Origin of the sequence: Kribbella sandramycini, from assembly GCF_013131805.1 — a bacterium.
GTDB classification, from domain to species: Bacteria; Actinomycetota; Actinomycetes; order Propionibacteriales; family Kribbellaceae; genus Kribbella; species Kribbella sandramycini.
Genome location: NZ_JABJRC010000013.1, coordinates 1 through 55,709, shown reverse-complemented (window position 1 = coordinate 55,709; position 55,709 = coordinate 1). Strand labels below are relative to the sequence as shown.

At 67.0% G+C, this 55,709-nt stretch carries 60 protein-coding genes, 1 tRNA gene and 2 pseudogenes (1 of these 63 running past the window's edge); 31 read left to right on the top strand and 32 right to left on the bottom strand.

Annotated elements, in window-relative coordinates:
* Together HPO96_RS35255 and HPO96_RS35250 are read right to left on the bottom strand one after the other, a co-directional pair.
* Positions 1-1,311 carry the 5' portion of a neutral zinc metallopeptidase gene (locus HPO96_RS35255; protein WP_171678816.1) on the bottom strand. It extends 9 nt beyond the left edge of the window, so 1,311 of the gene's 1,320 nt are visible here — the first part of the coding sequence; its start codon is at positions 1,309-1,311; its stop codon lies off the left edge, out of view.
* 40 nt (positions 1,312-1,351) lie between these two features.
* Entirely contained in the window at positions 1,352-2,545 is a 1,194-nt protein-coding gene (locus HPO96_RS35250; RefSeq protein ID WP_171678815.1) for a neutral zinc metallopeptidase, read from the bottom strand.
* 199 nt (positions 2,546-2,744) lie between these two features.
* On the opposite strand from HPO96_RS35250, the gene HPO96_RS35245 reads away from it, so the two are divergent.
* From HPO96_RS35245 to HPO96_RS35235, 3 genes are all read left to right on the top strand, one after another.
* The gene (locus HPO96_RS35245; RefSeq protein WP_238355860.1) at positions 2,745-3,110 is read left to right on the top strand and encodes a hypothetical protein; all 366 of its coding nucleotides are present in this window, start codon (positions 2,745-2,747) and stop codon (positions 3,108-3,110) included.
* A 79-nt stretch (positions 3,111-3,189) separates the two neighbouring features.
* Positions 3,190-3,744 carry a TetR/AcrR family transcriptional regulator gene (locus tag HPO96_RS35240; protein WP_202886810.1) on the top strand — a complete coding sequence of 185 codons (555 nt, stop codon included), beginning with the start codon at positions 3,190-3,192 and terminating at the stop codon, positions 3,742-3,744.
* Positions 3,735-4,886 carry an FAD-dependent monooxygenase gene (locus HPO96_RS35235; protein WP_171678812.1) on the top strand — a complete coding sequence of 384 codons (1,152 nt, stop codon included), beginning with the start codon at positions 3,735-3,737 and terminating at the stop codon, positions 4,884-4,886. The genes HPO96_RS35240 and HPO96_RS35235 overlap by 10 nt, the downstream gene beginning before the upstream one ends.
* On the opposite strand, the gene HPO96_RS35230 is transcribed toward HPO96_RS35235, so the two are convergent.
* Positions 4,887-5,588, bottom strand: coding sequence for a class E sortase (locus HPO96_RS35230; RefSeq protein WP_337796938.1), 702 nt, complete (start codon positions 5,586-5,588; stop codon positions 4,887-4,889).
* Positions 5,589-5,727: 139 nt separating this feature from the next.
* Between HPO96_RS35230 and HPO96_RS35225 the strand changes: the two genes are divergently transcribed.
* Positions 5,728-7,335: an alpha/beta hydrolase gene (locus HPO96_RS35225; RefSeq protein WP_171678811.1), complete on the top strand. Its 1,608-nt coding sequence runs from the start codon at positions 5,728-5,730 to the stop codon at positions 7,333-7,335.
* On the opposite strand, the gene HPO96_RS35220 is transcribed toward HPO96_RS35225, so the two are convergent.
* The 10 genes from HPO96_RS35220 to HPO96_RS35175 all read right to left on the bottom strand — a co-directional run bounded on the left by HPO96_RS35220 (position 7,332) and on the right by HPO96_RS35175 (position 16,654).
* Positions 7,332-7,850, bottom strand: a complete 519-nt coding sequence (locus HPO96_RS35220) for a molybdenum cofactor biosysynthesis protein (protein ID WP_171678810.1) — start codon at positions 7,848-7,850, stop codon at positions 7,332-7,334. The two genes, HPO96_RS35225 and HPO96_RS35220, sit on opposite strands and share 4 nt — an antisense overlap.
* Positions 7,851-7,869: 19 nt before the next feature.
* Positions 7,870-8,610, bottom strand: coding sequence for an aminoglycoside 3'-phosphotransferase (locus HPO96_RS35215; RefSeq protein WP_171678809.1), 741 nt, complete (start codon positions 8,608-8,610; stop codon positions 7,870-7,872).
* Positions 8,607-9,599 carry a LacI family DNA-binding transcriptional regulator gene (locus HPO96_RS35210; RefSeq protein ID WP_171678808.1) on the bottom strand — a complete coding sequence of 331 codons (993 nt, stop codon included), beginning with the start codon at positions 9,597-9,599 and terminating at the stop codon, positions 8,607-8,609. Before HPO96_RS35210 ends, HPO96_RS35215 begins: the two co-directional genes overlap by 4 nt.
* Positions 9,600-9,619: 20 nt before the next feature.
* Positions 9,620-10,495 carry a carbohydrate ABC transporter permease gene (locus HPO96_RS35205; protein WP_171678807.1) on the bottom strand — a complete coding sequence of 292 codons (876 nt, stop codon included), beginning with the start codon at positions 10,493-10,495 and terminating at the stop codon, positions 9,620-9,622.
* A complete protein-coding gene (locus HPO96_RS35200; RefSeq protein WP_171678806.1) occupies positions 10,492-11,373 on the bottom strand; it encodes an ABC transporter permease in 882 nt (293 codons plus the stop codon). Before HPO96_RS35200 ends, HPO96_RS35205 begins: the two co-directional genes overlap by 4 nt.
* A gap of 32 nt (positions 11,374-11,405) precedes the next feature.
* The gene (locus tag HPO96_RS35195; protein ID WP_202886809.1) at positions 11,406-13,025 is read right to left on the bottom strand and encodes a type 2 periplasmic-binding domain-containing protein; all 1,620 of its coding nucleotides are present in this window, start codon (positions 13,023-13,025) and stop codon (positions 11,406-11,408) included.
* Between the two features lie 156 nt (positions 13,026-13,181).
* Positions 13,182-14,033, bottom strand: coding sequence for a DUF11 domain-containing protein (locus tag HPO96_RS39805; RefSeq protein ID WP_171678804.1), 852 nt, complete (start codon positions 14,031-14,033; stop codon positions 13,182-13,184).
* A gap of 202 nt (positions 14,034-14,235) precedes the next feature.
* On the bottom strand, positions 14,236-14,976 hold the full coding sequence (locus tag HPO96_RS39800) for an RNA methyltransferase (RefSeq protein WP_171678803.1): 741 nt from the start codon (positions 14,974-14,976) through the stop codon (positions 14,236-14,238).
* A 9-nt stretch (positions 14,977-14,985) separates the two neighbouring features.
* Entirely contained in the window at positions 14,986-15,273 is a 288-nt protein-coding gene (locus HPO96_RS35180; protein ID WP_171678802.1) for a DUF4287 domain-containing protein, read from the bottom strand.
* Positions 15,274-15,298: 25 nt separating this feature from the next.
* Positions 15,299-16,654 carry a pyridoxal phosphate-dependent decarboxylase family protein gene (locus tag HPO96_RS35175; protein WP_171678801.1) on the bottom strand — a complete coding sequence of 452 codons (1,356 nt, stop codon included), beginning with the start codon at positions 16,652-16,654 and terminating at the stop codon, positions 15,299-15,301.
* Between the two features lie 60 nt (positions 16,655-16,714).
* Between HPO96_RS35175 and HPO96_RS35170 the strand changes: the two genes are divergently transcribed.
* Both HPO96_RS35170 and HPO96_RS35165 read left to right on the top strand, forming a co-directional pair.
* Entirely contained in the window at positions 16,715-17,869 is a 1,155-nt protein-coding gene (locus tag HPO96_RS35170; RefSeq protein ID WP_171678800.1) for an MFS transporter, read from the top strand.
* A gap of 18 nt (positions 17,870-17,887) precedes the next feature.
* Positions 17,888-17,960, top strand: a tRNA-Thr gene (locus tag HPO96_RS35165).
* A 112-nt stretch (positions 17,961-18,072) separates the two neighbouring features.
* On the opposite strand, the gene HPO96_RS39795 is transcribed toward HPO96_RS35165, so the two are convergent.
* Positions 18,073-19,347, bottom strand: a complete 1,275-nt coding sequence (locus HPO96_RS39795; protein ID WP_171678799.1) for a helix-turn-helix domain-containing protein — start codon at positions 19,345-19,347, stop codon at positions 18,073-18,075.
* A gap of 457 nt (positions 19,348-19,804) precedes the next feature.
* Here HPO96_RS39795 and HPO96_RS35155 point away from each other — a divergent pair, with 457 nt between their 5' ends.
* Positions 19,805-20,923 (top strand): hypothetical protein, encoded by a 1,119-nt coding sequence (locus tag HPO96_RS35155; protein ID WP_171678798.1) that lies wholly within the window; start codon positions 19,805-19,807, stop codon positions 20,921-20,923.
* Between the two features lie 28 nt (positions 20,924-20,951).
* Here the strand turns inward: HPO96_RS35155 and HPO96_RS35150 are convergent, their stop codons facing one another.
* From HPO96_RS35150 to HPO96_RS35130, 6 genes and pseudogenes are all read right to left on the bottom strand, one after another.
* On the bottom strand, positions 20,952-21,458 hold the full coding sequence (locus tag HPO96_RS35150) for a hypothetical protein (protein ID WP_171678797.1): 507 nt from the start codon (positions 21,456-21,458) through the stop codon (positions 20,952-20,954).
* Positions 21,455-22,261 carry a hypothetical protein gene (locus tag HPO96_RS35145; protein WP_171678796.1) on the bottom strand — a complete coding sequence of 269 codons (807 nt, stop codon included), beginning with the start codon at positions 22,259-22,261 and terminating at the stop codon, positions 21,455-21,457. Before HPO96_RS35145 ends, HPO96_RS35150 begins: the two co-directional genes overlap by 4 nt.
* Before the next feature lie 58 nt (positions 22,262-22,319).
* A pseudogene (locus HPO96_RS39970) lies at positions 22,320-22,700 on the bottom strand (DUF6283 family protein); the annotation flags it as partial.
* A gap of 188 nt (positions 22,701-22,888) precedes the next feature.
* Complete coding sequence (locus tag HPO96_RS35140) at positions 22,889-23,848, bottom strand: DNA primase (RefSeq protein ID WP_171678795.1); 960 nt, start codon at positions 23,846-23,848, stop codon at positions 22,889-22,891.
* 103 nt (positions 23,849-23,951) lie between these two features.
* On the bottom strand, positions 23,952-24,431 hold the full coding sequence (locus tag HPO96_RS35135; RefSeq protein ID WP_171678794.1) for a PPC domain-containing DNA-binding protein: 480 nt from the start codon (positions 24,429-24,431) through the stop codon (positions 23,952-23,954).
* Entirely contained in the window at positions 24,418-25,851 is a 1,434-nt protein-coding gene (locus HPO96_RS35130; RefSeq protein WP_171678793.1) for a helix-turn-helix domain-containing protein, read from the bottom strand. Before HPO96_RS35130 ends, HPO96_RS35135 begins: the two co-directional genes overlap by 14 nt.
* Positions 25,852-26,318: 467 nt before the next feature.
* Between HPO96_RS35130 and HPO96_RS35125 the strand changes: the two genes are divergently transcribed.
* Both HPO96_RS35125 and HPO96_RS35120 read left to right on the top strand, forming a co-directional pair.
* Positions 26,319-27,062: a helix-turn-helix domain-containing protein gene (locus HPO96_RS35125; RefSeq protein WP_171678792.1), complete on the top strand. Its 744-nt coding sequence runs from the start codon at positions 26,319-26,321 to the stop codon at positions 27,060-27,062.
* Entirely contained in the window at positions 27,062-27,538 is a 477-nt protein-coding gene (locus HPO96_RS35120) for an NUDIX hydrolase (protein ID WP_171678791.1), read from the top strand. The genes HPO96_RS35125 and HPO96_RS35120 overlap by 1 nt, the downstream gene beginning before the upstream one ends.
* Here the strand turns inward: HPO96_RS35120 and HPO96_RS35115 are convergent.
* Both HPO96_RS35115 and HPO96_RS35110 read right to left on the bottom strand, forming a co-directional pair.
* Positions 27,495-28,073, bottom strand: coding sequence for an HD domain-containing protein (locus HPO96_RS35115; protein ID WP_171678790.1), 579 nt, complete (start codon positions 28,071-28,073; stop codon positions 27,495-27,497). The two genes, HPO96_RS35120 and HPO96_RS35115, sit on opposite strands and share 44 nt — an antisense overlap.
* Before the next feature lie 99 nt (positions 28,074-28,172).
* Positions 28,173-28,880, bottom strand: coding sequence for an XRE family transcriptional regulator (locus tag HPO96_RS35110; protein WP_171678789.1), 708 nt, complete (start codon positions 28,878-28,880; stop codon positions 28,173-28,175).
* 177 nt (positions 28,881-29,057) lie between these two features.
* Here HPO96_RS35110 and HPO96_RS35105 point away from each other — a divergent pair, with 177 nt between their 5' ends.
* From HPO96_RS35105 to HPO96_RS35080, 6 genes are all read left to right on the top strand, one after another.
* Complete coding sequence (locus HPO96_RS35105) at positions 29,058-29,288, top strand: hypothetical protein (RefSeq protein WP_171678788.1); 231 nt, start codon at positions 29,058-29,060, stop codon at positions 29,286-29,288.
* 91 nt (positions 29,289-29,379) lie between these two features.
* The gene (locus HPO96_RS35100; RefSeq protein WP_171678787.1) at positions 29,380-29,694 is read left to right on the top strand and encodes a hypothetical protein; all 315 of its coding nucleotides are present in this window, start codon (positions 29,380-29,382) and stop codon (positions 29,692-29,694) included.
* A 162-nt stretch (positions 29,695-29,856) separates the two neighbouring features.
* On the top strand, positions 29,857-30,216 hold the full coding sequence (locus HPO96_RS35095; protein WP_171678786.1) for a hypothetical protein: 360 nt from the start codon (positions 29,857-29,859) through the stop codon (positions 30,214-30,216).
* 11 nt (positions 30,217-30,227) lie between these two features.
* Positions 30,228-30,458, top strand: a complete 231-nt coding sequence (gene tgmA, locus HPO96_RS35090) for a putative ATP-grasp-modified RiPP (RefSeq protein WP_171678785.1) — start codon at positions 30,228-30,230, stop codon at positions 30,456-30,458.
* A gap of 16 nt (positions 30,459-30,474) precedes the next feature.
* The gene (tgmB, locus tag HPO96_RS35085; RefSeq protein ID WP_171678784.1) at positions 30,475-31,413 is read left to right on the top strand and encodes an ATP-grasp ribosomal peptide maturase; all 939 of its coding nucleotides are present in this window, start codon (positions 30,475-30,477) and stop codon (positions 31,411-31,413) included.
* Positions 31,410-32,543 carry a methyltransferase domain-containing protein gene (locus tag HPO96_RS35080; RefSeq protein WP_171678783.1) on the top strand — a complete coding sequence of 378 codons (1,134 nt, stop codon included), beginning with the start codon at positions 31,410-31,412 and terminating at the stop codon, positions 32,541-32,543. The genes tgmB and HPO96_RS35080 overlap by 4 nt, the downstream gene beginning before the upstream one ends.
* Before the next feature lie 92 nt (positions 32,544-32,635).
* On the opposite strand, the gene HPO96_RS35075 is transcribed toward HPO96_RS35080, so the two are convergent.
* Entirely contained in the window at positions 32,636-33,337 is a 702-nt protein-coding gene (locus tag HPO96_RS35075) for a GntR family transcriptional regulator (RefSeq protein WP_171678782.1), read from the bottom strand.
* An 88-nt stretch (positions 33,338-33,425) separates the two neighbouring features.
* On the opposite strand from HPO96_RS35075, the gene deoC reads away from it, so the two are divergent.
* Together deoC and HPO96_RS35065 are read left to right on the top strand one after the other, a co-directional pair.
* Positions 33,426-34,184, top strand: a complete 759-nt coding sequence (gene deoC / locus HPO96_RS35070) for a deoxyribose-phosphate aldolase (RefSeq protein ID WP_171678781.1) — start codon at positions 33,426-33,428, stop codon at positions 34,182-34,184.
* A gap of 256 nt (positions 34,185-34,440) precedes the next feature.
* Positions 34,441-35,202: pseudogene (locus HPO96_RS35065) on the top strand (integrase core domain-containing protein).
* A 46-nt stretch (positions 35,203-35,248) separates the two neighbouring features.
* On the opposite strand, the gene HPO96_RS35060 reads toward HPO96_RS35065, so the two are convergent.
* The 8 genes from HPO96_RS35060 to HPO96_RS35025 all read right to left on the bottom strand — a co-directional run bounded on the left by HPO96_RS35060 (position 35,249) and on the right by HPO96_RS35025 (position 40,307).
* The gene (locus HPO96_RS35060; RefSeq protein WP_171678780.1) at positions 35,249-35,833 is read right to left on the bottom strand and encodes an ImmA/IrrE family metallo-endopeptidase; all 585 of its coding nucleotides are present in this window, start codon (positions 35,831-35,833) and stop codon (positions 35,249-35,251) included.
* Positions 35,834-35,835: 2 nt separating this feature from the next.
* Positions 35,836-36,402 carry an ImmA/IrrE family metallo-endopeptidase gene (locus HPO96_RS35055; RefSeq protein ID WP_171678779.1) on the bottom strand — a complete coding sequence of 189 codons (567 nt, stop codon included), beginning with the start codon at positions 36,400-36,402 and terminating at the stop codon, positions 35,836-35,838.
* A gap of 32 nt (positions 36,403-36,434) precedes the next feature.
* Positions 36,435-37,751: a hypothetical protein gene (locus tag HPO96_RS35050; protein WP_171678778.1), complete on the bottom strand. Its 1,317-nt coding sequence runs from the start codon at positions 37,749-37,751 to the stop codon at positions 36,435-36,437.
* Entirely contained in the window at positions 37,735-38,070 is a 336-nt protein-coding gene (locus HPO96_RS35045) for a hypothetical protein (protein ID WP_171678777.1), read from the bottom strand. The genes HPO96_RS35050 and HPO96_RS35045 overlap by 17 nt, the downstream gene beginning before the upstream one ends.
* 101 nt (positions 38,071-38,171) lie before the next feature.
* Positions 38,172-38,378, bottom strand: coding sequence for a helix-turn-helix transcriptional regulator (locus HPO96_RS35040; protein ID WP_171678776.1), 207 nt, complete (start codon positions 38,376-38,378; stop codon positions 38,172-38,174).
* Positions 38,375-38,683: a hypothetical protein gene (locus tag HPO96_RS35035; protein WP_171678775.1), complete on the bottom strand. Its 309-nt coding sequence runs from the start codon at positions 38,681-38,683 to the stop codon at positions 38,375-38,377. Before HPO96_RS35035 ends, HPO96_RS35040 begins: the two co-directional genes overlap by 4 nt.
* A gap of 30 nt (positions 38,684-38,713) precedes the next feature.
* Positions 38,714-39,985, bottom strand: a complete 1,272-nt coding sequence (locus HPO96_RS35030) for a hypothetical protein (protein WP_171678774.1) — start codon at positions 39,983-39,985, stop codon at positions 38,714-38,716.
* Positions 39,969-40,307, bottom strand: coding sequence for a hypothetical protein (locus HPO96_RS35025; protein WP_171678773.1), 339 nt, complete (start codon positions 40,305-40,307; stop codon positions 39,969-39,971). Before HPO96_RS35025 ends, HPO96_RS35030 begins: the two co-directional genes overlap by 17 nt.
* 244 nt (positions 40,308-40,551) lie before the next feature.
* On the opposite strand from HPO96_RS35025, the gene mobF reads away from it, so the two are divergent.
* Complete coding sequence (gene mobF / locus HPO96_RS35020) at positions 40,552-44,139, top strand: MobF family relaxase (RefSeq protein ID WP_272954781.1); 3,588 nt, start codon at positions 40,552-40,554, stop codon at positions 44,137-44,139.
* 542 nt (positions 44,140-44,681) lie between these two features.
* A complete protein-coding gene (locus HPO96_RS35015; protein ID WP_171678771.1) occupies positions 44,682-45,113 on the top strand; it encodes a hypothetical protein in 432 nt (143 codons plus the stop codon).
* Positions 45,114-45,146: 33 nt separating this feature from the next.
* On the opposite strand, the gene HPO96_RS39370 is transcribed toward HPO96_RS35015, so the two are convergent.
* Positions 45,147-45,281: a hypothetical protein gene (locus HPO96_RS39370; RefSeq protein ID WP_272954780.1), complete on the bottom strand. Its 135-nt coding sequence runs from the start codon at positions 45,279-45,281 to the stop codon at positions 45,147-45,149.
* A 244-nt stretch (positions 45,282-45,525) separates the two neighbouring features.
* Here HPO96_RS39370 and HPO96_RS35005 point away from each other — a divergent pair, with 244 nt between their 5' ends.
* From HPO96_RS35005 to HPO96_RS34950, 12 genes are all read left to right on the top strand, one after another.
* Positions 45,526-46,227, top strand: a complete 702-nt coding sequence (locus tag HPO96_RS35005; RefSeq protein ID WP_337796937.1) for a GAF and ANTAR domain-containing protein — start codon at positions 45,526-45,528, stop codon at positions 46,225-46,227.
* Between the two features lie 151 nt (positions 46,228-46,378).
* A complete protein-coding gene (locus HPO96_RS35000) occupies positions 46,379-47,179 on the top strand; it encodes a class I SAM-dependent methyltransferase (RefSeq protein ID WP_171678770.1) in 801 nt (266 codons plus the stop codon).
* Complete coding sequence (locus tag HPO96_RS34995; protein WP_171678769.1) at positions 47,176-47,685, top strand: GNAT family N-acetyltransferase; 510 nt, start codon at positions 47,176-47,178, stop codon at positions 47,683-47,685. The genes HPO96_RS35000 and HPO96_RS34995 overlap by 4 nt, the downstream gene beginning before the upstream one ends.
* Before the next feature lie 395 nt (positions 47,686-48,080).
* Positions 48,081-48,713 carry an MMPL family transporter gene (locus HPO96_RS39965; RefSeq protein WP_202886808.1) on the top strand — a complete coding sequence of 211 codons (633 nt, stop codon included), beginning with the start codon at positions 48,081-48,083 and terminating at the stop codon, positions 48,711-48,713.
* 18 nt (positions 48,714-48,731) lie between these two features.
* On the top strand, positions 48,732-49,781 hold the full coding sequence (locus HPO96_RS34985) for a nucleotidyltransferase family protein (RefSeq protein ID WP_171678768.1): 1,050 nt from the start codon (positions 48,732-48,734) through the stop codon (positions 49,779-49,781).
* A gap of 180 nt (positions 49,782-49,961) precedes the next feature.
* Positions 49,962-50,249 carry a hypothetical protein gene (locus HPO96_RS34980; protein ID WP_171678767.1) on the top strand — a complete coding sequence of 96 codons (288 nt, stop codon included), beginning with the start codon at positions 49,962-49,964 and terminating at the stop codon, positions 50,247-50,249.
* Positions 50,250-50,301: 52 nt separating this feature from the next.
* Positions 50,302-50,868 (top strand): hypothetical protein, encoded by a 567-nt coding sequence (locus tag HPO96_RS34975; protein WP_171678766.1) that lies wholly within the window; start codon positions 50,302-50,304, stop codon positions 50,866-50,868.
* A 590-nt stretch (positions 50,869-51,458) separates the two neighbouring features.
* Positions 51,459-52,130, top strand: a complete 672-nt coding sequence (locus HPO96_RS34970; RefSeq protein WP_171678765.1) for a fasciclin domain-containing protein — start codon at positions 51,459-51,461, stop codon at positions 52,128-52,130.
* Between the two features lie 184 nt (positions 52,131-52,314).
* Complete coding sequence (sigK, locus tag HPO96_RS34965; RefSeq protein ID WP_337796936.1) at positions 52,315-52,920, top strand: ECF RNA polymerase sigma factor SigK; 606 nt, start codon at positions 52,315-52,317, stop codon at positions 52,918-52,920.
* 7 nt (positions 52,921-52,927) lie between these two features.
* Positions 52,928-53,665 carry an anti-sigma factor gene (locus HPO96_RS34960; protein WP_171678763.1) on the top strand — a complete coding sequence of 246 codons (738 nt, stop codon included), beginning with the start codon at positions 52,928-52,930 and terminating at the stop codon, positions 53,663-53,665.
* Positions 53,666-53,804: 139 nt separating this feature from the next.
* Positions 53,805-54,596 carry a ferritin-like domain-containing protein gene (locus HPO96_RS34955; protein ID WP_171678762.1) on the top strand — a complete coding sequence of 264 codons (792 nt, stop codon included), beginning with the start codon at positions 53,805-53,807 and terminating at the stop codon, positions 54,594-54,596.
* Positions 54,597-54,796: 200 nt separating this feature from the next.
* Positions 54,797-55,709, top strand: a 913-nt coding sequence (locus tag HPO96_RS34950; RefSeq protein ID WP_238355858.1) for a cytochrome c biogenesis protein/redoxin, incomplete at its 3' end; no start/stop codon positions are given.

Sequence of the window (55,709 nt, the reverse complement as noted above, 5' to 3'; positions counted from 1 at the left end):
GCGCGCAGCCGGGGCGGTGAAGGTGTTGCAGGAGGCGGGGTTGGCGGACTTGAAGGCGGGGCCTTCCCAGTACCACTGGTTCTTCTTGGAGCCGTGGTCGCGGATCTTCTTCGGGTTGAACTCGTCACCGCTGTTCTTGGTCTGGTACTCCCAGATCCGCAGCCGGTTGCCGGTCAGGCCGAGGGTGGACTTGTTCGAGCCGAGGAAGACGGCGCCGAAGCAGCTCGCCTGCAACTCGCGCCGACGGGACCACTCGAGCTCCTCCACCTCGGTCTTGGCCCAGCCCTGGCGTGACCAGACCGCGGTCAGCATCTCGGTCATCTCCTGGACGTGGTGACCGTACTCGTGCGCCATCGTGGACATCATCCAGGTCCGGGCCTCGAGCGGAGCCTCCTGGTAGCGCTCGAGGTCGTTCTTCCAGCTGATGTTGATGCTGTCGTCGACGCTGCAGTAGAAGGCGACGTTCTCCTCGCCGGCGCACTCGGCCGCGCCGGTGCCCGTCGGTTTCTTGCTCTGCAACTGCAGCTTGGGTGAGGTGAACTTGTATCCGGCCTTCTCGATCAGCGGCTGCCACGCCGCGTCGAGGCACGGCAACAATCCCTTGTAGTACTTGAGGATGTTGGATTGGGAGTTCGGTTTGACCGTCGGCTCCGTGCAGTTGGCGGCGGCTAGTTTGCCGGCTTTGTAGAGCTCGTTCTTCTGTAGCCGCACCGCGTCCGGGACGCCGGGGACGGTGACTGTGACGGTGGGGTCGGGGAGGGTGGGGATGGGGGCTGGGGATTTGTGGACGGAGGGGCGGGAGAGGGGGCTGTCGACGTCGCTGTCGTAGGTGCTGATGGCTTTGTAGACGGCGGTGCCGACGGCGGCGGTTGCGATCAGGGTGAGGGCGGAGAGGCCGGCGATGACGGCTTTGGAGTATTGGCGTGGGGGTGGGGCGGGTGGGCCGTCGGAGGCGAACTGGGCGCCGGTGCGGGACGACGGGGAGTGCCAGCCGACTGGGCGGGAGCCGCCGGGGCGGCGGCCGCCGGTGAGGGGTGGGAGGGGGGCTCCGGTCAGGGGGGCCGGTGGGGGGCCGCTGTAGTCGGACGTGGCTTCGGGGTCGGCCGGGAGCGGGCGGGCGCTTCGACGGAGGGCCGACTCGCCGGGGTCGGAGAGGGCGCGGGCCTTGCCGAGCTCCAGTGGTTGCTGACGGCGGCTGGCGTCGGGGCGCGCGGCGCCGCCCTCCGAGACGGCGGGGGTCTCCCCGCTGGGCGTCGGCGTACCTCCGGCAGGCGGTGTGCTCACACCGTCGTCGGGCGTTTCCTCAGGCATTGCTCGTCCCTATCGCTCGTCGCAGTGCCCGTAACATAACTCAACCGACCTGGCCGGCCGCCGCCGTGAAGGTGTTGCAGACGCCGGGGTCGGTCTTGGCGAAGCCCCGGTTCATCCACAGTGCGAGGCTCTTGGCCGAGCCGTGGTCGCGGACCTTGCCCTGTTTGCGCTCGTCGCCGCCGTTCTTGATCTGCTGGTTCCACTGCCGCAGCAGCTCGTTGCGCAGCGGGAAGCTCGCCTTGGCCGCACCGAAGAAGGTCGCGGAGAAGCAATAGGCCTGCAGCGCCTGCCGCCGGTCCTGCTCGAGCTCGGCGGCCTTGTTCGCGGCGCCGTCGCCGACGTTGGCCGACGACTCGAAGATGCCGGTCAGGTTCTGCAGGTGGACGCCGTACACGTAGCCGATCGCCTGCGCCATCGAGACCCGGATGCCGGCCCGATTCTTCGGGTAGAGGTCGACCTCGTCCTGCCAGGGCATCGTGACGCTGCCGCCCTGCTCGTCCGCGCAGTACACCGCGAGCTTCCGCTGGACGCCGCACGCCGTCTCCTGGTCGTCGTCGAAGACGATCAGCCGCGGTGACCGGAACTCGAACCCGGCCTTGCTGACGAGCGGCTGCCAGGCCTTGTCCAGGCAGGAGATCATCGCCTCGTAGTAGGCCTGGACGTTCTCCTTGGACGTCGGCCGGAACGCCGGCTCGGGGCACTGCACGGTCGCCAGCGGCCCGACCGCGTAGAGCGGGTTGCTGCGCAGGACGTCGGCGTCCGGCGTCGGCTTGCGCTGCTGCTTGGCCGGCTCCTCACCGGACTTCACCGACGGCGAGGTCAACGGGTTCGCGAACAGGCCGTCGCTCCCCGACAGCAGCTTCGTCCCCGCATACACACACCCCGCGACCACCAGCAGCACCGCGACCACGATCGCCGCGATCAACGCCTTGGACCGCTTCTTGTGCGGATCGAACGCGAGCGGCTCCGGGTGGAAAACCGCCCGGTACGCCGCTGCCGCCACATCATCGGCCGGCGGCGGCCCGAGCCGCGACCCCGACAACCCGGTCCCGTCCAGCCGCGATCCCCGCAGCTGCGGCGCGGCCTGCCCGTCGCTGTCCGCACGCTTCCCGACGCGCGGAGTAGGCGCCGCCAGCGGCGCGGACCCGCGCAGCGCGCCCTCCTGCTCCTCGCCGCCGCTCCCCGCACCACCCGGCAGAAAATGCCCAGGCCGTGGCCCGTCCTGCTCAGCCATCTCTCCCCAAACCTCTCAACGTTCACCCCCGGCCCCCAAACCGGCGGCTGATCCTAAACCGGACCAGACCCCCAACCCCACCAAATTGCACCTTTTGACATCCGCTGAAGGCCGGCTGGACGACGTGAGGGATGCTGGAGTCATGAGCTGGGCTGTTTATGCGGTGCGAGGGCCAGGGGGCGTGCGGCGCCTCGAGGACATGCCGGACGGGTATGAGCCGCCGTCGGTGGGGCGGTCGGGTGAGGTGGTTGACGTCGTCCGGGAGGTGGTGCCGGGGGTGGACGTGAGCAAGCCGTCCTGGCTGGTGCTGCGCAGTGACGAGTTCGATGTCGAGATGACGATCGGGAAGGGGATCGAGGTCCGCGACATCACGTTCTATCTGAACGACGGGGCGCGATCGATTCCGATCGTGATGGAGATCAGCCGGCGGCTCGGGGTGACGCCGTACGACACGGAGTCCGGCGACTTCCTCACCGAAGAGTCGCGGCCGCCGGTGCCGCCGCCGCTGACGCCGGACGAGATCCGCGCGAACAAGCCGAAGTGGTGGAAGTTCGGCCGCAAGTAACTCCGGGCGCTTCCCAACCGTCGATCGGCATGGACTAGAATCAGGGCGATCGTACAGGTCGAACGCCCTGGAGATGCGCATGGCGGTAACGAAAGGCGAGCAGGTCAGGCGGCGGCTGCTGACCGCCGCGGCGGAGCTGATCGGGGAGCGCGGGTGGTCGGCGGTGAGTACCCGCATCCTCGCGGAGCACGCCGGTGTCAGCGCGAGCGTGGTGCATTACCACTTCCCGTCGATCCAGGCCGTGTTGTCCGAGGCCGCGGTCACCGCGATGCGGGAGGTGCTGGAGACCTCCCAACAGGTCTTCGCGGTGGCGACGAGCCCGGCGGACGGCGTCGACGCCCTACTCGCCTCCGTCGACCAGTACTCGGGGACCGACCCGATGTCCCGGCTGTTCGTCGAGACCTACCTGGCCGCCGGTCGCGACCCCGAGCTCCGCGACCGGATCGCCGGGCTCGTGACCGCCTTCCGCACCCAGATCACCGACTGGCTCGCCGCTCATCAGGTCGCCGATCCGGCCGCGTCAGCCGCCATCCTGGCCGCCGCCGTCGACGGCCTGCTACTGCACCGCAGTCTCGGCCCACTCGACGACCAGGTCGGCGCAGTCCTCCGTCGAGTGGTGATCCCATGCGAGTGATCGTCTGCGGCACCGGCATGGCCGGCCTGGCCCTTGCACACCGGCTGCACGCACTCGGTCAGGAGGTGGTCCTGCTCGAGCGATCCACCAGCCCCCGCGACGAGGGCTACATGATCGACTTCTTCGGCCCCGGGCTGGACGCGGCGCGCGAGCTGGGCCTGCTCCCCGCACTCCGCAAGATCGCCTACCCGATCACCGAAGCAGTCCTGGTCGACGAACGTGGTCGCCGCCGCGCCGGTATCGACACCGCCCAGGTCGCGGACGGCGAAGTCCTCAGCCTGATGCGCCCCGATCTGGAACACGTCCTGCGCGATCAGTTGCCGTTAGCAATCAATATCCGGTACGGCGCTCCGGTCGTCGAGGTGGATCCGGACGGCCCCCAAGTGACACTCGCGGACGGGACGACGCTCGCAGGCGACGTGGTGATCGGTGCCGACGGCATCCATTCCACCGTACGCCAGCTCGCCTTCGGCCCGGAATCTCAGTACCTGCGGCACCTCGGCTTCCACACCTCAGCGTTCATATTCGACGACCCACAGATCCGCGACCGAGTAGCCGGCCGCTTCTGCCTCACCGACACGATCGGCGCCCAGTTCGGCTGTTACCCGCTCCGCGACGGCCGGGTCGCCGCCTTCGGCGTCCACCGATCGACCGACCCAGCCCTGCCGACAGACGCGCAAACGGCGATGCGGACGGCGTACGGCGAGCTGGGCTGGGTCGTCCCGGAGGCGCTGGCTGCTTGCCCGCCCGAGCTCTACTACGACCAAGTGGCCCAGATCGTCATGCCAACCTGGCACAACGGACGGGTCGGCCTGGTCGGTGACGCTTGCCAGGCGGTCTCACTGCTCGCCGGGCAGGGCGCATCCTTGGCGATCGCCGGCGCCTACGTCCTCGGCGGCGAACTCGCCCGCGCGGAGTCCCCCGAGGCCGCATTCACCGCGTACGAACGAATCTGGCGGCCGGTCGTCGAGGAGAAACAACAAGTCGGCCGATCCGCCGCCCGCTGGTTCCTGCCCGCCTCCCGCACCCAACTGCTCGTCCGCCGGTTGATGCTCCGGACGCTCAAACTCCCCGTCCTCCGCCGCCGGATCCCGGCCGCCCTGGCCGGAAAATCCACCACTCTCATCCGCGACCTGAGCTGATCAGGCCGGACGCGTCGCGGTCAGCCTCGCAATCTTGTTGATGCGATGCTCGGGGTTGCCGAGCGCGTCCCGCCAGTAGTTGCCGGCGGCATTGTCTTCCGGGGTGGCGCAGGTCGAGATGGTCAGCATCGCCTGTGTCGGCCGGACGCCGGGCCGGCCGGGCACCGCGGCATTCTGCTGCGCCTTCTCGGCCGGCTTGCGGAACGAGATCGTCATCGTGTCGTTCACGACGTAGTCGTAGACCGTCCCGCCGACGGTGATCAGCACGTGTGCGCCGTTCTTCAGCTCCGGCACCCGCTCCAGCGGCCGCCCGTGCGACACCCGATGCCCGGTGATGATGAAGTTGCCGATCTCCCCCGCGCCCACACCCCCGGCCCGCCCGCGCGGACTCGCGGCCACCCCCCGATCCTGGATCACGGTCCCGGGCCGATCGTCCGCCGTCCCGGTGTAGTACACGACTCGCAAGCCCTGGACGCCGATCGCCGGGATGCTCATCGTCACCGGCCCGGTCGGCCGCGGCGTCCGCGGCGCCGATTTGCTGGGCGCCGGTTTGCTGGGCGACGGCGTACTGGGCGGCGGCGTACTCGGATCCGGGGTGACCGAAGCCGGCGGCGGCGCCTCTGACCGCGGCGCAGCGACCGGCGCGTCCGTACAACCCGCCAGCACCGCCAACAGCAGCACAAATCCTCCGACCAGCCTCACCCTGCGACGGTATTCCGCCGCACCGAAAACCTCCCGAAAGTGCCCATGGAAACGATTCGATGCAGGCCGTAACGATTGTCGTCCGGCCCCGCTCCCGATAGTCGTAGGGCTCCGTTTTCCAACCTCCCAAGGACGACGTATGCCGAAAATTCGTGCAGCGCTGGTGTCGGCGATCGCCGTCAGCCTCGTGCTGCCAGTGGCGCCGGCCGCGACCGCGGCCCCCAGCGCCGAAACTCTGCCGCTGAACTCGACCGCCATCCCCGACCGTTTCGCGGCCCAGCTGCTCGACTGGCACCTGTGTCGCGCCGACGAGCTGCCGTTCGCGCCGCCCGCCGGTGCGGAACACCTGGAGTGCGCCACCTACCGGACGCCGCGCGACTGGGACAACCTCGCCGACAAGCGCGAGCTCACGATCGCCATCAGCCGGCTGCCATCGACCGGCGTGGCCAAGGCCTCGGTCGTGATCAACCCGGGCGGCCCCGGTCAGCCCGGCCGGATCTTCGCCGCGAAGCTGCGCAGACAGAAGGAGCTGCTGGCCGAGCAGGAGGTGATCGGCTTCGACGTCCGCGGCACCGGCCACAGCACCAATGTCAGCTGCGGTGGCGCCTTCGGCCGGATGGCGAGCGGCGACTCGCGCGATCGCGCCGACGCCAATCTGCGCCTGATCCTGAACAACACCAAGGGCATCGTCGAGGAGTGCCAGCGCAATGCCGGCGACCTCGGCCCGGTGATCAGCACGCTGCAGACGATCAAGGACATGGACCTGCTCCGGGTGCTGCTGCGCCGGCCGAAGATCAATTACGTCGGCTGGTCCGGCGGAACGTGGCTCGGCGCCTACTACGCGCAGGCCTACCCGAAACGCGTCGGCAACTTCGCGCTGGACTCCGTCGTCCGCTTCACCGGTTCCTGGGAGGAGAACTTCCGCCGGCAGCCGATGGGCTACGAACGCAAGTGGCGGGTGGACTTCCTGCCCTGGATGGCGAAGTACGACAAGGTGTACGGCTTCGGCACGACCAGCGAGGACGTACGGCAGCAGTTCGAGCAGATGCGCAAGGTGATCGCGGCCAAGCCGATCGTCTACAACGGCGTCCGTCTGTCCCCGGATGCCTTCGACCAGCTTGCCCGCGACGGCATCTACTACACGGCGCAGTACCCGACAACGGCTTCGATGCTGGTCGACATCCGCACGCTGACCAGCGCGGCGCCCGCAGCGGCCAAGTCGGCGGCGGCCCAGCGGATCCAGCGGCGCCAGCAGGCCGTCGACACCGATCTGCAGGCCGCACCGATGGCCGCGGACGCGTACCCGTCGACGTTCTGGTCGATCCTCTGCAACGACGGGCCCTGGCCGACCACCGAGGACGGCGCCATCAAGCAGTCCCAGCAGTTCCTCGACGACGGACTCACGCTCGCCGGCGGTCAGTGGGTCATGCAGCCGTGCATGTACTGGAACCGGCCGCCGACGCAGTTCCCGGTGATCGACGGCAAGGGCGTGCCGCCGGTGCTGCTCGTCCAGTCCGAACGTGATCCGGCGACCCCGATCGAGGGTGCGCTCGAAGCGCATGCCGGGTTCGCGAACTCGCGGCTGCTGACCGTGACCGACGAAGGTCAGCACGGGATCTACGCGAGCAATCCGCCGTACAAGAACCTCCGGGTGGACGAGCTGGTCGACACCTTCCTGTTGACAGGCCAACTGCCGGCGGAGAAGTCGGTACCGGGTATGCCGCCGCAGCCGCCACCGGGCGGCTAGTCGAGGACGTCGAGCTCGGCCGGGCCGACACGTAAGGCGCCTGAGGTGATCGGGGTGGTGCGGACGCCGCCGCGGCCGCGTAACCCCTTCATCGCACCAGGGGCGAGAACGACGTTCATCCAGGCACAAGGGTTGGCGGGTCGGTGGGCCTCGAAGGTCACCGGCCCGTCGCCCGAGTCCAGCGTGAAGCGCCGATGGGTGATTGCGCCGGGCGGGGCGGCGAGAGTGTCGATGGGGAAGCCGCGGAGGACGATGTTGCGCCGGAGGAGCGTCGGGTCGGCCGGCGTCAGGAGCCCCAGAGCTTCGACGGAGGCGACGTCGAGGAAGGTGATCGCGGCGTTGCGGTGGATGCGCTGCGCGTAGTACCGGTCGCCGACGATGCCGAGACCGGCGCGGATCTCGATCGCGGTCCGGCTGATCGGCTCGGGGTCGGGGCGGGGACCGTCGGCGGGGCGGCCTTCGAAGGCGTGCACGGGCGAGACGACCAGAGCGACGATCTCGACCGATGTCCGCACGCCCCCACGGTACGGCGGTTCAGCCCCAGGTCAACGGATCCAGCAGCCGGAAGAAGTCGAGTCGCCGGTGATCCGGCTCCACCAGCCCGTACGCCGCCAGGAACGGCCCGGGGTCGACCGACCACTCGTCGTACAGCTGGATCGTGGTCAGCGCCAGGTCGGCGTACCGATCGGCGACGCCGAGGCGGCCGAGGTCGATGAAACCGGTCACCCGCAGCGTGACCGGGTCGAAGAACACATTCGGCAGGCAGGCATCCCCATGACAGACCACCGGCTCCGCGACCGACTCGACATAGGGGCTCTCCGCAACCACTCGGTCGAGGAGCGACTCCGGGGTCACCGCCCGCCACTCGTCGGTCAGGAACTCCGGATTCACCGCACCCCGGCGGACGACGTCCGTCGCGCCGGCGATCACCGACGCGAGCGGCCGCTCGAACGGGCAGCCCGGCAACGAGTGCAGCTCGCGCATCGCGCGTCCAAGACTCTCCATCGCCCCCAACCACGAGGACGCCGGCAGGTCGACCCCCGCCACGCCCGGGACCGCGCTCGTCACCAGACACGCGCCGCCTGTGGACTCCTGCCAATCGACGACGGATGCGCCCGGCACCGGCGTCCCCGCGAGCCAGGCGATGCGATCCCGCTCCGCCGCCAGCTCGGCGATATCCGCGCTGCACTTGGCGAACACGTCACCTCGCCGATACACCGCCGCGCCCGACTCGCCGACATCGATCGGCTCCCACCCGGCGCCGCTCGGCCTCATCGCGAGGACTCCCGGACGATCAGCTGCCACGGGAAGTCGAAGACCTGCCCGTCGGCGCCTTCCCGATCGGTCAACCGGCCGACGATGATCCGGGCCAGCGCCTCGTTGAAACCGACCGGCCCGACGGTCGATAGCGACGGATCCAGATGCTCGCCTTCGGGGGTGTTGCCGACGCCGACCACGGCCAGGTCGCGCGGTACGTCGATCCGCAGCCGGTGCGCGGCCCGGACGACGGCGATCGCGGCGAAGTCCGTCGTACAGTAAACGGCGGACGGCCGGTCGGGCTTGCTCAGCAGGGTCATCGCGGCCCGGTAGGCGCCCTCGGGATGCCGCTCGAACACCTCGATATCGGCGTCGACGATCGGTTTGCCGGCTGCCTTCAGCGTGTTCAGGTAGGCGTCGAAGCGGGCGAACCCGGAGGTGCGCGAGGTGAGCGCGCCGACCCGGTCGTGCTGGGCGAGCAGGTGCTCGACGGCCAGGTGACAGCGCGGCTCGGCCCCGCTGCGGATCACGTCGAACCCGCGCGGCTCCAGTGTCTCGCCGAAGGCGACGATCTGGACGCCTTGCGCCGCGAAGGTCTCCAGCTCGGCGACCTCTTCGGCCTCCGGGCCGACACTGTCGATGAAGATCACATCGGGCGTCCGGTTCGCCAGGACGGTCCGCCAGTCGCCGTCGGCAACGATCAGCGCGGTCTTGCCGAGCGGGGCGACGGCGGCGCTCACGGTCGACGCGACGGCCTGGGACCATGGGTCGGCCAGCACGTTCAGCGACAGCAGCACCAGATCCGACTTGCCGGTCCGGATCGCGCGGGCGGCGTCGTTCCGCCGGTAGCCCAGCCGGCTCGCGACCTCGCGGACCCGGTCGGCCGTGGAGTCCTTGATGGTGTGACTGCGATGACGCCCGGACAGCACGTAGGAGACGGTCGCGACCGAGACTCCCGCCTCTTTCGCGACCATCCGCAGGGTTGGCCGATCAGCCGGTATCGACATACGGACGATTCTTGCAGAAATCAGCCCTTGACCGCGCCCGTGATGACGCCCTTGGTGAAATGCCTTTGCAAGAACGGGTAGACCATCGCGATCGGGACCAGGGCAACGACCACGACCGCCATCTGCAGTGATTGCGGCTGCGGCAGCGGCTCGACGCCGAGTTGGTCTGCCGACAGCGACTTACCCTGCAGGACATACGTCCGCAGGATGACCTGAACCGGCCATTTCGACGTGTCGTTCAGGTAGAGCAGCGCGTTGAAGAAGGCGTTCCAGAAGCCGACCGCGTAGAACAGCCCGACCACCGCGATCACTGCCTTGGACAGCGGCATCACGATCCGGCGCAGGATCATGAAGTCGCCGGCGCCGTCGATCCGCGCGCTCTCCAGCAGCTCACCCGGCACATTCATGAAGAAGGTGCGCAGGACAACGAAGTTGAACGCGCCGAGCACGCCCGGCAGGATCAGCGACCACAGGCTGTCCAGCAGACCGAGCTGCTTGACCACCAGGAACATCGGGATGATGCCTGGCGCGAACAGCAACGTGAACAGCACCATCAGCAGCACCGGTCGCCCGAACAGCACCGGCCGTGAGGTCGCGTACGCGAGCGCGATCGTGACGGCGAGCGCGATCGCCGTCCCGACCAGCGTCACGAAGACGCTGACCAGGATCGCCCGGCCCATCAGCCCGCCGCTGAACAACGTCTCGTACGCCTTGAGCGTCGGATGCGACGGCCAGAGCACGTAGCCCCCGGCGTCGATGATGTCCTGATCGCTGGCCAGCGACGTCGAGACCACGACCAGGATCGGGATGACGATCGCGAGCGCGAAGCCGCCGAGGACGACGGCTTTGATCGCCTGGTACGCCGGGGCCGGCTTCTCTTTCCACACCGGCCTCATGAGCTGCCCCTCCGCTGGAAGATCCCGGGTTCGCCGAGGCGATGGGCGAGGGAGTTCGCGCCCCACAACAGCAGGGCGCCGACCACGCCCTTGGCCAGCCCGGCCGCGGCCCCGCTGCTCCAGTCACCACCGACGACGCCGGCGTAGTACGTGAAGGTGTCCAGTACTTCGGCCGCCCCGGGGCCGACCGAGTCGCGTTGCAGGATGAACTGTTCGAAGCCGACGCTGAGGATGTCGCCGATCCGGAGGATCAGCAGTAGCACGATCACCGTGCGCAGCGAGGGCAGCGTGATGTGCCACAACCGGCGCCAGCGGCCGGCGCCGTCCGCGGCCGCTGCCTCGTAGAGCGAGACGTCGACCGTGGTGAGCGCGGCCAGGAAGATGATCATCGCCCAGCCGGCGTCCTTCCAGACCAGCTGCGCGACGACGAGCAGCGGGAAGGTGTCGGGGTTCGTCATGAACGGGATCGGGTCCAGCCCGGCCTGCCGCAGCAGGTTGTTGACGAACCCGGCCCCGCCGAGCGACTGCTGGAACAGCGTCACCACCAGCACCCAGGACAGGAAGTGCGGAAGGTAGGCGATGGTCTGGAACCAGCGCCGGATCCGGTTGCTGACCAGGGAATCCACGATCAGCGCGAGTGCGATCGGGACCGGGAAGAACAGCAGCAACTGGACGCCGGCGAGGATCAGCGTGTTCCGCAACGCGTCCCAGAAGTCGGGGTTGGCGTACAGGTTGACGAAGTTCTGCAGGCCGTTCCACTCGCTGTGCATGATGCCGAGGTACGGCTGGAAGTCCTGGAACGCGACCACGTTCCCGAGCACCGGCAGGTAGAAGAACAGCAGCAGGAAGACGACGCCGGGGACCATCAGCAGAACCATCTGCCAGTCCCGGCGCCACCGCTCGGCGAACCTCACGAGACCGGCACACTCGCCGGCAGCACGGCGGCGAACTCGTCCCGCATCTTGTCACCGCCGCCGGACTTCCAGCGCTTCAGCGCCTCGTCGTACGCGCCGATCTGCTGCCGGCCGGTGACGATGTCCACGATCGTGTCCCGGAACGCCGCGGTCAGCTTCGGGCCGACCTTGCTGCTGGTGTCGGAGTACGTGCCCGCGGTCGGGTTCCGCATCGCGAACTTCAGCAGCTCCTGTTCGGTCTGGTGGATCTTGCGGGTGTCGTCCGGGAAGGCCGGGTTGAAGATCACGCTCTCCGGCGAGTTCATGATCGTCAGCGCGCTGACCAGACCGGGCGCCTGCTGGGTGCCGGCCTTGGTCAGCACCGGGTTCTTCTTCGCGTCCAGCTGGTACTGCTGACCCTCGACGCCGAAGTTCTTCTGCAGGTACTCCTTCGTGCCGAACGGCGCCGACAGGTAGTCCATCAACGCGAGCAGCTCGCGGATACGGCCCTCGTCGGTCTTCTTGAACGGCGTGAACCCGACCGTCCCGTAGCCCATGTCGTAGACCGGCTTGGCCTTTCCGTCATGCCCGAACGGGATCAGCGTGTCGACGAACAGCGTCGGGTCGAGCGCGCGGAAGTCGGCGGTGGCGCGCGGGCCGACCGTGACCTGGGCGGCGATCTGGCCGTTCACGGTCTTCGGGGTCGCGTCGGCCAGGTTGAGGTCCGGGTAGAAGACCTTGGCGGCCCAGAGTTTGGCGGCGTACTCGACGGCGGCCCGGTAGTTGTCGGTCTCGTAGAGGTGGGTGAGTGAGCGGTCCGCGTTCACCCGCCAGCCGTTCGGGGCGCCGAACCACTCGCCGAACATGTGCAGCATGTTGATGATCGCCGGTTCGAGCGCGTAGTTGGTGCCGTTGCTGAGCTCCTTGCACTTGGCGAAGAACTCGTCCGCGCTGGTGCTCTGCAGGCCGCCGACCTTGGCCCAGGTCCGCGGGTTGCCCATCATCACCTGGCCGAACGGGGTCGACGGGATCGGCGCGCCCCAGATCTTGCCGTTGACCACCGCCGTCCGCCAGGACGCCGGCTTCAGCGCGGCCAGGTTCGGGTACTCCAGGACGGCGTCCCCGGACAGGTACTTGGTCAGATCCTGGAACTTGGCTTCGAGCATCGGGCCGATGTTCGGGATGCCCTGGTTCGGCGGCAGCCACATCAGGTCGGGCAGCGAGTCGCCGGCCAGCAGCGTGGCGAACTTCTCCGGATAGCCCGGATCGGTGCCGATGGTCAGCTTGAGCTCCGCGCCGAGCGCCTGGTTCAGCGCCTGCCACATCGGGTTGCTGCCCATCGGGGGCGGCGGTGTCGCGAACGTCTCGGTCAGCGCGGTGACGGCGTTCTTCAGCGGCGGCGCCTTGACGCTGGCCACGGCGTCCGCCGGGAACTGCAGGAACCCGGGCTCGAGCCCGGTCTCGGCCCCGGCCAGATCGGGCCGCAGCCCGGCGAACGGCCGGTACGTCGGCAGCTTCAGCTCACCGGACGCCTTCGCGCCACCGCTCGCGGTACCCCCGTCACCGCAACCGGCCAAGGTGCTCCCGGCGACCACCGCCGCCCCAGAAACCTGCAGAAATCGCCGCCGACTGATCATAGCTGCTCCAAGCCACAGTAGAGTGCTCATTAACGCTCACTTAAACGTTAACCCGGACGGTAAATCACGGCACCCGTCTCTGGCAAGGGACAAACAGAACCGGCGGCCGCCAGCGGGGGTGAACCCCTGGCGACCGCCGGTCAGGTGGTGCTCAGCTCAGCAGCGGACCATCCCGAGCAGGCCGGAGCAGCTGCGGGTGGCCTTGTCGTTCGAGGCGACCGGGTCAGCCGGCGAGCTGGCCGTGCGCTGCGCCGTACCGACGAAGGAACCCGTCGCCAGCATCCCGGTCTCACCGGTGAAGGTGCGCGTCACGCTCGCGCCGCTGGCGAGCGAGGCGACCGCGCAGTTCAGGTTGCGGGTGGTGCCGACGCGGGTGCAGCCGTTCGTCCCGACGTACGTCAGGTTGGACGGGAGCGCGGCGGCGACGTTGATCCCGGACGCGGCGCCCGGGCCGTTGTTCTTGATCGTCGCGGTGTAGGTGATCTTCGACCGCGCGCCGCCCTGGACCGAGCCGGTCAGCGAGACGGCGATGTCGGCCGCGCTGGCCGGCGGGTTGCCAATCACCATGTCCGGGCCGGAGGTGATGTCGAACGAGTAGTTCTCGCCGACGAGCTGGGTACGCAGGATCCACGCCCCGAAGACCGGGTTGTCGATCACCTTCAGCGTGTAGGTGACCTCCCGGGAACCGCCCGGCTCCAGGTCGCCGAACGACGAGCGGACGTGACCGTCGTACTCGTAGCAGTTACCGGTACACGAGAGCAGCGTGACCCGGTCGAGCAGGATCGAGTCCTTCGAGTACAGAGCGCCCTTCGCGCCGACGAGCGTGAAGGTCTCCTTGTTGAACAGCGTCTGGTGGACCGTGAAGACGGTCCCCGGCTGGAGCTGGGTCTGGCTGGCCGTGACCGTACTGGTCGGCGGATCCTCAGCCATCGCCGTCGCCGGAGCGATCAGGGTGGCGCCGGCGACGATCGTCACCAGCGCAGCACGAAGCAGATTCGCGGCACGCACGGTATTCCCCCCACTATTCGACTGAATACTTCCCCCACCGCCTGAACGGCGATGCAGCAGATTATGCTGCCCGCGCCCAGGACGCACAACTACTCGAATCAGCCGTTTGAGCGGACCGCCAGCACTCACCAACCTCCCCGGCGGGCGGCTGCGAGCCCTCCGCCAGGCGTGCGCCGACGCCGTTCCGCAGTGTTGGTGAGTGTCAGCGGTTCGTGACCTCGAACGCCACGATCGCGGCGGCGACGGCGACGTTCAGCGACTCGACGCCGGCGTGCAGCGGGATCTGCAGCTCCGAGTCGGTCTGGACGGTGATGCCGTTGGTTTCGCCGCCGAGCACGTAGACGGCGCGCGGCGCCAGCTCGGTCCGGAACAGCGAGTCCCGCGAGCGGGCGGACAGGCCGTAGACGTGATAGCCGGCCTCGCGGAGCAGGTCGACCGCGGTCCTGGCCGTCGACGTGTTCACGATCGGCGCCTGGAACGCGACCCCGGCCGACGCCTTGATGACGAGCGGCCCGACATGCGGCGTACCGGCCCGGGGCAGGATGACGCCGTCGAAGCCGGCGCCGGTCGCCGTCCGCAGGATCATGCCGACGTTACCGGGGTTGGTGACGCCGTCGAGCAGGAAGACGTTCGTCGGCCGCTTGCCGCGGGCGCGGACGAACTCCTCCAGCGGAGTCATCCGCGGCGCGTTCACATCCGCGACGACGCCCTGGTCGTGTTTGCCGTTCCCGGCCAGCCACTTCACCCGGCTCGCGGTCGCCCGCTCCACCGGCGTACCGGTCCGGTCGGCGGCGCGCAGGATCTCCTGCAGCGAACCGCCCGTCGCATTGTCGGCGACAACCACCTTCGCCACCGACAACTTGGGATCGTCCAGCGCCTCGAGCACCGGCTTGCGCCCGAAGATCGTGATCCACTTGTCCCGCGGCGACTTCTTCCCGTCCACCCGCCTAACCTACTGGAGCGGGTTGGTCGCCTTGCCATCCAGCCACAGGGTGTTCGACTTGTCACCGTGCGGACCGGAGCGGCCGACGTGCTTGTCGGAGATGGTCGGGCCGTTCTTGATCACGTGCACGAGCGCCATCGCGTGGCCGCGCCCGAGGTCGTAGTCGGATTTGAGCCAATCGCAGATCACGGTCGCCTTGGCGTCGGCGTACCCCTTGGCATGCGCCTGCTCGACCAGCGCCCGCGGGGTCAGCCCGGTCTTCTCCTCGATCTTGTCCAAGTACGCCTGGAACGACATGGTGTCTCCTTCGTCAGGATTGCTGTCACCCCTGCGTCGAGCGGGCTCGCCGGTTCTCGACACACCTGCGGACAATTTCCACCGAGCGGTCGACATCCGCCGCGGTCGTCGTCCAGTTGGAGACCGAGATCCGCATCGCGGGCTTGCCCTGCCAGGTGGTGCCCGACATCCACGCGGTGCCTTCTTCCTGGATGCTCTGGACGATCTGCGGGGTCTCCGGGCCGAAGCTCACCAGGACCTGGTTGAGCCGGACTTCGTTCAGCACATAGGGCTCGAGCTGCTCGGCGAACCGCCGGGCCATCGCCTGGCACCGGTCGACGAGCTCCGTGATCCCGCTGCGCCCGAGCGCGCGGATGGCGGCGTACACGGCGAAGCCCCGGGCCCGGCGGGAGAACTCCGGGTTGTAGTCCAGGGGGTCGCGCTTCTCCGTGTCGTGGATCAGGTAGGCCGCGCGGACCGCCATCGCGGCTTGATGGGCCTCGGGGTGCGCGCAGAAGACCAGACCCGAGTCGTACGGCACATTGAGCCACTTGTGCGCATCCGTCGCCCAGGAATCCGCCTCCGCGAGCCCGGGGATCGGCTGGGTGAGCGCGCTCCACAGACCGAACGCGCCGTCGACGTGGACCCAGGCGTCGCCGGACAGCGCGCAGATCTCGTCCAGCGGATCGATCGCGCCGGTGTTCACGTTGCCGGCCTGCGCGCAGATGATCGTCGGCCCGTGGCCGAGCTCGCTTGCGAGGGCGTCCGGGCGCATTCGGCCTTGGCCGTCGACCGCGATCGGCACGATGCACCGCGTCCCGAGCCCCAGGAACCGCAGCGCGCGATCGACCGTGTCGTGCCGCTCAGCGCCGACCAGCACGCGGATCGGCGGCGCGCCGACCAGGCCGTCGACCTCGACGTCCCAACCGGCGTTTCGGAGTACGGCGTGCCGCGCGGCGGCGAGTGCGGTGAAGTTGGCCATCTGCCCGCCGGTGACGAACCCGACCGAGGTCTGCTTCGGCAGCCCGAACAGCTCGACCAGCCAGCCCGCGGCGATCTCCTCGACCATGGCCGCGGCCGGGGCGGCGGCGTACAGGCCTGCGTTCTGATCCCAGACCGTCGCCAGCCAGTCGGCCGCGAGGGACGCCGGGGTCGCGCCGCCGATCACGAACCCGAAGAACCGCCCGCTCCCCGTGGCGACGAGGCCGCCTTCAACCCCTTCGGCCAGATCGGTGACCACGTCGACGGGGTTGGCCGGTTGGTGCGGCAGTGGGCCGCCCAGCCGTGCGCGCAGTTCGTCCGCCGTCACGGATGCGCCGACCCGCCGTACCGGCAGACCTTGTAGATACGTCATCGCTCGCGCGTAGGCCTCGCCGAGCGGGCCCTCCCAATCCGGCTGCATAGCTCCTTTGTACGCCGATTCCGGCGTACAGTGCCGCCAATCTGCTGGGGAGGAACTCGTATGAGCCGTTGGTCCGCCATCGCCGGCTACTCACTTGTCGGCGCCGCCACCCAGCTCGTCTGGCTCAACTTCGCCGGCGTCACCACTGTCGCGGCGATCCACTACGCCGTCTCGGAAACCGCCATCGGCTGGCTCGCGCAGGTCTTCCCGCTGCTGTACGTCGTCCTGTCCATCCCTTGCGGTCTCCTGCTGGACCGCTGGTTCCGACCAGCCCTGCTCGCGGGCGCCGTCCTGACCACTCTGGGCGCCTTGGTGCGGCTGGGCGGCGACACCTTCGCCTGGCTGCTCGCCGGCCAACTGATCGCCTCGATCGCCCAGCCCCTGGTCCTGAACGCGGTCACCGGCATCACCACCCGCTACCTGCCGGTCAAATCCCGCCCGACCGGCGTCGCCATCGGCACCGCCAGCATTTTCGCCGGCATGCTCCTGGCCTTCCTGCTCAGCGCCGTCCTCCCCACCGCGGCCGACCTGCACACCATGCTCCTGGCGACCGCCGGCTTCTGCGTGGCAGCCACCGCCGTCCTGGCCGTCGCCCTCCGACACCCCGGCTCGGCGGAGCCGACCACGCAACCCACCTTCGCCGCCCTCCGCACCGCCTGGTCCGACCCCCTGATCCGCCGCCTGGCCCTCCTGGCCACCTTCCCCTTCGGCGTCTTCGTTGCCCTCAGCACCTTCGCCCAGCCCCTCCTCGAACCAGCCGGCATCCCCAACACCACCGCCAGCCTGATCCTCCTCCTCAACGTCATCGCCGGCGTCCTCGGCAGCGCCCTCATCCCCATCTGGACCGCCCGCCACCACGCCGAATCCCCCTACCTCCTGACAGCCCTGGCCCTCACCGCCATCGCCCTCCTCACCCTGGCCCTGGCCCCCTCCACCCCCACAGCCCTGATCACCATCACCCTCATCGGCCTACTCCTCCTCCCCGCCCTCCCCGTAGTCCTCGAACTCGTAGAACGCCGCTCCACCACCTCCGAAGGCACCGCCACCAGCCTCATCTGGCTAGCCGGCAACGCCGGCGGCCTCCTCGCCGCCACCGCCACCGGCCTCCTCGTCAACCACCCCCTCCCCGCCTTCCTCCTCCTCACCCTCCTCCCCCTTCTGGCCCTCCCCGGCGCCCACACCCTCCGCCACCACCTCACCCCCACCACCCGCTAAACTGTCCCCGCATCACCCGCCGACGTGGCGCAATTGGCAGCGCACCGCTCTTGTAAAGCGGTGGTTAGGGGTTCGAGTCCCCTCGTCGGCTCTCTGACCTCGCAATATAAGTGCTCGCTGATCGTCATAGCGGTGAGCAGGCATGGGAAAAGCATGGTTTTGCGTCGGATCACTCGACGTTCGCCACCAGAGCTCAGTGACCCTCAGAGCTCCGGGTCACGGGGCGATTGGTACCGCTCATGCACGTCCCGCATCGCGGCTTCGAGGTGTTGAGCCGCATCCGGATTCCGCCGGCGACGCCCAAAATAGTCGTCGACTGTTGTCGAGGTTTGCGCGTGACCGAGTTGGTCTGCGACCTGCCGAGGCGTCTGCCCGGCATCCTCGAGAATCGTCGCCGTCGACTTCCGCATCGAGTGCGCGGTCACCCACTCGAGTTCGTCGGCCAGCGACCGCAGACCAGCTAGTTCTGTCAGCTCCAGGAGAGCCGTCCGATCTGGGCGACTGAGGTTGTAGGCGCTGGCGAGACTCTGAACTTCTTCTACTGCGAGCCTGACGCGACCGGTCTCAAGGAGACTGATCCGGGTCTTCCTCCAGCCGAGCTTTTCTACCGCCTGCACCTGGGTGAGCCCGGCGGCCACCCGGTGGTCACGAAGCCGCTTTCCCAACTCCAGTCGTCGCTGGCTGCCGACGGGCCGGCGCGCATCCCGCAACGCCTTCTGCACATTGTGAGGATCCCTGAATCCCCCTTTGGAGTCCGGGAAGATCGGCGCGTCCGGCGATATCCCTGCACTCCACCGAGCTTCCAGCATTTCCACAGCCCAGGGTGGCAGCCCTAGGACTCGATCACCCGCGACCGACTTCACCCGCCGTCGCACGAGTCCGCGCTCCTTCACGCGCTGAATCTGGTGGCTGCAGTCGACCTCACCGGTCTCCAAATTCACATCGCGCCACGTCACCGCAAGCGTCTCGCCGATCCGCTCACCGGTGGCAACCATGAACTTCGAGATGTCGATCAGATCAGCCCGGACTGCACGCTCGTCCTTCGACAGCAGCTCAAACCACTGGTCGAGCTCGTCGCCCTCCAGTGCCCGAGGCGGCTTCTTCTTCGATGTCGCACGGATCGTGATCTCGCGCACTGGATTCGCGGTCAGCGCTCCATGTGTCACTGCCAACGCGCACGTTCGACTCACGATCGTGCGGCACGTCTTCGCCGTCGCTGCGCCGACCTCGTCTCTGATCGCCTTGATCACGCCGTTGATCCGAGGCGTCGTCAGCTCATCCAGCCGAAGCTCACTCACTCGCGGAGCAAGATTCTTGTCGTACTGGTACCGGTAGGTCTGATAAGTATTCGGCGCCAACACGTCCTGGGCAATCAGATCCTGCACGTCCGCCAGAAACAGTTCCACCGCCGTCCCAACCCGATCACTCGACTTCAGCCCGCCGGCGTCGCCGATCCGCTGCCGCGCCTTGAGCGCCACCCGCAACTTGTTCTCGGCATCGGCCTTCGTCCCACCCCACCGACTCACCAACCGAGTGCGGCCGTCCATGTCCCGGTGGTAAGCCCGAGCCTGATGTCGTCTCGGCCGGCCAGCCTCGTCCCGGCTCACCACCTGCGTCCAGATCGTCCCCCACGTCCCCAACGGCAACGGCTCCCGCGCCACACAGCCTCCTTGTCCAACACCCCACCGGGGGGTGACTGAGGCCTGCTCAACGTCTCAGCCCACACGACTTTCAGAATTCAGGCGCATCTTGGCGCCAGTCACGAGACCTGTATCCCCCGGGTCACCTCAAGCGACCGTCCAACCTCGCCGCAGCCACGACTCAGGCCGACCGTGCAGCATCGACGTCACCAGGCGTGACGCACCGACCGAACCTGCCCATGCAAATTTCCTCGTAGATGATGATTCGTCTGGCTTCAGAACGCTCAGGAGAACCGTGTCAGACTTCCTCAACTACCTCCTCACACTGGTCGGGATGGCCATCGCGACGGGCATCATGCTCGGCGGTTTCGTCATGCTCTACATACCCGCGGTCTTTGCACTCTCTCCCTATGAACGACCGCCAGGTCCCGGCCCGATCCGGCGTCGACGTCCGCGACGTGGCTACCTACGACGCATGTTCGGCCTGCTGGGCGCGACCGGACTCGCGGCGGCCCTAATCGCCAACTTCATCGTCAGCCTGCTTGACGGATCAGTGCCGCGGTCAATTGCTATCGCCGTCGGGGCTGAGCTGAGCATCTTCGGCGCCACCGCGGCGATCTACTCGTACTTCGCGCTGCGACGGATCAAGCGAACCGACCTGCGATGGCTTCGCGCTCACTCCGTTCCAGGTCGGCACATCCACGATCTTGCGCGCTCTAGAGTGCTCGTCAACCTCGCAGGAGCCATCATGGTGGCCTGCGATCAGTTCCCGTTGGTGTGGATGGCAGCCCTGATCTGGGATCCTCCTAGCCGCACACCGGGTGCCATCGCCGCCGGCTTCGTCAGCCTCTTGGTTCTCGGCTGCCTTCATCTGCTTGCGGTACTGACCAGCGACACCTTCAACCCGACAGATGCCTTGCTCCGAGTGCTAGGCCGCGCCTGCGCACCCGAAGAGCAGCCAGCTGGCGAGGTCCGTAGCCGTCGGCGATCCAGCATGACCCACAACACGCCGCAAGAGATCTTCAACTCCGGCCTCAGCCCACAGCACTCGGCCTTGATACAAACGCAGAAGCGCCTGCGTGCGGTGCTCTGGCTCAGGCTTCGGCAGTGGTCGTGGCTCGATCGCAGCGCAGTGCTCCGGAGTACGGTCCCCCTCTTCGACGACCTGACCCGACTAGCCTTGTCAGGCCTACCGGCGGCCAGCATCAACTCCGACATCACGATCACACGAATTGTCAGACTCGCCGTCCTCGGCGACTTCCGCGTCCTCGGCGCCGAACGGCTACATCTCGCAGATCTCGCCGACCACCGGGCTTGGAACCCGTGGCGCCCCCAGGGCATGTACAACAAGGTCCTCGCGGCTGCAGCCGCAGCCGGCGCGCTCCTAGCCACCATCAAGAACTTCATGGCCTGACAACCGAAACAGCGCTTACGGCCAGGGCTCAGCGTTTCGAGGCTGCACTCAGCTGCGCCCGTCGTCGATTCACGATCGCGAGAATCTCGCCACGGACCACAATCGCGTTCGTGGTTTCACGCTCGGGACTACCTGGCCACCCGAACTCTAGAGCCGCCTTGGCCAGCTGGTCTTCAGGCGGCGGTATGTGATCGAAGAGCACCGCACGGGTCAGTTCGAGCCTCTCCTCGGACGCTCGTACTCTGGCTTTGAACTCCCCCTCGGCGGCCAATGCCTGCACCATTCGCTCGCTGCCAGCGTGATCGGGCTCGTCGGAGTCGGCGTCATACCGCAAGACCTGCAACCGCTCGTAAGCCTCCAGCAGCGCCACCGCGTCCAGGAACTGGTCACGTTGCACCATCAGCGCATGCTGACGACTCGCAACCTTGGACGCCTGCCTAACGGCGAACGCAGCCGCCAAAGCCGCAGCAGCCGTACCAACGGTAGTCACAACATTCAGAACGACGGCGAGGGTCTCGCTGACCACCGGGATCACTGCGCCGCCCTGTTCGCTCGTACCTTACTCGTCACCAACGGCTCGACTGACGGACCGCCTAAGCGAGTCACAGCACGGCGGGACCTTCGGCGGGTCGAGCCGGGAGGTGGTGGACCCTCACGAAGCCGAGTCAAAGCCGGCTCGCCGCTTGGCTCGCCCGTGTACGGACGAAACACCTGTGGCTGGATCCCCTCCTCCCTCGTCGAGACAGGCGCGTTGACTGTCCCTGTCTTCGGTTCAACCGAAGGCAGGCTCCTACGCGGATCCAATCTGCGGTGGCTACTGAGGCCGAGGAGATCGTTTAGAAACAGCCCAGGACCTACCAGCAACAGCAACAACCACGGCGCGACGAGGAACAGAAATCCAGTAATCAAGCTACGTTCGCGCACCGCTGCGCACAGCGATGCGAGTAGCACCAAAACGGTCAGCTCCACGGTCGGGATACCGATCTCCAGGGCCAGGAGTATGCCGACCATTGTTCCTCCGAGCACACGGCCGTTGGCAAGCCACTCCCCTAGCCCTCTCCGGACTCCCAAGGCGATGACGAACATCAGCACGACCACCAGGTAAGCCAGTGCGTCAGATCGGTCGTCCAACCAGGTCAAAGCCGGAGTGATCGACCACGACAGCCCGCACCAGTCGATGGCCGACTGCAGCTCCCGACCTGGGCTCCTTCCAGTCCATAGCGACACCGCCGCGAGCCAGCCCAGACCGGACAGCAGCAAGAGTTTCAAGTCACGGACGGCCGTACCCGCGTAGCTGCTCGTTACGGCACTCGCAGCTGCCATCATCAGCTCGGTCATGCGGGGAGTCTCGCAGGGACCGCCGACAGAACTTCAATGACACATAGAGGGGACGGATTCACCGTACGTCGGCGCGAATGCGCACGACCTTCGCGATTGCATGCATTGCCCTCTTAGTGGGATGAGCAATGTCGCGCCGGCCGTGGGCGGCCGCTTCGGCGGCGGAGGCGAAGACCGGGACAGGCGAGACGTAGTCCCGGACGAGTTTGGCGGTCGCCTCGCTGATCCCGCCCTGCGAGACAGCGAGTCGTAGGGCCAGGAGTTCGTCACCGTCGTGGCAGGCGGCCCATCCGGCGCAGATTCGCCTTCGGCCACTGTTCGGATCGATCAGATGACAAAGGAACAGACCGTGAGGCTGGTCTGGAGTGGCTGCGTCGTACCTGGCCAGCTTGTCGTACTCGGATTCGTCCCAGACGCCGGACGGCGCATCGGTCCGGTACGGGGTCGGAGTCGCACGGCCGCGGAGCGGGCGGGTTGATCTGTTCGTCCACCTGGTCCGTTCACCTTCGAGTCTCGCGACGGGACTGGGCGAAGACTACCTCTCAGAGCTCCTTGGGCTTCCGCAGCGAGGTCCTTGCAGCCGACGCCGCGCAGGTGGCGCCGAGCCGCGAGCGGTTGACGAACTCACTACAACCCAGGTGTCGGCGGCTGATCGATTTCAACCTCTGTGAACTGCTCTCGGACGTATCGACGAGAGGGCGGTCCGGGTCGTGCGACGTAGTCGGACAGCGGCCGGGCGTCGAGGAGGCTGTGGTGTAGACGGCGTTCGCCGCCGGCGCGCCAGAGGGTGGCGGGGGTGTGTCCTGTGGAGAGTTCGACGGCTTGGACGTGGCGAAAGGCTCGTGGGAGGTCGCTGAGGTATTCGGCCCGTGCTTTGGCTCTGCCGTTATCCGGGAGCACGACGATCACCGTGTCTGCCTGCGCGTAGGCGCGCAGTGTCCGCACTTGCTCGGCTGACAGCAGCGTGTCGCTTAGCGGGATGGCGGCCCACTGCCTGGCGTTTAGCCGACTCGTGCGTTCGATCGCCAGAGCATCGAGTGGGTTGCTTACGAGGACGGGTACGGCGCCGGCCTGGAAGAGATCATGCTGCTCAGCGATCCCGATCAGGCTTCGTGATCGGCGATGGATCTGGGTCTGTGGTGATCTGGTGTAGTAGACGCCGCCGCTGCCTTTACGCAGGCCGACGAAGCCGACGACGGCGAGCAGGTCGTCTCGGGCCGGGAACATCAGCTGGTCGCGGAAGCGATCGACCAGGCGGCCGCCGGCGTCCTGGACGCCGAGTCCACCGCGGCGGATGGTGTCCAGATCGAAGCGTTGGGATTGGAGGTGGTCGACCAGGCGCGATCGCGCGTCCGGGGCGTAGCCAGCGAGCCAGGCCGAGGTCGGCTGCAGCACGTCACTCGCCCCAGAGCGCTCCAGATACTTCCAGGCCCAGGCACCGCGAGCTCGGAAGAGCTCTCGGCGGTAGAAGCGTACTGCGGCGTGGTTGACTTCAAGCAGTCGTTGGCGTTCTGCGTTGGTGGGTACCGCGCTCGGGTGTGGGTTCTTGCGTCCGATGCCCTTTCGCCAGGCTTCCAGGTGATCCATGCCGACGAAGCTCGTCGCGCGCGATCAGGTTCAGAACCTGGTTTCACTGTTCCAGGACTAGCAGTCGGCGATCTTCAGTTAGTTGCTTTAGGCGACGACTTACTCAGACGTCTCCGCGCTGCACCTCGCCGAACCTGAGTACCGGCACGTCATACAGGTCCTTCAGCCGCTCCCGCGAGAACTTGGGGCCTGCGACCTCGACGACGTACATCTCGGTGAGGAACTGGATCTTGGCGCCGAGCAGGTGGCTGGTGTGAGCGGCAGCGGAGTGGGCTTTGAGGCCGACCGAGACGTGAATGTGGGGTTGGACGGTGCCGGTGGTTTCGTCGTAGGCGAGGGTGCCGCCGCCAACGGCTTCGACGTTCTCGAGGTGGACCGAGGTCCAGACCGGGGCGTCGGGGTTTTCGAGCTTTTCGCAGGTGCCGACGAGTTGGACTTCGCGCATGCCGGCGATGAACATCGGGATGAAGCCCTGGCGGACGTCGTGCTGGGCGCAGAAGTTGGCCAGGGCGGTGTAGAAGTCGTCGCCGTGGTCGAAGTGGACCGCGAAGGTCCTTCCCATGGTGAGTTCAGCGGCGCGCAAAGTCGTCTCCTTCGAGGACGTCGAGGTGGGCGATGTAACTGATCGCGGTGTTCAGGCCGCGGGTCGACACTAGACGGCTGCGTGGATGGCAGATGTCGTCGACGCCGACCGCGGCGAGTTCGGTGCATCGTCTCCGGAACCACTCCCAGGGCACCCCGAGATACTCCGCCGCTGCCGCGAGGCGGCCGAGCGGCGTGGGCTGGGACGTCAGTGACTCGCCTGCGACCTGGCCGGCGAGCTGCCGGTACGTCGAGACGCGGGCCGGCGACGCGCTGGCCTCGACGGACCATAACCCTGGGCTGCCCAGCCAGTTCGCGACGATCGCCTGGTCGGCCAGAACGAACCCTTCGACCCGGGCATGATCCGGCTCGCCGCTGAGCTCGATCTGGATGTCGAAGGCCTCCATCAGGGCCATCGCGAGCAGGAACAGCACTCGTTCGTAGCCGGCCGACTCTTTGACCTCGGACTCCGGGATGCAGAACGCACGACGCATGGTCGAGAATCTTCGCCAGGTGCCCCGGAGGTAGTCGAACTTGTGCGCCCACAGCAACCAGGCCGCAGCCTCCTCACCCCGCTGCTCACGAGTCCAGAACAGCGGATCGCCGCCGATCGCGTCGAGATGCCGGACGATGTGGCGCGAGCAGAAGTACGACCCGAGCCACAGACTCGCTACCCGGTTGAGCGCGGGCACTTCGTCGACGTCGCCGCGCGAGTCGCGTTGGGCTTCTTGATGGGCGACGTATGCCTGGCTGCGCTCGAGCTGAGCGTCGTCGGCAAGGAGCGCGGCGTCGGCGTTCGTCGTCGCCCAAATGATCCCGAGACTCAGGTCGTCGACGACGTTCGCTGCCGGCACCGCCTGCAGACCGTCACTCCGGCTGGCACGGTCCATGAAACGCCGTCCGTCAACGACGTAGTGCCGACGGTCTCGATCGACCGCGACGACCAGCGTTCGCCGGTCCGGACGACCAAGCCCGGCCAGCATCTCGGCGTCCGGCTCGACGAGCAGCAGATTCGTCTGCTGGTGCTCCACCGCCGAGTAATGCGCCGAGATCTCGGCGCCGAAGTACGAGCGGCCGCCCGGAACGGTCACCCGCTCGATCGCGCTCGGCCTGCGCCGCTCCTCGGCGAGCGCGAGCAAGTCCACCGGCGCACGTGCGTACGCCCGACGCATGCGCGTGTCGTGGAAACCGAGCTCCTCGGGCGTCTCTACATCGAAGATCTGGCACAGCGCACTCCGCACGTCATCGCGCGGCCACGCGTACCAGCCACGCTCGTAGTCCGAGATCGTCTTCGACGTCATCTCCGCAGTTCGACCAGTCGCGTGGTAAATGACCTCATTGACCTTCTCGGCCAGAAGGTCTTGCGACATCGACCCCCGCGCCCGCCGAAGCAGCTCGTTCGGCTTCCGGTCGTCAGCCACGATCAACACTCCCCAGGTCGGGCAGCCCGACGCGACGCACCGCGTCCCGCCGGTCCTCTCCGATGTACGCCGACGCGAGCGGGTACTCCCCCGCCCGATCCAGAAGTCGAATGCGCACAGCCGGCACAAGCCAGCGGGGAGCGTGGCGCCGCCGTCCGACCACGATCAGCCGACCGCCACGAAGGCGTCCGGTCTCCTCGTGGATCCATCGTTCAGCGATGCTCCGCACGCTCGCCTTGGGAGGTCGGCTGAACTCAGCAACCCCAGATGCCACCGTCGACCACGAGCCGTCCAGGCTTCGGGTCGAAATCTCGAACGCGTACATCCGTTTGCCTCGCATGAGCCCTCCCAGGGTCCGTGCAGGCAGGATGCCCGGCGGCGGCCGGACAGCGTCACGGCACGATCCGACATCTCGAAGACTTCTCGGATGACCGCAAAATGTCCTGAAATGTCCTAGGTTAGGACTCGTGGCTAACGAACGACTGCGAGCGGCGATGGCTGAGCGAGGCCTCACCCATCATGCACTCGCAGAGGAGCTCGCTGTCAATGTGAAGACCATCGAGCGCTGGGTGCTGAAGGATCTCCTCCCCTTCCCCCGGAACCGCCATGCGCTGGCCACGCTCCTGGGCCGCGAAGAGTCGTACTTCTGGCCCAACGCGATGACCCGGGACCGGGCCGCCGCGGTGTCCGAGAGCGAGATCGTCAAGGTCTACCCGCGCCGATCGGACGTTCCCGGCGAAGAGTGGCGGCACCTCTTCGACGCCGGCGACCACGAGATCGGAATCCTGGTCTACGCCGGCTTGTTCCTGGCCGAGGACGCCGGCATCCAGCGACTGCTGCGGCGCAAGGCGAAGACGGGCGCGCGCATCCGGATCCTGCTCGGCGACGCGTCCGACCCGACGGTCGCCGGCCGTGGTCTGGAGGAGGGGATCGGCGATGCGCTAGCGGCGAAGATCCGCAACGCCATAGCCCTGTACGGCGATCTGCCTGCCGTCGCCGGAGTCGAGTTCAGACTGCACCGGACGGTGCTCTACAACTCGATCTATCGCGCCGACGATCGACTGTTCGTCAACACCCACATCTACGGACTGCCCGCCGCACAGGCGCCGGTCTGGTACCTGCGCAAGATCCCAGGCGGTGAGCTCGCCAGCCACTACTTGGAGAGCTTCGAGCGCGTCTGGGCCGAAGCCACCCCGATGACGGAGGACTGATGCCCGGACGGATCGACTACTACGACGACCCGGACGCGCCCGCCGCGAACAGCATGGTTCCGTCGGTGAACGTCGTGATCGAGAACGAAGCCGGCGAGATCCTGCTCATCGAGCGTTCCGACAACGGCAATTGGGCGCTGCCCGGCGGGGCGATCGATCTCGGCGAGTCCATGTCGCAGGCCGGCGTCCGCGAAACGAAGGAGGAGACCGGCATCGACTGCGAGATCCTCGACGTCCTCGGCATCTACACGGACCCGAAACACATCATCCTCTACACGAGCAACAACGAGGCCCGGCAGGAGTTCTCGATCCTCCTCCGCGCTCGCGCCACCGGAGGCGAACCGACGCCGAGCAGCGAGAGCAGGCAGGTCCATTGGGTCGCTCGCGACCAGCTGGCCGACCTTCAGATGCACCGCTCGATGCGGCAGCGCATCACGCAGTACCTCTCCCCCGGTTCGACCCTGTACTTCGACTAGCGCCGAGCTGACGCTGAACGGCGGACGCCGCTTGCCGGATCGCCGGCGCCGACCGCGTGATCGAGCGGTGGACGACGTGCCCGTTGCCGTACCGCATGAGGATCTCACTGAGCCGCTCCTCGACTCCGATGCGACAGCCATCCGGGTCTGTCGTGACATCGCAGTACGTCAGCGCATCGAGGAGATCCGAATCCGGAAGCGCAAACTCGTCAGCCAGCTCCGGGATATGCCGTTCATCGGCCTCGATGATCGCACCCGTGTGATGGGCCACCAGTCGGCATACGACGTCGTCGGCGACAACGACGTCGCGCAGGTACCGAGCGCCATCCAGCGGATGGAATCCCGTCGTCCGGATCAGCGGCGAGTACCCGATGTCATGGAGCCATGCCGCGACCTCGACGATCTGCGCGCGCTCCCCCAGCACGCAACGGAGCTCGCCCGCCCGCCCGCCGACCCCCTGCGTGTGCGCCCACCGCCGCGGCAGATGATCCCGGAGCATCCGCTCCGCGATGGATCGCGCTTCTTCTACAGCCATCACCCTTCGACAGTACGTCGTCGACCCGGACATGGTGACCACATCGTCAGAAATCTCCGGCCCGCCAGATGTCCGCCAATGCACCTGCTGTGGCCCGGTTCAGGTCGCAGTACGGCTGCTCAGCCGCGCGTCGCCTTGGGCTGCTGCCCAGACGAGCTCGAAGCTCGATACGTAGGTGTCGAACAGCTCGCTGTCCGCGGTCCGGCGGTAGTGGAAGACCGGCGACTCCCCGGCCGGAACGCCGTAAGAGTGCTGATTGACCAAGAGTTGGTCGTCGGCGATGTAGAGCGAGTTGTACGGCACGGCCGTGTGCAGGCGAAGCTCGATACCGGGCTCGTCCATCAGCAACCGCTCGAGGGCAGATGGCAGGGGCTCGGTGCTGGAGGTCCCCTCAGGCGACGACGTGAGAAGAATCCGCACCTCAGCACCTGCCCTGACCCGATCGCGGAGCGTCCGGATGACGTCGTGATCCGAGAGAAGCCTCGTACTTCCGGTCAGGATCCCGATCGCGGTCTGAGCGCCCGCGAACAGGGCGAGCCAATCCGAGCGGTCGATGGTCGACGAGCGCGGGTAGACCGCGACCAGATCGGACGGTCGATCCGTCCCTGCGACCGAGCGGTCGAGCGCTGGCCAGAGGATCGTGGCGTCGACGCCGAGCAGCTGTGCCAGGGCCGCGCGAGTGCCCGGATGCGGTACCTGGCCGTGCATCCAGTTGCGGACGGTCTTCGGATCCACGGCCAGCTCGGCCGATAGGTCAAGTTCGCTCAGGCCGGCCTCGTACATTGCGCGCCGAAGCACCGTGTTCACGCTGAACACCACCCTTACTCATGGGTAGATGTCGGTAAATGTCTGCTCGGACAGTAGCACGAAATGTCCGTAAATGTCTGCGGACGCGGTTCTGCTGTCCGGCCTGTCGCGACGAGGCTTGGACCACGCTCGGCAGCCCGCCGAGCAACCCGGCTACTTGTTGGAGGGGTGCCGAAGATGCAAGGCACAAAGGCATCTGAGGAGCAGCGTGTCCGCGTCTGGTACGGGAAGTTCGCCTTTGTCGATCGGAGGATGGCGCCGGAGCGCGCGGAGTCGTTCGCGGCTGCGATGGCGCACAGATTCAAGGGCCAGCCGGTCACGCTGAACCCGGCCGACCAGCCCGACAGTGCGCCTGGCCCCGACCCGAGGTGGCTCTATTTGCCCGAGCGCCGAAGGAACTCGCGGTGAGCGCCGGGCTCTGGATTCTCATCATCGGCACGGCCGTCCTGGCGATCGCGATGGCCAAGGATCTCGTCTACGACCTGAGGCGGGGTCGTAGATGAGCGGGCAGCGAGAACTGTTCGGCTTCCTGAACGAAAGCGTGTTCGGGTCCACCCGCGAGTCCTCCGATGCACGCAGTCGGATGGCCGCGTTCGCCGAGCGCTGGGATTACTGCCTGGCCAAGGTCTATGCGGAGAAGCCCGACGCCGAATCAGACGCCTTCGATCAGCTGCGCGCCGCGGTAGCGGGGGCGCAGGTGCCCGTCGTCGTACCGAGCGCAGCTCACCTGGCGCCGTACGGCGATTTGCCAACGGTCGTGGCCGAGCTGGAGCGTTCATCCGGCCACGCCGTCCTGGCCTCAGAGGCCTACTGATGCGGCGGGCGCTCGGCGCAATCACGGCGACGCGGGACGGCGTCTTGTCGTGCTCTGCCGCCCGCCCGCTTGGAGTCTCCGGCGTCGCTCAACCACCTCTGGCGCCGGAGACTCCCCCGTTCCACCTCATTCATCAAACCGGCAAGATGAGAAGGCTGTGCCATGAGTAACGTCATTCTGCTGCGTCCGTTGGTTCTGGGATACGCGCGGCTCTCCCCCTTCGCCGGCCACAGCCAGCACACGATGGTGGAGGCTCAGCTCTCCAGCTGGGCCAACGAGGCACGTATGCAGCTCGGGACCATCTACTTCGAGCGCACCGGCTCACCACCACACTTTGAACACGACGACGACGCGCCGGCCTTCACGGATCTCACTCTCGCCATCGAGCGCTCCGGAGCGTCCGGGGTGGTCGTTCCCTCACTTGATGCTTTTGGCAACCATCAGGACGCGCGGATTGCCGAACTGGAGGAGGACCTCGAAGTCATCCTCTACGTCGTCAGCGTCCATGACCCTCGCGACTAAGGAGAACCACTATGACAGCGAATCTGGCTGCTCCGCCGTTCGGCGTCCGGCATCTGGCCTCGCCACCGATCGCCCGGAAGGTCGACCTGCCGGTCTCGTACAGCGCCAAGCTTCAGCTGAACGTCGACACCAACGGGAACCCGTACCACGCACAGACGAGTTCATTGCCCGAGACGAACACCGAAACCGATACCGGGGACGGCCAACGGCCGGGTTCGGACAATGCGACCGACAACTACTGACATGAGTACAGTCCTGGTGCTGACCAACCGCGACGACATCACGGCCGACGCGGTCGTGCACGAGTTGATGAAGCGTCGGGTACCCGTGGTCCGCTACGACACCGCAGATTTTCCAGTGTGCTCGAAGCTCGCGGTGGAGTTGGGCAGCCAGGGCTGGCAGGGCACACTCGGCGGCGACCACCGCATTGACCTGGAGTCGATCAGCTCGGTGTGGTGGCGCCGTCCGGGCGAGTTCTCGATCCCGACGGAGTGGCCCGACGAGGCGCGAGCGTTCGCGGCCGCCGAGGCCCGCGTCGGCGTACTCGGAGTACTCGGCTCTCTGCAGGCACGATGGATCAACCATCCCGCCTGTGACTCGGCTGCGAACTACAAGCCGGTCCAACTCGCAGCCGCAGCACGAGCAGGTCTGGAAGTACCGGCGACTGTCATCACCTCCGATCATGCGCATGCTCTGCAGTTCATCGGGGCCGACGGCGTGATCTACAAGGGGCTGAGCGGCGGCGTTCTGACGCCTGACCAGCGTCACCGGTATATCCCGACGACAGTATTGCGCGCCGAAGACCTCGACGAGTCCGTCGCCGGTACGGCACATCTGTTCCAGGAGCGCGTTCCGAAGGCCTTCGAAGTTCGGCTTACCGTCGTCGGGCAGCGGATGTTCCCCGTTGCGATCCACGCCCACAGCGAGGCGAGCAGGCTCGACTGGCGGACCGACTACGCGTCGCTGACCTACGAGCGGCTTGAAGCACCTCCAGAGGTCGAGAAGGGTGTCCGCCTTCTCATGGAGGAACTCGGCCTGTTCTACGGCGCGCTCGACTTCGCTGTCACTCCGGACGGACGCTGGGTCTTCTTCGAAGTCAATCCCAACGGCCAATGGCACTGGCTCGCGGGGAAAGCCGACGTCCCGCTGGTCGAGGCCATAGCCGACGCCCTACAACGAAAGGATCAGCAGGCGTGACCGACTGGACTGACGCCAACGACCAGCTTGCCGCACAGATAACGGTCGATGCACCGGAGTGGCGGAGCGCCGTCCGTGCCACTCCCCGTCATCAGCTAGTCCCGAAGTGGTGGCAGCGGGTGGAAGGCAGCCCCGCTTTCGAGTGGGAGCTGGTTGTGCCGGACGCCGACGACCCGTGGCGCTCGACCTACTCCGACCAGACCCTGGTAACCAGAGTCGGCCCGCTCCACGCTGATCTCGCCGAGCCGACCGACGTGGCCAAAGGCGCGCCGACTTCGTCGTCCACGATGCCCGGGCTGATCGTTGACATGCTGCACCTACTCGACGCTCAGCCGGGGCAACAGGTTCTCGACATCGGCACCGGCTCCGGCTACTCCGCCGCGCTCCTCGCTCACCGACTAGGCGATGACCTCGTGACGAGCATCGACGTCGACAGGTACCTCGTCCGGGCCGCACGGAATCGACTGGCCGAGTTCGGCCGGAAGCCGCGGCTGATGGTTGCTGACGCAACCGATGATCTCCCGGAGGGCGAGTACGACCGGATGATCGCCACGGTGTCTGTTCGCCCCGTCCCCCGCTCGTGGCTGTCCGCACTCCGGCCACGCGGCCGAATCGTGACGACGATCGCGCAGACTTCGCTTCTCGTGTCCGCGACCTTGGGCAGAGGTCTGGTGGCGCGCGGTCGTGTTCAGCGTGGTCCGGCGAGCTTCATGCGTACCCGCAGTGCCGCCGACTATCCGCCGCGGCTGGATGAGGTCTACGCGGTTGCTCGCGATGCGGAGGGCGACGACGTACGAGACCTCCAGCAGCCGGCGCCGAACCTCTGGAGCGACTGGGAGCTGCGCACGCTGTTCGAGCTGGACACCTCGGGCGTCGAGCACCGATCGGCCACGGACGGCGGCGTCACGACCACCTGGTTGCTCGCCGCGGACGGTTCGTGGGCGCGTGCCGAGGAGGCGACCGGCCGGGTCCACCAGAGCGGCCCTCGCCGCCTCTGGGACGACCTCGAACGCGTCCGCGCTCGCTGGGACCAGGCCGCCCGCTTCCCGCTTCATGAATTGGAGGTCGAGTTCGGTCCGGACACAACCACCGTGACGAGCCCGGACGGCCTGTGGACTATCCGCCTCTAGCCACCCATCGTCCGGCGCTCGGCGGGTGAACCAATTGTTGCTGGTCATGAGGTCATTGACGGTTGCGACGGAACTGCCGACCGCACCCTGGACTACGGGGTGTGGATGGTGAAGTCGACGTCGAGGGTGTAGCGGCTGGGGATATAGGAGCTCGTGGTGTGCTCCAGGGGTCTCCCATCGGCGTCGAAGATGGTGCGACTCTCCGTAAGGAGAGCTGCGTGTGGAGTCACGCCGAGGTGCCGGGCGTGTTCGCCCGCTTCTCGAGCGCCGAACACGGCACGGCCGTTTGCTGGGGTGAAGCCGAGGCGTCTGATCGTGTCGTGGGCTGAGTCGTGTGTGAGGTCTGCGTTCAGGAGCTCGGCGAGTTCGGGAATGAACGCCGCTTCTTCCACGGCGATCGGCATCTCGTCCATCAGGCGGATGCGGGTGATGGCGATGACCTCGGCGGGGCCGCCCAGGGCGCGGGCCTCTACGGCCGTGGGAGCGCGCCTGTCCGCCGCGAGGACCTGGGACCTGGGGGTCTTTCCTGCGGCGATCGCCTGGTCGTGGAAGCTGAGGAGTTGCGCGGCGCGGCGGGTGGTCGGGGACTTGCGCACGAAGCTGCCGCGGCCGGGGACCCGCTCGAGAAGTCCGTCTCGCTCCAGGGTGGAGAGGGCAGCGCGTGCGGTCATCCGGGAGACGCCGAACTCGGCGGCGAGTTGCGGCTCGGAAGGAACGCGAGTGCCGTCGTCCAACTCGTCGATGCGGATGAGCAGCTCGCGCACGATCCGTTCGTAGAGCGGTTGCTTGGCCATGTCGCCTCCTCTCGCAGTCGACCCATGTTGCCAGAAACATGAGCGATCCATATTGTATAGACAACCTAGACAACATGGAGCTTCTGAGATGGCTGTTCCCGTTTCTGCCTACCCGGTGTGGACCGGAGACCTGCCGGCCGTCGAGACGGTCGCGAAGATGATCGACCACTCCTTGCTGCGTCCCGAGCTCACCACGAGCGAGGTGATGGACGGCCTCGCGATCGCGGCGCGTTACCGGACAGCGTCGGTGTGCGTACGCCCGGCCGATGTTCCGCTCGCGGTCGAGCGCCTGATTGGGACCGGCGTGGCGGTCGGGACCGTCGTGGGTTTCCCGCACGGCAGCTCCTCGACAGCGACCAAGGTCTTCGAGACGACCGAGGTCGTAGCGGCCGGTGTACGGGAGGTTGACATGGTCATCAACATCGGTCGTCTGCGCGACGGCGACGCGGCCTTCACTGAAGAGGAGATCGCCGCGGTCGTGGAGGCGGCCCAGGGCCGGCTGGTCAAAGTCATCTTCGACAACGCCTACCTCAGCGAGTCCCAGAAGGTCGCGGGCTACCAAGCTGCGGAGCGTGCGGGTGCGGCGTTCGTGAAGACGAGCACCGGGTTCGCGCCCAGCGGTGCTACGGCCGAGGACATCGCGCTCATGCGCGCCACTGTGAGCCCGCAGGTTCTCGTCAAGGCCGCCGGCGGGGTGCGCACCCTGGATGCGCTGCTGGCCCTGAACGCGCTCGGCTCGGTGCGCTTCGGCGCCACGGCCACATCGGCGATCCTCGATGACCTCCAGGCGCGTCTGACGGGTACCGCACCGGCTGCCGCCTCGAGCGACTCCGCCTCCTCGTACTAGAAGAGGCGGGACAAGGCATGACTGACACCGTCGTCCACGAGGGGCGACTTCGGCGGAACGAAGATCGAAGTCGCCCCTCGTGCGATCGGACGGATCGATCGTCGAAGGAACCAGGGTTCCGATCCGCGACTGGCCGCGAGGCGACGACGCCACAGCTCGTCACCGTCGCCGGCCGCACGGCGCTCCCCTTGGAAGGGAGACCAGACGGAACTCTTCGGGCAGTTCGGCCAGAACACACGGCCACCGCGCCGAGCCGATGACTCAACGCAATGCCCCGCTGACTCCCGAGGGTCGCAAGCAACTGGTCGAGCGCTGCCGCACCCGCCCGATCGCGCAGGTCGCAGCAGACATGGGTATCTCACGCGCGACCGCCGGCACCCACATCGAAAGGAATGGGAGACGAACCGCGAGGTGCGCAAGATCATCGCGAAACATCCCGGCCACTTGGTCCATGTAGACGTGAAGAAGACTGGACGCATCCCCGATGGCGGCGGATGGCGTGCCTTCGGCAGAGGCAGCAGCGAGGCGAACGCCATCGCGCACCAAACGCGCGGGATCAGCGCCGGGTACGTTTACCTGCACTCCGCGATCGACGGCCACACCCGGTCGGCGTACGCGGACGCGCTGGAAAACGAGCAAGCATCCGCTGCTGTTGCGTTCCTCGACCGGGCACGGATTTGGCTCGCTCAACACGGCATTGTGAAGATCGAGCGGATCATCACCGACAATGGCTCCTGTTATCGCTCGAGCGCCTTCGCCGACGCACTGGACGGTGCCGAGCATCGGCGCACGAAGCCGTACATGCCCAAGCACAAAGGGAAAGTCGAACGGTACAACCGCATCCTCGCCGAAGAGTTCCTCCACGTGAGAACCTGGACCAGAGGCCCAGCGCGCGAGCGCCTTGGAGACGTGGAACCTGCACTACAACTACCACCGGCCCCACGGCGCCCACCGCGGGAAACCGCCGGCATCAGCGACACCGGCACGCGTCACCAAGGTCCTCGCCTCCTACAGCTAGCCGTCAGTGAAATACTGACGGCCTCCGCCGTTCGCTCCTCCCGTGGTCAGAACACCGGACCGTCGCAGTCGGGCGCGAGGTGAGAAAAGTTGTCGCGGCTCGAGTGCGGCTCGACTGAGCTCGGATGATCGTTCATGTGACGGGCTACGGAAGCGCGCAGACTTCTGGTCGTCTTCTTGGTTCGATCAAGCAGGCGTTCGACCACGTGTTCCGGCGTCTGTGGTTCGACGCTTTCGGCCCATCTATTGATGTGCTCGAACGGCTCTGATCCGGGTTTGACGCCGTTGAAGGAGAGGACGTTGTACGCGAAGAGCTCGGCCTCGATCTCTCGGACGGCGGGCGGCTCCTCTGCGGTGGCTTCGTCAATCGCTGCGTGAAGGTAGACGTGGCCGGTCTCGTGCGCGAGGCGGGCGACGGCCTGGACGTCGTTAAGTCGGTCGGAGATGACGACCAGCTTCTCCGGGTGCTGTGTGAAGCCGCATCTCGATGGTTCCAGGCGCCGTACGACGACCTGGTAGCCCTTGAGCTGCAGGTGGTGTTCGAGGGCCTTCCAGAGCCGACGGACACCTGCTGGGCTGAGCGTTTCGTTGGCAGCCCGCCGCGGCGAGGTAGCCCGCTGGTTGGCGTCCATGTTCAAAGGCCCGGACCGTCTGGCTGGACAGCAGAAGGGTCCGGTGTGGCGGCACTCGGGTTCGGACGGCGTTGGAGCGGGTGCTCGTCGATGTAGTCGCGGACGGCGTCGCAGATCTTTGTGGCCGGGAGAAGGAGCCGCTCACAAATCTGTGTCGCCAGTTCAGCTGGTGTGTCAGGGGCGAGCTCGAATGCCCTGTTGGCGATGAGGTCGGCGGATGATGAGGCCGGCTCGACACGGTTGTTCAGCAGGACCGTGCAGGCGACCAACTCGGCCTCGAGCTCGCGGAGAGCTCGGTCTTGTGGTTGGTCTGGCCGCAGGATTGTGGCGTGGAGACGCACGTGGGCGAGCTCGTGGGCCAGCTGGGTCAATGCGCCGATCCGGTCGAGGTTGTCGGCGATCACCACCTGTTTGGTTTCGTAGGCGGTGATGGCCTGGAGTGGCGGGCGCAGTCGGCGTACGGCGACGGTGAAGCCGGTGCGCCCGGCGAGATGCGTGAGTGCGTCCCAGAGCCGGCGGTCACTGGCCGTTTCCAGCGTCGGATAGCGGGTCGTCGGTTCATTGCTCATAGCAAGCTCTCCTGATCCTGGATACCGGGTGGTCAGCGGTCGAGGGTGCTGGGCTCTTGTCCGGGTTGCGCAGAGTTCGTGATCTCGAGGTACGGCGCCGGGCTGCGGGGTGGGCCGCCGCGTTCGGGTCGTCGTTCCTGGGACGTCCCGGCGAGCCGGCGCGCGATGTCTGAGGCGGCCGTCAGGTGATCGGCAGTCCAGGCCACGCACGCCGTGAGTTCGGTGAAGAACGCCGGTTCGGTGGTTCGGAGCCACCGGCTCTGGAGTGGCCTCGACGTCGCCGGCCTTCGCAGATACCTGACATCCAACTTGCCGGCTTCTTGCCGTGGGACGAACAGGCGTCCTTGGCTCACCAGCGCCGCAACCGCGCGCTGCTGTCGGCGAGCGACCTGTTCGGTCGACCAAACCATCTCGTCGACGGTCTCCAAGACGCGCAGTGCGGTCGCTTTGTCCGGCACCAACTCGTCGGCTTCGAGCAACGAATCACCCCGCCGGACGATCTGATCCAACGTGGCCTTCAGCGCCATGAACGCCGCCTCGCTCGGCGTACCGGTCGCTCCGTACAGGTCAGAGAGCCTTCGTCGCCACGATTCGGCAACACGTAGCGCGCCGGCTTCCGCGGCCCGGAGTGTCTGTTTGAGCAGATTGAGTTGGTGGCCGTGCCGAGCGTCGAGTTCAGCGTGCCGTGAAGTGAGAACGCCGTCCGACAGGTGCCACACGTACCCGCAGACCGATCGGACTTGCGCCGTGGTCGATCGCAGGTCGCGGGTGAGGAGCGTCTCGAGCGCAAGGCCGTCCTCAGCCCGCTCCCAGCGCGCCGCGTAACGTGGGATGACCGACAGCGGATCGTCGGCGCTGATCGGCTGCCCTGTGGCAAGGTCGCCAAGTGCTCCGAGCCCGCCGCGCGGAATCGCGGCGTCCGCCAGTCTTTCCAACTCCGTACGCGCTGCTTCTAGGCGGCGCCGCTCGGGTGTCTTGCTCCGCGTGCAGCTCATGATGCAGTCGGCCGCCGTCAGGACGACGGCGGCCAGTTCGGCGCGTGCGGCCTGCAGGCTGCGGCGGTTGTCGAGCAGTCGGGCGTTCGCCGCGTCCTGACTGGCGAGCAGGTCGCTGCCGGCGCCGATCACCTGGGCCAGGCGCCCGAGTGGCCGATCAGTCCGTGCGGCCGCGCCGGAGTACAGCTCCGCGGCCTCGAACCGATGACGCAACCAGCGAAAGTGGTGTTCGGACGCCGCCATCACCGCCGCCCAGTCCTCAACCGCCTGCGATCGGTTGTCGTATCCGGACCGCGCGGCTTCGATGGCGGTCCGGCGAGCGACCCGCAGCAGGTCCTCATACGTCGCGCGCATCGCACACCGCCCGGATGTCGCTCGCCGCGGTCCGCAGCGCATCACCGAGTTGAAGCCGGCCGAGATCTTCGACCGGACCGTCGAGCTCATCAGCCGTCAGCGCGGCCTCTTCGAGCAGTGCCGCCGGGTCTACCTCGAGGTCGCCCTCACAGGACCCGGACGGCGAGATCTGGAGCAGTTCGCACAGGCGATACCTGCTGAACGCCGTCATAGCCCACCGGCCATCGGTGGCCTGTGTCTCCAATCTTTCGACGATCACCTCTGCCCGCGTCACCAGCTCGACGACGCGCTGCCTGCGCGGATCGTTGTCTCGACTCATCGATGTTCCTTCCGTTGAACTCTCCAGCGCTTCTCCAGACCGGATCGCCTGGTTCACGCAACTCAACGGATGCCGAGGACAACTTTTCGCTCGAAGCCTCTTCACACATCGTTTCCGTCGTCGACGTCGAGGTTCGCGAACCAGCCGATGACCTCGCTGGGTCGATAGCGTAGATGGCGTCCGACTCGTCGTCCGCGCGGCCCGTAGCGGGTCCTTCGCCAGGTGTAGAGCGTCGCTTTGGGCACCTTGAGGTAGGCCGCGACCTGGTCGGCGTCCCACAACGGTTCGTCGTCCGGGTGGCCTGTCATGAGCTGCCCTGTCGCTCACGGACGGCCTTGATCGCGCGGCGGACCTCTCGCGCGGACATTCCGAGGATCTCCGCCACCGCCTCGGCAGAACCACAGACCTTGACGAACTCCGCGGTCTCGCTCTCCGCGGCCGCTTCAGCTGCACTAATGCGAGCGTCACAGCGCTCGACAGCCGCAGCCTTCGCGGACCGCGCCCGCGCAACATCCGCGAACGCCTTGACCGTCCGACCGGTCGCAGTCTCGATTCGAGCCTGCCGCTCGCGGGCCCGGCGCAGAGCCGCCGGTCGCTCTCCTGCACGCACCATCTGTCGTCTCCGCTCTTTCAGTTCATGGGGTCAGAGACTGGGGCCGGGTTGTTCCGGCTGTTGATCGACCGGATCCGTCACCGTGGGCTGAGGCCGAACATCGTCTGCCGATCGCTCATCCCCCCGCTGGATGGCGAGCTTGTGCGATAGCTCCAAGGCACTGGTCAGCTGATCGACGCTCCAGATAACGGAGGCGACGAGCTTGGACTCGGACTCCGTGATGTTGTCGGGATGCCAGGGCAGCGGTAGCGCCACCAGCATCCCCTCCAGATCGTGGTCTGGATCGATCTCTTCACCGGGCCCGATGCTTCGCCACAGCGTCTGGTCGTATCGCGATGCAACCTGCCGCGTCGCAAAAGCGAGCTCATCGACGGTTTGGATCAGACGGTCAGCCGTGGCGCGGTCGGGCACCAGCTCGGCAGCGCCCAGAAGTTCGCCGTCCGGGCGCATGACTTCGTCGGCCGCCGCGCGAAGCTCGCTGAACGTGATCTCTGGAGGCGTCCATCCGATCTCCGGCGGCTCTGAAATCTGCTCCTTCCACCAGTTCGCGGCGGTCAAGACGCCGGCGTTGGCACGCTTCAACATCGTCCGCAGCCTGAACAGCGTCGCCTCGTGCCTTTTGGTAAGCCGAGTGTGCGGCGAGGCGAGCAGGCCGTCCACCAGGCGCCATGAGTCCTCACAGGCGAAATGCAGCTGTGCGCTGAGCGCGAACATCTCCGGTGGGCCGATGAAGTCGGCCGGCACGACCGCGCTCGCGCGCTCCCACCGCCCCGCCCAGCGCGACATCCGCGAGATGCCGTCGTTCAGCCGACTCCCAGTCGCAAGATCGCCAAGAGTTCCCAGGCCGATGTACCGAGCAGGTTGGCTTGTCAGGGGATAGAGCTGCGTTGCCACCGCCCGCAGCTGCTTGCGCTCGAACTGGTTGATCCCCGGATCTGACCCCGCGAGGTCGAGGGCGGCGAGCGCGATCTGCGCGACCTCCACTTGCGCGGCCTGCACGGCGGTTGGATCGCCGCCCAGTACCTCGGGCAGCTCGTCCCCTTGACGTTCCAAGACGTCCGACGCGATTTCGATCGCGCGACCAACAGCGCCGAGCTTGTGCGCAGCGACTTCCGGCGCAGCAACGCCCGTAACGTCGTACCCCAAGACGCGCAGGTGTTTCGCTGTGGCTGCCAAGACACTTCGCCAGTCCTCGGCCGCGGCCGGTTTTAGCTGCTTGTCGCGCTCGTCCTGAACGCGCAGCACCGACCGCCCCATCGTCCGCCGCGCGATCCACAGCGCGTCTTCATACGTCGTCTGCATCGCGCACCACCCGGATACTCGCCGCCGTCGCCCGGATGGCGTCCCCCAGAGCCAGGCGCCAGGTCAGGTCCTCCAGCGGAACCTCCAGGTCGTCCACCGCCTGAGCCGCTTCCTCAAGTAGCCCCAACGCGTCGCCGTCGTCCTCGGTCGTGTCTTGCGTGTAGGGCAGTACTCCGACCAGCGTGCATAGCCGGTACCGGCTGAACGCGGTCATCGCCCACCGCCCATCGCTCGCCCCGGCTTCCTGCCGCTCGACAATCGCCTCGGCGCGCGCCACGAGCTGGGCAATGCGCCGGCGAACCGGATCGTCTTCACCGCTCATTTCAATCTCCTCCGTCTGCTGCCGGCCCCGCCGCACCGGACGGCCTTGGCGAGGTTGTGGCAGCTCAACGGATGTCGAAGGCAACTTTTCGACCTCTGCGCAGAAGAAATCTCGTCACACTTCTGGCACTCAAGGAGCCCTCCCGCCAGCCCCGGCGTCCGCGCAGGCCAAGCGGTCGCTCCGTTGAACGACGCATGAGACGGCGCGTGGATCCGGAAATCAGGCACGTTCGGGGTTGGCACCGATGCTGAGCATCCACCGCATGACAGCGGGAGACGGCTACAACTATCTCCTCAAACATGTGGCCTCAGGCGACCTCGACCGCCGCATGGCAACCCCGCTGACGGCGTACTACGCCTCCACCGGATACCCACCAGGACGGTGGCTCGGCAGCGGCCTTCCCGGACTCGGCGACGGCACCTTGGCGCCCGGAACCGAGGTCACCGAATCGCAGATGGCCGCGCTGTTCGGCCGCGCGCAGGACCCGCTGGACGGGCGCCAGCTCGGACGCCCATATCCCGTCTACAAGAGCCCCAGCCAACGCATCCAAGAACAAATCCGAGCCCTTGACCCCACCCTCGACGACGCACAACGACAGACAGCGATCCGGCAGATCCACAGAACCGAGATGCGCACCAAGACACAACACGCAGTCGCCGGATTCGACTTCACCTTCTCCCCCGCCAAGTCGGTCTCGGCGCTATGGGCCATCTCCGACATCGGCACCCAGGAGCAGATCGTTGCCGCACACAACGAGGCCGTCGACCAGGTTGTGAGTCTGATCGAGAAGTACGCGACGTTCAGCCGCACCGGCGAACAAGGCATCGCCCAGATCGACACCCGCGGTCTGCTCGCCGCGGCCTTCGACCACTGGGACACCCGCAGCGGCGACCCGCAGCTCCACACCCACGTCGTCGTCGCCAATCGAGTCCAGGGCAAGGACGACGGCGTCTGGAGAACCCTCGACAGCCGCGTCCTGCACCGCGCCACCGTCGCAATGTCGGAGATCCACAACGTCCTCCTGGCCGACAACCTCACCCGCCGGGTCGGCGTCAACTGGGAGCTCCGCGACCGCGGCGAACGCCGCAACCCGTCCTTCGAGATCGACGCGATCCCCGATGCCCTCATCAAGGAGTTCTCCGCCAGAACCGAACAGATCGAGTCCAACCTCACCGCACTCCTAGACGCCCGCGAAGACCAACTGCCCCCGCCGACCCGCCGCGAGATGTACGTCCTACGGCAGCAGGCGACCCTGATCAACCGGCCACCGAAGCATCACGCCCGCCCTCTGATCGACCTCATGGCCGAGTGGGCCAAGCGCGCCGATCAAGCTGTCGGCAGCGACGTCGTCGCGGCGATCCGGGAGTCACTCGACCAGCGCGAGGAGCGTCCGCTGGCGGCTGCCGACCTGAGTCCGGAGACCATCGACGCCTACGGCGCGGCGACCGTCCTCACTCTTCAGCTCAAACGCGCGACCTGGACCCGCTGGAACCTGCTGGCCGAAGCCGCCCGACAGACCCGCCTGCTCCGATTCGCATCGGCCGACGACCGCATGACCGCCCTCGAAGCCGTGGTCACTGCCGCCGAGCGCCACTCGATCAGCCTCACCGCACCAACCCTCGTCAGCACCCCACTGACCCGCGACAGCGGCGAGAGCGTCTTCACCATCCACAACGGCCAGATCTACACCTCACCCGTCATCCTCGGCGCCGAATCCGCGCTCCTCGACCTCGCCCGCGACACGACCGGCCCGAGACTCCACGACCGGCAGGTCCGGTCCGACGGCCTGAGCCCCGACAAGGTCCGCGCGCTCCACCGCATCGCCGCCAGCGGCCAGAAAGTCGAAGCGCTCGTCGGCCCCGCCGGCACCGGCAAAACCACCCTGCTCGCCACCCTCGTCACCAACTGGCAAGCCGCCTACGGCGACGGATCGATCATCGCGCTCGCGCCCTCCTCAGCCGCCTCCACCATCCTGTCCGACGCCATCGGCACCCCCGCAGAGAACATCGCCAAGTGGGTCTACGAATCCGCCGGCCTCGGCGCCGAAACCCGTCGCCAACACATTCATGACACCGCACGCGCCGCCGACCTCGCCCACGACTCCTGGCGCAAACGCCGCCACCAGCGCCTCACCGAACAACTAGCGGCGCTTCGCGCCGAAGACGACCGCTGGACCTTCCACCCCAACCAACTCGTCATCGTCGACGAAGCCTCCATGGCCGGCACCATGGAACTCGCCATCCTCGCCCGCGCCGCCAACACCGCCGGTGCCAAGCTCCTCCTCGTCGGCGACGACGCCCAACTCGGCGCCGCAGACACCGGCGGCGCCTTCCGCCTCATCGCCCAAGACACCACCGCCGCCGAACTCAGCGACGTCTGGCGCTTCACCCACCCCTGGGAACGCGAAGCCAGCCTCGCCCTCCGCACCGGCGAACTCCAGGTAATCGACACCTACGACAACCACGACCGCCTCACCGCCGGGCCCAACGACCAGATGGAAGAAGCCGCCTACCAGGCGTGGCTAGCCGACACCCGTGCCGGCAAATCCAGCCTCCTCATCGCCGCCGACAACACCACTGTCGCCCGCCTCAACGCCCGTGCCCGCCTCGACCGCATCACCACCGGCGAAGTCGAACCCGACGGCCTCGAACTCCACGACGGCACCCACGTCGGCCTCGGCGACCACATCGTCACCCGCCTCAACAACCGCCGCCTCCGCCACCCCGAAGGCTACGTCCAAAACGGCGACCACTGGACCGTCATCCACCGCTGGCCCGACGGCTCCCTCACCGTCCAAAACCCCACCGGCCACACAGTCACCCTCCCGGCCACCTACGTCCAACAATCCGTAGAGCTCGCCTACGCCACCACCACCCACCGAGCCCAAGGCACCACCGTCGACACAGCCCACCTCGTCGTCACCGACCACCTCACCCGAGCCCTCCTCTACGTAGGCCTAACCCGCGGCCGCCACTCAAACCACGCCTACATAGCCACACACCAACCCACCCCCGACGTCCACGAACCCCACTACGAGCAGACCATGCAAGACGTCCTCGAAGCCGTCCTCACCAACCCCGGCGTCGAACTCTCCGCGCACGAAGTCCTGCGCCAACAACTCGACAACGCCACACGCCTCGACCGCCTCGTCCCCATCTACGAACACCTCTGCCAACTCGACGCCCGCACCCGCATCACCACAGCCCTCACCACCAGTGGCCTGCCCCCTACCGACCAAGCCGCCGTCCAGGCCTCCCCCGCCTACGGCGCCCTCGTCTCGGAGCTACGACGCGGCGAAGACGTTGGATTGGCTTCCAGCGACCTGCTGCGTAGGTCTGTTTCCCAGGCCCGATTGGCAGATGCCCACGACGTCGCCGCGGTTCTCCACGCTCGTGTCAGCCGGCTGGTCGCAAGAGCGGCACGTGGTTCGGGACGGCTTCCCACGACCATCGCCGGGATCATCACGCCGGCCCATCGCGTCAACGACCCGTCATTCATTGGTCCGCTCCGAGAGCTAGAAACTCAGATCTCGCTCCGCGCTGACTGGCTCGCCGAGAACGCGCCGACGCAGTTCGACGTCTGGTTCCAGGAGTTCTCTCGGCTCACTGCTGACTATCCGGCCTCGCAGCGCACAGACATCCTTCGGCGAGTGTGCGCATACCGCGAGCGCTACGCCGTCCGTGACACGACTCCACTCGGCAAAGCACCCTCGCCAGCCATGTCAGACCAGCACCTCCTGTACGCCAGTCTGCTGAATCAGCTGACTCGTCCGGCGCCGCCTCCGCGAACTTGGACGGAGGGAGACACCAAGGGCCTGACCTACCAGCGGTAGCGCTGATCGAGGATTGTCGTCCACGCCGTTCGAGTCAGAATCGGCAGCCGCGGCTTAGCACGCTCCTACCGGTGGGTTAGTTGTTAGAGAGGTCGATTTGGTGTCGCGCACTGTCGTACTGAGGTGTGTTTCGGCGGGGGTACGACACCCGCGTGAGGCGTCCGTCGTACGCCGAGCTGCTCCCTACTGTTGGCGCTCGTGTCTGCATGCCGTTGGCGATCTGGAGGCTGGGTGCGAGCGTTTGTGGTGCAGTTGCCGTCGGGTGCGCGGTACTGGACGGTGCTGGAACAGGACCTTCAAGTATGCCGCCCGGCGGACGAGTTCCTTCGGCATCTGCGGTTCGGCCGACCCGCACCTGGGCTCTGAGCGCTCGGGCGACGTCAGGGAACCTGCTGGTCAGGTCGTTGCCGTTGCGAGACCAGATCCGCACCTTATCGCCACGGACCACCGCTCCAGCGCGTCTCGTTGACTGAACTCTTCAAGTGCCGAGGAGGTGACCGTGCTGTGCGAGCGACTGGAGTTGAACGGTTACCATCGCGTTCGTGGATGAGCAACTGAAGTCCGATTTCGTCCGACGGGCGCGTGGCCGCGGCGGTGATGAAGCGATGGTTATCTGCACTCTCGAAGAGTTCTTCACCGGCAACGACGATCCGGCCAGCATCATCCCGAATCTCGGTCCAGAGCTCGATGTCGCGACAGTTCGCACCGGTCTCGAACGGCTTCGACAGCACCCTTCCGTCCACGAGGTGTTCCTGCAACTGGACCACTTGGAATGGGACGAGTATCCCGAAGGTGAGTGGCCGTACTCGAATGAGGTCGGCGTCGTCACCACACTGAGTCTCGCGGAAGTCGACGACCTGACCCGTGAGCTGCAGACCGACTGTGCCAACGGCCCCTACCCCACCTGGGACGGCGCCGAAGGCGCGCCGGCCCTGCCACCTGGCTATCATTTCGTGAGTGTCTCTTGGGGTTGATCCGGCTTCCAATCCTCCAACCGGCTGACGGGCTCAGTGAAGATAGCCGTCCCATTTCGGCTCGTACCTCGAACCGCCCGGCAAAGCGCGCTCGCCGGGCACCTCCTCGACCGCCCACGCGAGCTCGAACGCGACCGGCCCGGTCAGGCCGGGCGACAAGTTGCCCACAGCCCCAGTGTCACCCCACTCCTGAGTGGGGTGACAGGCGTCACCAGTCCCCGATTTCCCGGCGAGATCAGCTCGGTTCCGTCACACCCCGGCCACGGCCGGTGAGACCCTTGGCGCTGCGCCGCGCCGGGTGAGACAGTGGCTCGCCGCGTGATTTTGGGGTCCGGAGCACGGCATGATCGTTCCCATGGACCTTTCCCGAGCTGATCACCCAGCGGAGGCTGATCCCAGCTTGGACGCCACCGTGCCCACGATCGACCCCAACGCTCCCACCGCGGCGGACGCCTTCGCCAGACTCGCGGTCGAGCTCCACGAAGCGCCCGGTGTCGAAGAGACCCTTCAGGCGGTCATCGACTTCGCGCTCCAGGCCGAGAGCTCCAGCCACGCAGGCGTCGTTCTGACCGTCCGGAGCGGCCGCGCCGAAATCGGCGCCGTCACCGACCCAGCGATCGAAGAGCTCTATCGGCTCCAGATCGACAGCGACGCCGGGCCGCTGATCACCGCGCTGGAGACCCGTGCGGTCCTCGTGGTCCAGGACATCGCCGACGACACCGAATGGCCGGCCTGGCGCGACAAGGCGCTCGAGCTCGGTATTCGCAGCGTCCTGCACGTCCCCATGGTTCTGGGCAACCGGCCCATCGGCGCACTGTCGCCCTACAACGAAGCCCCGGACAGCTTCAGCGCCGACGACGAAGCGATCGCGCACATCCTGGCCCGCCACGCCTCCGTGGCGGTCGCCTCCGCACGGCAGGAAGAGAACATGGCGGCCGCGGTCGATGCCCGCAAACTCGTCGGCCAGGCGATGGGCATCCTCATGGAGCGCTTCGACGTCGACGGCGATCGCGCGTTCGCGATCCTTCGCCGCTATTCCCAAGACAATAACCGGAAGCTCCGCGACGTCGCCCAAGAGCTAATCGACACCCGCAAGCTACCTCGCTCGCAATAGGTTTCGCGCACAGGTTCCGAGCCGCCCACGCTCGGTTCACCCGATTGAGCCACTGACTTGCCACTTGCATGAGTGGTCCTTTCGGCAGGCCACTGGTGGGACTGGTCCTGCCGTAACGTCGGCCGCAGGAACTCTCAAGCAAAGGAGCCTGATGAGCACCCGAGACCACGCCGGCAAACGCTCGGCGGACGGCAGCGCCGGAGACGCCGACTACGCACGGATCGGCGACGGCTACACGTCCTACCGGCAACCCGAACCAGAGTTCGAGGCCGCAATCCGCGAGGCACTCGGCACCGCGCGCTCGGTCCTGAACATCGGCGCCGGCGCAGGTTCGTACGAACCACGCGACCTCGACGTCACCGCCGTCGAACCGTCGGCCAAGATGCGTGCCCAGCGCCCCGCCGACCGCGTCGCCGCACTCGACGCAACCGCGGAGAACCTGCCCTTCGAGAACAACACGTTCGACGCCGCGATGGCCACCTTCACCGTCCACCAATGGCCCGACCTCGCCGCCGGCCTGACCGAAGCACGCCGCGTCACCCGCGGCCCCATCGCCGTACTCACCTGCGACCCGACGCTGCTGCGAAGCTTCTGGCTCTACGAGTACGCCCCCGAAGCGATCGACACCGAAGCGCGCCGCTACCCGCCGGTCGACACGATCCTGGCCGGGCTCGGCGGCGGCCAGGCGCACCTCCTCCCCATCCCACTCCACTGCACAGACGGTTTCAGCGAGGCGTACTACGGCCGCCCCGAACGACTGCTCGATCCTGGCGCCCGCCGCGCCAACTCGGCCTGGAGCTTCGTTACCCCTGACGCCCACGAACGATTCGAGACCCACCTCAGCGCAGACCTCAGAAACGGCACCTGGGACCGGAACCACGGCCGCCTTCGCACCCAGCCGCACTTCAGCGGCTCGCTGACCTTGATCGTGTCACCGGGCAAGAGCTCGTGACCACACCCGTCGTACGCCCCTTCACACCTGCCGACACCCCACGATTGACCGAGCTCCTGCACGACGCGTACGCCGAGCTCGGCCGCCGCGGCCTGAACTTCACCGCAGTCGACCAGAACGACGACACAACCCTCCGCCGCGCCTCCAGCGGCAACTGCTTCGTATTGGAGCAGGACGGCGCACTCCTCGCGACCATCACTATCAGCATGCCCCCGGAACCCGCACTCGCCGAACTCACCGAACACGCCCGAACCCCCAACCGCGCATGGCTCAGCCAGCTCGCCGTGGCGCCGGCCCACCAAGGCACCGGCATCGGAACCCACCTCTGGGCCATCGGCCGCCGAACCGCGGCCGACTTGTCAGCCACCACGATCGGCGTCGACACAGCCGAACCCGCGACCGAGCTCATCCGCCTCTACCAGCGCTGGGGCTTCGCGCAAGTCGACTCGATCCAGTGGCCGGGCAAAACCTACCGGAGCGTCGTCATGGCGCTGACCTTGGCTTAGGGCCCCAGTCGGCCCTCCAGTTGAGTGCCGCGGCAAGGAGGCGTGCCCAGCCCGGCAGCGACGCCGACCAACTTGCTGTTCAACGTGGTCACCAGCGCCAGTGCGCTGCTGCGACACCGTCGCCTCGGCACTCCCGGGGCGACACCGCCGCCCCGGGAGTGCTCACGAGCTTGGCCCCGCGGTAGGGATCGCCGACAGCATCTACGGCATCGGCCGCTCATCGGTCCGATCGCACGGTCCGCTAAGCGGTCCAGACGATCGCCGACGGATAGCTCACTAGTTGGTCGCTTCCACCGCCGGTTTGTCGCAGTCCGGACAGCAGGTGGTTGCCGGACCGAGGGTCAATAGGGTGCGGCCGGCGGGGACGGCGGCTGGCGCTTGAGCCCGTTAGCCGCGTGGGCGGCGCCGCCGTCCTGAGCGACACCAAACAAGGCGTCGCCGACCGGCTCTCCCTCGCGGCGCTGATCATCATCGGCACCACAACCGTCCTGCTCTTCGCCCTCACCGGCTCCCTACTGATCCCCCTGCAAGCGATCCTGCGCTCCAGCCTCAGCCTCACCGCCACCTTCGGCGCCATGGTGCTCGTCTTCCAGCGCGGCCACCTCCTCGGCGACTTCACCGTCACCGGCTGGATCGACCTCGTCGCGCCCGTCCTGATGTTCTGCGTCGCCTACGGACTCGCCATGGATTACGAGGTCTTCCTCATCTCCGGCATCCAGGAACAGCGCGATGCCGGCCGCCATCGCCGCCGGCCTCCAACACACCGGCCGCCTGCTCACCGCCGCCGCCCTCCTCGACGCCTTCCTCATCCGCACCCTCCTCCTACCCGCCCTCATGCGCCTCACCGACCCCCGCCAACTGGCGGTCCCCCACCCCCTCCGCTGCCTCCCCACCCGCCTCAGCCTCCGCCACCGAGTCACCCCTGCGACATCCGCCTGGGAAATGTCACAGGGAGGCGATACGATAACCACACTGATGTAGTTCGGACCTGGGGCAGGACGACGTCATTACCCTGCTCGTTGCTCTGAACCATCTGGAGGTACCCCATGGGGTGCACAGACGATCTCCTCGACGACGTTCGCGCGCAACTCGCGCCTGACGACAGCGTGCTCAAGGAGGCTCGGCAACGGCGCGACCTGACCCGCGACGCCGCACAGGCCTTTCCAGGCGCACTCCGAACATTCATGTCGGGCTCGTTGGCTCACAAGACCGCCAACTGCCCGATCCACCGGCGCGACCTGGGGCTAGATGCCGACTGCGGCGTCGTCCTCGACACTGATACCTATCCGGATCTCGGGCCGGACGCCGACGCGCGTATCGGCCCGGACGACATCGTCCGTCAGGTCCTCGATCAGCTTCGCCCGCGAGTGCTTCTCAACTACCCGAAGGCCACCTTCCGGATCACGAAGCGGGCGATCTACATCGAGTTCAACGCACCGCTACCGGCCGGCGAAGACCCGACAGTCGACCTGATCGTCGGCCTCGACCGCGCCTCGCAGCCGGGCCTCTGGATTCCGAACACCGAGCAGCACCGATGGGATCCGTCCCATCCCGAGAAACACACCGAACTGCTGACCGCGGAACCCAAGCAGCTGCGGCTGGTACGTGCGCACGCGATCCGACTCGCGAAAGCCGAGAACAAACGCACCGGCGAGCCGGTCCTCTGCTCGTTCAACGTCGAGGCCCTCGGCTGGATGTTCATCTCGTCGGGGATGTCGCAAGCAGTCGCACTGCAGACGATGTGGGAGCGAGGGGCGGCTGACCTCTCGCGTCGGTTCACTCCCGACCCGGCCGGCGTCTCGGCGCCGATCAAGGTCGCCGATCGCCCCCTCGCTGTCGACCGGCTGCAGTTCGCCGCGAACCGTCTTGCCGCCGCACTCGAGCGTGATGACGATGCCGAGTGGGTTCGCAAGCAGCTACTCGACCTGTGGCCGGAGTTCGTCCCCGCCTCGGCTCAAGGAACGTCGAAGGCGCGGCTGGCTGAAGCGCTCAAGTCCCGTACGCCGTTACGAGTCTCCACTGCAGGCACACTCACCACGGGTGCCGGCCTCGAGCTCAAGCGGCCGCAGTCGTACGGCGACCGCGCTCACCAGTAAATGACCGGCACACCGCGTCGCCCGTCCGTATGGCTGGACGACCGGCTCCGGCGGGGACGAATCGAGGCAAGCGCAAGGCGTGCATACCCGCGTTTGAAGTACCGCCGCCGACAGCCTCGGACCGGGCCTGTCCACATCTACGAGGTCGACCTCCCCGTGCCGGGCTACGAGACCCGTCACGTGACAGTTACCTTCGCCCACGACCGCGGGTACTCCCCGCACGTCTACTCCGACGGTCCCAGCACGGCCGACGACTCGCCCCATCGCTTCCCCGACCGAGGCCGCACCCGCCTGTGCATCTGGCTCCCCAGCGACCCGCCCGCTCGACGCTGGGTACCAGCCGACGGCCTCCTCGGACTGTTCGGCATGACCGCCGAGCACCTCTTCAAGGAGGGCTGGTGGCGCGAGTACCGCGAATGGCTAGGAGACGAGGCACCGCACGGACCACACGCGAAGGAGGCGAACTGAGCCAGTGTCGAGTCCGCCACCACCCACGACCAGCACCGCTCCAACGGTCACGGTGACGGTCACCACGACCGCGCCACCCGCGACGCCCCCGAGCGCCGCGAAGACAGACCCACTCGTTGCGGCACTGCTATCTGGCGCACTCCTCGCAGCCATCGTCGGCGCCGCCGCCAACACCTACTTGGCACGGCGACGAAACCGTGAGGACGAGCGCGCGCGAGTACGCTCGATCTGCGCCGAGGCCCTCGAGGCTGTCGCCGCCTACAAGGAGTTCCCCTACGCGATCCGCAGGCGCCGAGCCGACCAGCCCGGATCGGAACGCAACAGACTCGCCGACGAGATGCGTCACGTCCAGACCAGACTCACCTACTACTCCACCTGGATGAAGGGCGAATCCCCCGCACTTGCCACCGCCTACGACACCCTCCTGTCGAACCTCAGACGCGTAGCCGGCCGAGCATGCCACGACGCCTGGCTCGCCACTCCCACCTCCGCGGACAAACAAATGAATTTCCAACCCGGCGTCATCGATCTGACCGAGCTCCGGCAGTATGAGGACGCGTACGTCGCCGCGGTAAAGCAACACCTCAACCGCATCCTCAAAGTGAAAGCTCACACCTAGCCAGGCAGGCCGGCGGTTCGACGCAGCGTCTGCGGGACGTGTTCGGGGCCCGTCGCACGGTGTGCGGCGGGCCTCGAAGCTCACGGGGTGAGTCAGTTGAACAGGCCGAGGAGGCTGTGGTGCCAGCCGCCGTGACCGCCGCTCCAGCGCGAGCTGATCTCGACGTAGAGGCCGACGACGATGTTGATTCCCTGATGCATGGTGTTGCTCCTTCAATGGGGGGAGGGCTCACCCGCAGATCGCCGGTGAGGACGAGGCTTCCGGCTGATCCGCCGTCGGTCCCGTCGTGAAGGTCTTCGAGCCGGTAGCTGCGCCGGATGGGTGATCTCGCGAAAAAGTTGTCGGAAGCAAGCAAATTGCTGCGAGGAGCAGTTGGTACATGACCGGGACGCGCCGAACTCCGGCGCTCGAACTGGGACCTATCCGCCTGGGGTCCGGTACCGAATCAGAGGTGTCATCCCGCCGCAGGCGTCAAACGCTGCGGCGCCGACGACCTTCGATACGAACAGTCGACCGGCAGCTTCAGCAGCCGACGACAGCTCCGGTCGATCAGCTTGTTCACCGTTTCCTTCAGCAGAAAGAGATCTCTCATGTCCAAGAACATCGTCCGCGTCGGCCTCGCCGCTGCGGCACTGTCCATGATCTTCGTGACCGCCGCGTGTGGCAGCGGCGACGACAAGGCGGGCAGCGCCCCGGCGACGAGCACCTCGTCTTCGGCGCCGACCCCGTCGGACTCGATGAGCTCTTCGGCTCCGGTCGACAACACGGCGGGTCTGGTCGGCCCGGGCTGTGCCGACTACGCCAAGGCCAACCCGACCGGTGCCGGCTCGGTCGACGGCATGGCGGCCGCTCCGGTCGCGACTGCCGCTTCGGGTAACCCGTTGCTGAAGACGCTGGTGGCTGCGGTGTCGGGCAAGGTGAACTCGAAGGTGAACCTGGTCTCGACGCTGAACGGCGGCGAGTTCACTGTGTTCGCGCCGGTCGACTCCGCGTTCGCGAAGATCGACGCCAAGACCATGGGCACCCTGACGACGAACGACGCGCTGCTGACCAAGATCCTCACGTACCACGTCGTCCCCGGTCAGCTGGACGCGACCGCGGTCGTCGGCAAGCACGCGACCGTCGAGAAGCAGGACGTCAACGTCACCGGCTCGGGCGACAACCTGATGGTCAACAACGCCAAGGTCATCTGCGGCGGCGTGAAGACCGCCAACGCGACGGTGTACCTGATCGACACCGTGCTGATGCCGCCGGCGGCCTGACGATCCTCGCCGGCCGGTGTCCCGGGCCGGTGCTGCCGGAGCCATTCACCAGATATCCGGCAGTACCGGCTTTCCGGCTCCATCATGCGGACCGAACTGATCGTCCGTGGCGCGAGCCGTCGCGGTGGCTGTGATACGAAGTCAGTCATACCGCTCACCGACGATGTCGAGCAGAGGACTGACAGTGACCGAACAGCGACGGGTGTTCTCCCTGGGAGAACTCGGGAAGACCGTGCCGGTGGCGACGGCTGACGGTGCCCTGATGGCTCTGATCGCCCGGGGAGACAGCTCGGCGTTCTCGGGGCTGTACGACCTAACGTCGGCCCGGGTCTACGGCCTGGTCCGCCGGGTGGTTCGGAATCCTGCGATTTCGGAGGAGGTGTGCCAGGAAGTGATGCTTGAGATCTGGCGGACCGCTGCCCACTACGATCCGGCCCGGGGGTCGGTGACGGCGTGGGTTCTGACCATCGCTCACCGACGGGCGATCGACCGGGTCCGCTCCGAGCAGGCCTCGACCAACCGCGACCAGGCCGTCGGGCGGCAGTCGGTCGAGACCGATTTCGACCAGGTCAGCGATGCCGTGACCTCCAGCCTCGAGACCGAGCAGGTTCGCCGGTGTCTGGGGTCGTTGACCGAATTGCAGCGTGAATCGATCACCTTGGCCTACTACGGAGGCCACACTTACTCAGCCGTTGCAGAGATGCTGGAAGCCAATGTGGCAACGGTGAAAACACGAATGCGCGACGGCCTGCTCAGGCTGCGCGATTGCCTAGGTTCCGAAGGGAAGTGACACCATCATGCCGCCAGACGTTCACACCCTGACCGGACCGTACGTCCTCGACGCCCTGCCCGATCCCGAGCGAGGCGATTTCGAGCAGCATCTGGCCTACTGCGAGTCCTGCACGATCGAGGTGACCGAGCTGCGCGAAGCAGCTGTCAAACTCGCGACACAGGTCGCTCAGCCGCCCCGGGCCGCCTTGAAGTCGGCTGTCATGGCGTCACTCAATGACGTCCGGCAGCTGCCGCCGCTCATACCGGACGCCGACTCGGCGGACGATTCGACCGTGATCGCGCCGAAGCGAGGGTTTGGCCGGCGCGGAATGCTGGCTCTGGCCGCCGCGGCATTGGCGGTCGCGACCAGTGGCGGGATTGCGATCGATCAGTATCGCGAGAACTCAGCGTCGCGCCAGCAGAACCTGCAGATCGCCGCGGTCCTCACCCAGCCGGACGCGACCACCAAGCACGCGAGCGTGACCGGTGGGGGTGCTGCGACGGTCGTGTCGTCGACCAGTAAGGATTCCGCGGTGGTACTGCTCAGCGGTCTGCCGCGGCTGGGGCCGGACCGGACCTACCAGATGTGGATGATCGACGGATCGAAGACAGCTCACTCGGTCGGACTGACCGATGGCTCACCCGAGCGCACCACTGTGATCAGCGGGGTCGCGGACAAGATTGCGTTCGGTCTCACCGTCGAGCCCGCGGGCGGGTCGACACGGCCCACCGAGCCGGTCGCAGCACTGATACCGATGGCCTGACATTCGCTCGCCGTGATGCCCGTCCTGAATCGCCAGGGCGGGCATCTACTCAGGTGTGGGACAGCCGGTGTGAGATAGCAGACGGCGGGTCGATGTAAGAGGCAACGATCCATGACCGCTCAGGCAACGAACACTCTTCATGAGCTTCGATCTAGCGACCTACGCAGCCACCGCCGAACCGTTGCGGTGGGACGACCTCGATCTGGAGACCTTCAGCGGCAACCCGCTGTCGGACGGCGCGCTGCGCTGCCTGCAGTACATGAGTGACGTAGAGACCCACACCGTGTGTTACCTGCGCGACCTGCTGGTCACTCCTGCGCACCTCGATCCCGACATCACCACCTTCCTCACGGCCTGGAACTGGGAGGAGTACTGGCACGGCGAAGTCCTGGACGAGATCCTCAAGATCCATCAGGTCCACACCGGCGCCCAGCACATCCAAGACCTCCGCGAACGGCTCGGCTGGCGAGACCGGGTCGCACCGCTGATCCAGTCGGTCCTGGCCAATCTGATCGGTCCCGACTTCATCGCGACCCACATGACCTGGGGCGCGATCAATGAATGGTGCACCCACGCCGGCTACTCACGCTTCATCGCCGTCGAGGACAACCCGATGCTGACCGAGATCCTGCGCCGCATCGCGAAACAGGAGACTCGCCACATCGCGTTCTACAACAGCCAAGCCCGCAAGCGACTGGCGGGCAACCGCAGGGCGCAACGCATCACCCGGTTCGCGCTGCAGCACAAGTGGGGAATCGTCGGATCCGGCGTGATGCCCGACGAGGAGGTACACCATCTGCTGACCTATCTGTTCGGCGGCGCCGATGGCCTGGCTCAAGCCCGCAAGATCGACGCCAAGATCGATACGCTGCCCGGCCTCAAGGGCTTGGGCCTGGTCGAACGCGAGCTGCACCGGCACGAAATCCGCTAGCCGGATCGTGAGGACGCAGCGTGTAAGCAGGCGGTAATACCGCCTGCAAGCGGTCCGACCCATCCGCCGGCCCTTCACGGTCCGAAGTACTGGCAATCGTTCAAGAATCCTACGAGCTGGAGTGTGTCCCGATGATCACGCTTGCTTTTATCGGATTGGTAGGCGGCCTGATCACCGGGGTTTCCCCTTGTGTCTTGCCGATGCTGCCGATCATCTTCTTCGCCGGCACGACCGGCAAGAAGGAACCCGCCGCGACCAGGAAGACCGTCGGCGAAGGTGACCTCCTCGTCGAAGAGGTCGAGATCGCCAAGCCTGCGCGAGACTTCCGTCCGTTGAAGATCATCGCCGGGATCGTCGTGAGCTTCAGCGTCTTCACGCTGGCCGGCTCGGTGATCCTGTCCGCGCTCGGTCTGCCGGACGACTTCCTGCGCTGGGGCGGCCTGACGATCCTGACGCTGGTCGGCCTCGGCTTGATCTTCCCCGCGCTCGGCCATTGGATCGAGAAGCCCTTCTACCGGCTGCCGAAGATCAACAAGAACAACAACGGCGCGTTTGTCCTCGGGCTCGGTCTGGGCACCCTGTACGTCCCCTGTGCGGGACCGGTCCTGGCGGCCATCACCGTGGCCGGCGCCACCGGCAACGTGGGCTGGCGGACCGTCGTCCTCACCGTCTCCTTCGCGATGGGCGCGGCGCTGCCGCTGCTGATCTTCGCGTCGGCCGGCTCGCGGATCTCCCAGCGGGTCAAGGCCTACCGCAACCACCAGAAGGGTTTCCGGACGGCTGGCGGAATCGTGATGATCCTGCTGGCGGTGGCACTGGCCTTCAACGTGACGGACGTGATCCAGCGCTCGCTCCCGTCGTACACCAGCGGTCTGGAACAGAAGGTCGCCGAGAACAAGACGGTCCAGGGCGTGCTCGCGCCGGCCCTCGGGAAGGGCGGGCAGGAGCTGGCCAAGTGTACGCCGGGCGCCGCCGAACTGACCGTCTGCGGCGCCGCGCCGGAGTTCACCGGGACGCAGAAGTGGTTCAACACCCCGGGCGGCAAACCGGCGACGATCGCCGGGCTCAAGGGCAAAGTGATCCTGGTCGACTTCTGGGCCTACTCCTGTATCA

Bases quoted from the DNA above. Each gene is read 5' to 3' on its own strand.
- HPO96_RS35145 (WP_171678796.1), bottom strand. From the start codon at position 22,261: ATGACCGAGCTGATGATGGCAGCTGCGAGTGCCGTAACGAGCAGCTAC.
- HPO96_RS35060 (WP_171678780.1), bottom strand. From the start codon at position 35,833: ATGGACGCCAACCAGCGGGCTACCTCGCCGCGGCGGGCTGCCAACGAA.
- HPO96_RS35215 (WP_171678809.1), bottom strand. From the start codon at position 8,610: ATGAGGCCGAGCGGCGCCGGGTGGGAGCCGATCGATGTCGGCGAGTCG.
- HPO96_RS35095 (WP_171678786.1), top strand. From the start codon at position 29,857: ATGAGTAACGTCATTCTGCTGCGTCCGTTGGTTCTGGGATACGCGCGG.
- HPO96_RS35195 (WP_202886809.1), bottom strand. From the start codon at position 13,025: ATGATCAGTCGGCGGCGATTTCTGCAGGTTTCTGGGGCGGCGGTGGTC.
- HPO96_RS35105 (WP_171678788.1), top strand. From the start codon at position 29,058: ATGCAAGGCACAAAGGCATCTGAGGAGCAGCGTGTCCGCGTCTGGTAC.
- HPO96_RS34955 (WP_171678762.1), top strand. From the start codon at position 53,805: ATGAGCTTCGATCTAGCGACCTACGCAGCCACCGCCGAACCGTTGCGG.
- HPO96_RS35175 (WP_171678801.1), bottom strand. From the start codon at position 16,654: ATGCAGCCGGATTGGGAGGGCCCGCTCGGCGAGGCCTACGCGCGAGCG.
- HPO96_RS35045 (WP_171678777.1), bottom strand. From the start codon at position 38,070: ATGAGTCGAGACAACGATCCGCGCAGGCAGCGCGTCGTCGAGCTGGTG.
- HPO96_RS35170 (WP_171678800.1), top strand. From the start codon at position 16,715: ATGAGCCGTTGGTCCGCCATCGCCGGCTACTCACTTGTCGGCGCCGCC.
- HPO96_RS35030 (WP_171678774.1), bottom strand. From the start codon at position 39,985: ATGCAGACGACGTATGAAGACGCGCTGTGGATCGCGCGGCGGACGATG.
- mobF (WP_272954781.1), top strand. From the start codon at position 40,552: ATGCTGAGCATCCACCGCATGACAGCGGGAGACGGCTACAACTATCTC.
- HPO96_RS35250 (WP_171678815.1), bottom strand. From the start codon at position 2,545: ATGGCTGAGCAGGACGGGCCACGGCCTGGGCATTTTCTGCCGGGTGGT.
- HPO96_RS35075 (WP_171678782.1), bottom strand. From the start codon at position 33,337: ATGGCCAAGCAACCGCTCTACGAACGGATCGTGCGCGAGCTGCTCATC.
- HPO96_RS35205 (WP_171678807.1), bottom strand. From the start codon at position 10,495: ATGAGGCCGGTGTGGAAAGAGAAGCCGGCCCCGGCGTACCAGGCGATC.
- HPO96_RS35040 (WP_171678776.1), bottom strand. From the start codon at position 38,378: ATGACAGGCCACCCGGACGACGAACCGTTGTGGGACGCCGACCAGGTC.
- HPO96_RS35225 (WP_171678811.1), top strand. From the start codon at position 5,728: ATGCCGAAAATTCGTGCAGCGCTGGTGTCGGCGATCGCCGTCAGCCTC.
- HPO96_RS35115 (WP_171678790.1), bottom strand. From the start codon at position 28,073: ATGGCTGTAGAAGAAGCGCGATCCATCGCGGAGCGGATGCTCCGGGAT.
- HPO96_RS35180 (WP_171678802.1), bottom strand. From the start codon at position 15,273: ATGTCGTTCCAGGCGTACTTGGACAAGATCGAGGAGAAGACCGGGCTG.
- HPO96_RS35245 (WP_238355860.1), top strand. From the start codon at position 2,745: ATGCCGGACGGGTATGAGCCGCCGTCGGTGGGGCGGTCGGGTGAGGTG.
- HPO96_RS35000 (WP_171678770.1), top strand. From the start codon at position 46,379: ATGAGCACCCGAGACCACGCCGGCAAACGCTCGGCGGACGGCAGCGCC.
- HPO96_RS35120 (WP_171678791.1), top strand. From the start codon at position 27,062: ATGCCCGGACGGATCGACTACTACGACGACCCGGACGCGCCCGCCGCG.
- HPO96_RS34985 (WP_171678768.1), top strand. From the start codon at position 48,732: ATGGGGTGCACAGACGATCTCCTCGACGACGTTCGCGCGCAACTCGCG.
- deoC (WP_171678781.1), top strand. From the start codon at position 33,426: ATGGCTGTTCCCGTTTCTGCCTACCCGGTGTGGACCGGAGACCTGCCG.
- HPO96_RS35050 (WP_171678778.1), bottom strand. From the start codon at position 37,751: ATGCGCGCGACGTATGAGGACCTGCTGCGGGTCGCTCGCCGGACCGCC.
- HPO96_RS35235 (WP_171678812.1), top strand. From the start codon at position 3,735: ATGCGAGTGATCGTCTGCGGCACCGGCATGGCCGGCCTGGCCCTTGCA.
- HPO96_RS35140 (WP_171678795.1), bottom strand. From the start codon at position 23,848: ATGGATCACCTGGAAGCCTGGCGAAAGGGCATCGGACGCAAGAACCCA.
- HPO96_RS35035 (WP_171678775.1), bottom strand. From the start codon at position 38,683: ATGGTGCGTGCAGGAGAGCGACCGGCGGCTCTGCGCCGGGCCCGCGAG.
- HPO96_RS35240 (WP_202886810.1), top strand. From the start codon at position 3,190: ATGGCGGTAACGAAAGGCGAGCAGGTCAGGCGGCGGCTGCTGACCGCC.
- HPO96_RS35200 (WP_171678806.1), bottom strand. From the start codon at position 11,373: ATGGTTCTGCTGATGGTCCCCGGCGTCGTCTTCCTGCTGCTGTTCTTC.
- HPO96_RS35210 (WP_171678808.1), bottom strand. From the start codon at position 9,599: ATGTCGATACCGGCTGATCGGCCAACCCTGCGGATGGTCGCGAAAGAG.
- HPO96_RS35100 (WP_171678787.1), top strand. From the start codon at position 29,380: ATGAGCGGGCAGCGAGAACTGTTCGGCTTCCTGAACGAAAGCGTGTTC.
- HPO96_RS35025 (WP_171678773.1), bottom strand. From the start codon at position 40,307: ATGAGCGGTGAAGACGATCCGGTTCGCCGGCGCATTGCCCAGCTCGTG.
- HPO96_RS35055 (WP_171678779.1), bottom strand. From the start codon at position 36,402: ATGAGCAATGAACCGACGACCCGCTATCCGACGCTGGAAACGGCCAGT.
- HPO96_RS34960 (WP_171678763.1), top strand. From the start codon at position 52,928: ATGCCGCCAGACGTTCACACCCTGACCGGACCGTACGTCCTCGACGCC.
- tgmA (WP_171678785.1), top strand. From the start codon at position 30,228: ATGACAGCGAATCTGGCTGCTCCGCCGTTCGGCGTCCGGCATCTGGCC.
- HPO96_RS34970 (WP_171678765.1), top strand. From the start codon at position 51,459: ATGTCCAAGAACATCGTCCGCGTCGGCCTCGCCGCTGCGGCACTGTCC.